The sequence below is a fragment of the Nonomuraea candida genome (assembly GCF_000725485.1).
Lineage (GTDB): Bacteria > Actinomycetota > Actinomycetes > Streptosporangiales > Streptosporangiaceae > Nonomuraea > Nonomuraea candida.
In genome coordinates this window covers 113,071-170,741 of sequence record NZ_JOAG01000007.1, presented here as the reverse complement: position 1 = coordinate 170,741, position 57,671 = coordinate 113,071, and the positions used below count along the sequence as shown (strand labels likewise).

Below are 57,671 nucleotides of genomic sequence, written 5' to 3'. Positions count from 1 at the left end.
CTGGCCGAGGTCGTCCGCCAGGCGGCGGCCCACCCCGACCGGCCGCTCGGCGACCTGGCGATCGCCCCCCTGCGCCCGCCCGCCGTGCGCGGCCTGCCCGGCGCGCCGGCCGGCGGCGGGGAGCCCCGCACGGAGGGGGAGCGGGTCCTGTGCCGGCTGTTCGCCGAGGTGCTCGGCGGCGGCGAGGTGGCCGCGCACGACGACTTCTTCCTGCTGGGCGGCCACTCGCTGCTCGCCGTGCGGCTGGCCGCGCGGATCAGGTCCGTCATGGGCGCGCAGGTGGCGCTCGGCGACGTCTTCGCCGCCCCGACCCCCGCCGGCCTGGCCGCCCGCCTCGGCACGGCCGCCACCTCCGCGCCGACGGCGGTGCGGCGGCGGCCGGCGCGGGTGCCGCTGTCGGCCGCGCAGCGGCGGTTGTGGTTCCTGGACCGGCTGGACGGCGCGTCGGCGGCCTACACGGTGCCGCTGGTCCTGCGCCTGCGCGAACCGCTGGACGTCGCGACGCTCCGCCGGGCCGTCGCCGACGTGATGGAGCGGCACGAGGCGCTGCGGACGGTGTTCGGGGAGGCGGACGGGGAGCCGTACCAGATCGTGCTGGACGAGGTGGAGCCGCCCGTCGAGGCCGGGCCCGCCGACCTGGAGCACCTCTTCGACCTGGCCGCCGAGCCGCCGCTGCGGGTGTGGCTGGACGGCGACCGGCTCACGCTGCTGCTGCACCACATCGCCTGCGACGAGTGGTCGCTGGAGCCGCTGCTGTCCGACCTGGCCACCGCCTACCGCTCCCGCGCGGCCGGGCAGCCGCCGGCCTGGCCGCCGCTCCCCGTCCAGTACGCCGACTACGCCCTGTGGCAGCGCGCCCTGCTGGACGAGGGGGCCGCGGCCCCGGACGGGCTCATGGGCCGGCAGCTCGCGTACTGGACCGAGCGGCTCGCGGGCCTGCCGGAACGGCTGGAACTGCCCGCCTGGGCCGGGGAGCAGGGCACGCACGCCGCCGCCCTGCCCGCCGGGCCGCTGCGCGAGCTGGCCCGGCGCGCCGGCGTGACGATGTTCATGGTGGCGCACGCGGCCGTGGCGGCACTGCTGACCCGGCTCGGCGCCGGCACCGACCTCCCCGTCGGCACGGCCGTCGCGGGCCGGCCCGACGACGCCCTGGCCGGCCTGGTCGGGTTCTTCGTCAACACCGTCGTCCTGCGGGTGGACACCGGCGGCGACCCCGCCTTCGCCGAGCTGCTGGAGCGGGTGCGCGCGGCCGACGTGGCCGCGTTCGACCACGCCGACGTGCCCTTCGACCAGGTGGTCGAGGCGGTCAACCCCGAACGCGGTGGCGGCAACCCCCTGTTCCAGGTGGCCGTCGCCTACCACCGGGCCGCCGGGCCGCTCCCCGAGGGGCGGTTCGACGCCGAGGAGGAGCCCGTCCCGGCCGGGCCGGCCAAGTTCGACCTGTCCGTCACCTTCACCGAGCGCGGCGACGAGCTGGAGCTGCTGGTCGAGCACCGTGGCGGCGCGGCCGGCCGGTTCGCCGGGCACCTGCTCCGGCTGCTGGACGCGGTCGCCTCCGACCCGGGCGGGCGGCTGAGCGAGCAGCCGGTCCTCGCGCCCGCCGAGCTGCGCACCATCCTCACCACGTGGAACGACACCGGCTCCGCCGCGCCGGGCCCGACCCTGCCCGAGCTGTTCCTGGCCCAGGCCAGGGCCACGCCGGACGCGGTGGCCGTGGTGTGCGAGGACGAGTCGCTGACCTACGCCGAGCTGGACGCGCGCACGGCGCGGCTGGCCGGGGCGCTCGTCGCGGCCGGGGCGGGCCCCGAGCGGATCGTGGCCGTCGCGCTGCCCCGGGACCTGCGGATGGTGGTCGGCGTGCTGGCGGTGGCCCGGGCCGGGGCCGCGTACCTGCCGATCGACCCCGCCCAGCCAGCCGAGCGGATCGCCGCGATGCTCGACGACGCCCGGCCCGCCCTGCTGCTGGCCACGCGGGAGACGGCCGGCCGCGTCCCCATGACGCCGCTGCTGATGGACGAGCTGCCCACGGAGGCCGGCCCGCCGGTGACGGGCGGGCGGCCGCTGCCCTGGCACCCGGTGTACGTGATCTACACCTCCGGCTCGACGGGCCGGCCCAAGGGCGTGGTGCTGGAGCACACGGGGGTGCGCGCGCTCGTGGACACCGCCGTGCGGCGCTTCGGCGTCGGCCCCGGCAGCAGGGTGCTGCAGTTCGCCTCGATCAGCTTCGACGTGGCGTTCTGGGAGCTGACCATGGCGTTGTGCACCGGCGCCACGCTCGTGGTCGTCCCCGCCGAGCGGCGGGTCGCGGGCCCCGAGCTGACCGAGTACGCCACCCGCCACGCCGTCACCCACCTGGCGCTGCCGCCCGCGCTGCTGTCGGCCCTGCCCGAGGACTGCACGCTGCCGGAGGGCTCCACGCTGCTGGTGGGCACCGAGACGGTGACGCCCGAGCTGGTCAGGCGCTGGGCCAAGCGCCACCGCGTCATCGACGCCTACGGCCCGACCGAGGCCATGGTCAACTCCACGCTCTGGACGGTCCACGGCGACCTGGACACCCTCACCACCGTCCCGATCGGCCATCCCGACGTGGGCAAGCGCGTCTACATCCTGGACCGGGCGCTGCGTCCCGTGCCGGCCGGGGTCATCGGCGAGCTGTACGTCGCGGGCGCCGGCCTGGCGCGCGGCTACCTCGACCGGCCCGCCCTGACCGGCGAGCGCTTCGTGCCCGACCCCTACGGCCCCCCGGGCGCCCGCATGTACCGCACCGGCGACCTGGCCCGGTGGCGCGACGACGGCGCGGTGGAGTTCGCGGGACGGGCGGACGGCCAGATCAAGATCCGGGGCTTCCGCATCGAGCCGGGCGAGGTGGAGTCGGTGCTGGCCGGCTGTCCCGGCGTGCGCGAGGTCGTCGTGGTCGCCCGGGAGGACCGGCCGGGGGACCGCCGCCTGGTGGCGTACGTGACCGGCGCGGAGACCGACCCGGCGACCCTGCGCGCGCACGTCGCGGCCCGGCTGCCCGACTACATGGTGCCCGCCGCGTTCGTCGCGCTCGACGCCATGCCGCTCATGGTCAACGGCAAGGTGGACAGGAAGGCCCTGCCCGCCCCCGGCGCGGCGACCGGTGCGGGGCGCGCGCCCCGCACGGCCGCCGAGCGGGCGCTGTGCGAGATCTTCGCCGAGGTGCTCGGCGTCGAGGCGGTGGGCGTGGACGACAACTTCTTCCACCTCGGCGGGCACTCGCTGCTGGCGGTCAAGGTGATGGCGCGCGTGCGGGGCAGGCTGGGCGCCGAGATGTCGCTGCGCACCCTGTTCGACGCGCCGACGGTCGCCGGCCTGGCCGGGGCGCTCGCCGCGGCCACGCCCGGGCCCGCCGCCTCCAGTGGTGCCGGGCGCGTTTCCGGTGCGGCGACCGGTGCGGCGACCGGGATGGTGCCGGTGGTCCGGCCGGCGCGGCTGCCGCTGTCGTCGGCGCAGCTCCGGCTCTGGTTCCTGCAGACGCTGGAAGGGCCGTCCGCCACCTACAACGTGCCCCTCGCCGTACGGCTGCCCGCGCCGGTGGACCCGGCCGTGCTCGCGGCGGCCCTGGGAGACGTCGTACGACGCCACGAGGTCCTGCGCACGGTCTACCGCGAGGCGGACGGCATCCCGTACCAGGTGGTGCTCGAACCGGCGGACCCCGTCGTCGAGGCCGGGCCGCCGGACCTCGGGCACGTCTTCGACCTGGCCGCCCGGCCGCCGCTGCGCGCCTGGCTGGACGGCGACCGGCTCACGCTGCTGCTGCACCACATCGCCTGCGACGAGTGGTCCGTGGGCCCGCTGCTCGCCGACCTGGCCGCCGCGCTGCGGGCACGGACCTCCGGCGGCGCGCCGGAGCGCCCGCCGCTGCCCGTGCAGGTGGCCGACCACGCCCTGTGGGAGCGCGAGCGGCTCGACGCCGTGCTGCCCGGTCAGCTGGCGTACTGGACGGCGGCGCTGGCCGGGCTTCCCGACCGGCTCGCGCTGCCCCCGTCGGGACCGGGCGGGGCGCTCGTCCGCCAGGTGCCCGGGGAGGTGCGCGACCGGCTGGCCGCGCTCGCCGCCCGTACGGGGACCAGCGTGTTCATGGTGCTGCACGCGGCCGTGGCGGCGCTGCTGACCCGGCTGGGCGCGGGCGAGGACATCGTGGTCGGCACCCCCGTCGCGGGGCGGGCCGACGACGCCCTCGCCGACCTGGTGGGGTTCTTCGTCAACACCGTCGTCCTGCGGGTCGGCACCGGCGGCGACCCCGCCTTCGCCGAGCTGCTGGAGCGGGTGCGCGCGGCGGACCTGGCCGCGTTCGAGCACGCGGACGCGCCGTTCGAGCGGGTGGTCGAGGCGGTCAACCCCGCCCGTGACGGCGACGAGAACCCCCTGTTCCAGGTCATGGTGGCCTACCAGCGCACCGGGCCCGCGCCCCTGGAGGCGCTGCCGGAGCCCGGCCCGCCCGCCCCGAAGTTCGACCTCGCCTTCGCCTTCACCGAACCGGGCCCCGAGCCCGGGAACCACGGTGGCGGGCTGGAGGTGGCCATCGAGCACCGGCTGGAGCGGGGTGCGGCGGAACGGCTCGCCGACGGCCTGCTGCGCGTGCTGGAGCAGGTCGCGGCGGCGCCCACGGTGCCGCTCGGCGAGCTCGACCTCCCCTGGGACGAGCCCGTCCCGCCCCCCACCGGACAGGGCGGGCACGACGGGCGGGCCCGGCGGGACCGGCGGCGCCGGCGGGACGTGGTGCGGCGGGAGCCCGAAGGGCCGGTCGAGACGCGGCTGCTGGCGATCTACGAGGAGGTGCTCGGGCAGAGCGGGGCAGGCGTCGGTGACGACTTCTTCCACCTCGGCGGGCACTCGCTGCTCGCCGTCCGCCTGATCAGCCGGATCAGGGCCGAGCTGGGCGTGACGGTCACGGTCAGGGACGTCTTCGACGCCCCCACCGTCGCCGAGCTCGCGCTCAGGCTCGCCCCGGACGCGACCGGCGGCCCCGCGTTGCGGCCCATGCCGCGCGGGGAGCGGGTGCCGCTGTCCTCCGCCCAGCGCCGGTTGTGGTTCCTGCACACGCTGGAGGGCCCCTCGGCGACGTACAACGTGCCCCTGGCCGTACGGCTGCGCGGGCCGCTGTCGGCCGGGGCGCTCCGGGAGGCCGTCGGGGACGTGGTGGCCAGGCACGAGGCGCTCAGGACGCTCATCGCCGAGGACGCGCGGGGGCCGTACCAGCGCGTCCTGGACCCTGAGGAGGCGCGCGCGATGCTCGCGTTCGAGACGGGCCCCGGCGACCCGGCACACCGGTTCCGGCTGGACGGCGAGCTGCCGATCCGCGTCTGGCTGCACTCCGGGCACCCCGCCGGCGCGGCGGGCGTGGAGGATCCCGGGGGCGCGGGAGCGGGGGCGGGCGAGCACGTGCTGCTGGTCCTGCTGCACCACATCGCCGGTGACGAGTGGTCCGTCGGCCCGCTGTGGGAGGACCTGGCCGCCGCCTACCGGGCACGGGCGGCGGGGCGGGCGCCGGAGTTCGCGCCGCTGCCCGTCCAGTACGCCGACTACGCCCTCTGGGAAGGGGAACGGCAGAGCCACGACCCGGAGCGGATCGCGTTCTGGCGGCGTGCCCTCGACGGGCTGCCCGCCCGCCCCCGGCTCCCGCACGACCTGCCCCGCCCGGCCGTGGCGACGGGCGCGGGGGACGTGGTGGAGTTCCGGCTCGCGCCGGGCACTCGGGAGGCGCTGGCCGGGCTCGCCGCCGAGCGCGGCGTGACGATGTTCATGGTGGTGCACGCGGCCGTGGCCGCGCTGCTGACCCGGCTGGGCGCGGGCGAGGACATCGTGGTCGGCACGCCCGTCGCGGGCCGGGACGACGACGCCCTGGCCGGCCTGGTCGGGTTCTTCGTCAACACCGTCGCCCTGCGGGTCGGCACCGGCGGCGACCCCGCCTTCGCCGAGCTGCTGGAGCGGGTGCGCGCGGCGGACCTGGCCGCGTTCGACCACGCCGACGTGCCGTTCGACCGGGTCGTCCAGGCCGTCGCGCCGGCCCGGTCGCCCGCCTGGCATCCGCTGTTCCAGGTGGCCGTCGCCTACCACCCGGCCGTGCCGCCGCCGGCCCCGCTGGGGGAGGCGGTCGCCGAGCTCGGGACGGTGGCGACGGACACCGCCAAGTTCGACCTGGCGGTGTCGGTGTCGGAGGAGGGCGAGGGGGCGGTCGAGTACCGTACCGACCTCTACACGCGGGAGACGGCGGAGCGCGTCGCCGGCGCCCTGGCCCGGCTGCTGGACACGGTGGCGCGCGACCCGGGCGCCAGGCTGAGCGCCCTGGCCGTCGAGCCGGTGCGGCCGCAGCCCGACGCCCCCGGCACGGCGGTGGACGGCGCCGCCCCGGGCACGGCGGTCGCCGCCGCCCGGGCGGACGAGGTCGGGCGGGTGGCCGCGTTGTTCGCCGACGTGCTGGGCGTGCCCGTGCCCGGCCCCGGGGAGAACTTCTTCGAGCTGGGCGGCCACTCCCTGCTGGCCGCGGCGCTGATGAACAGGGTCGCAGCCGAGCTCGGCGTCCGGCTGCCGGTCAGGACCCTGTTCGAGGCGCCCACGCCCGCCGCGCTGGCCGGCCGGGTGGTCGCGCCGCACCGCCCCGGGCACGCCCTCGACGTGCTGCTGCCCATCAGGACGGCCGGCGAGGGGCCGCCGCTGTTCTGCGTGCACCCGCTGTTCGGGCTCGCCTGGTGCTTCACCGGCCTGGCGGGGCTGCTGGACGTGCCCCTGTACGGCCTCCAGGCGCGCGGCCTGGCCCGGCCGGAGCCGCTGCCGCGCACCCTGGACGAGATGGCCGCCGACTATGTCGCCAAGGTGCGCGTGGTGTCGCCGGACGGGCCGTACCGGCTGCTCGGGTGGTCGTTCGGCGGGGTCGTCGCGCACGCCATGGCCGCCCGGCTGCGGCGGGAAGGGCAGCGCGTGGACCTGCTGGCCATGCTCGACTCCTACCCGCTGCTGCCCGGCGAGGAGCCCGAGACGGGGGACGACGAGCAGGACGCCCTGCGCTTCCTGCTCCGCCTGGCCGGGCAGGAGGCGCGGGGGCCGCTGGACCGCCGCCGCGTGGTGGCGCGCCTGCGGGCCGGGGGAGGCGCGCTGGCCGAGGTCGAGGAGGCGACGATCGCCGCGATGATCGACGCCGCCGTGAACGCCGAACGGCTCATCACCACCGACCGGCACCCGTACTTCGACGGGGACCTGCTGTTCTTCACCGCCACCGCGGACAAGGACGGCTCCGGCCTCGACCCCGGCCGCTGGCGGCCTCACGTCGGCGGGGCCATCGAGGAGCACACCATCGACTGCGAGCACTACCAGCTGGCCGATCCGGGGCCGCTCGCGCACGTCGCCCGCATACTGAAGGGAAAACTGCGATGACCAACCCGTTCGAGGACGCGGAGAGCGACTACCTCGTCGTGGTCAACGACGAGGCCCAGCACGCCCTGTGGCCCGCCTGGATCCCGCTGCCGGAGGGCTGGCGGGACGTGTACGGCCCCGCCGCCCGCGAGCTGTGCCTGCACTACGTCGAGACCCACTGGACCGACATGCGCCCGGCCGGCCTGGCCCGCGCCATGGACGGCACGACCGGCGCCTGACCGGTACTCGGCAAGCCGGAAGAAGCGAAAGCCGCCGTCGCCGCCGTACCGTCGTTCCAGACCGCCGCTCGGGAGGACGATGTGCGCACACAGGTGGAGAAACAGGTCACGGAGATCTGGCACACCGCGCTCGGCGGCGGCGGCGCGGCGGACGGCACGTTCGGCGAGCTCGGCGGCAAGGCGCTGGCGGCCGTGCGCATGGCGGCGGAGATCGAGCACCGCGTCGGCGTCGCGATCGAGCCGGTCGCGCTGCTGCGCGGCGCCACCCTGGACGCCCTGCTGGAGCAGGTCACGGCAGGGTAGCCCGCGCATGGTCAGACCATCGGCCCGTGCGGCGGGCCAGGCCAGGGGCACGGCAGTCCACCGGCGGTCAGGCCATCGGCCCGTGCGGCGGGCCAGGGGCACGGCAGCCCGCCGGCGGTCAGGCCATCGGCTCGGCCAGCGGGTCGCGGTACGGCAGGCGCGGGGCCGGCGCGGCGGCGGTGGCGACCGGTGGCCCCGCGCTCGCGGCGAGATGCTCGCGCAGCGACTCGCCCGCCTGATGCCCGACCTGGTCGAGCAGCTCGCGCACCCGCGAGCGCGCCATCGCCGCCGCGTCCTCGTCCACGACCTCGCACAGCATGAGCAGGGTCTGCGCCTCCAGCAGCGGGATGCGCATCTGGCGGAAGAGCGTGGCGGCCTTGTGCAGGCAGTCGGCGGCCTCGGACGCCTTGCCCGCCGCCACCCACAGCTCGCCGAGACCCGACAGGGCGTGCGCCTCGGCGAGCCGGTGCCGGGAACGCTTGGCCCGGGTGAGCGCGTCGCGCAGCAGCGGCTCGGCCTCCGCCAGCCTGCCCTGGCGCAGCCGGGCCACGCCGAAACCGTGCAGGGCGAACGCCTCGCCGATGGTGTCGCCGATCTCCTGCACGACCGCGAGCGACTCCTCGAACGTGCCCGCCGCGATGGCGACCTCGCGGGCCCGCAGGTGCACGTGGCCCATGCGGTGCAGCACCTGGGCGGTCACCCGGCGGTTGCCGCCGGACCTGCTGCGGACCAGCGCCTCGGTGAGCAGCATCTTGGCGCCGTCGATGTCGTCGCAGTCGACCCGGATCTGCGCGAGGTTGTGCAGCGTGTGCGCGGCGGCGATCTGGTCGCCGATGTCGGAGAAGATCTTCAACGCCTGTTCGAGGCGTTCCATCGCCCGGTCCATCTGGCCGTTCATGCGCTCCAGCACGGCGATGTCGCGGGTCGTCCTGGCCGTCTGGAGCTCGTCGCCGATCTCCCTGAACAGGGCGAGGGCGGACTCGAAGTCCCGGGCGGCGTCGTCGAAGCGCTGCTCGATCAGGGAGAGCGAGCCGCGCGCGTACAACATCTCGGCCTGGCCGCGCTTGTCCTCGCCCGCGCGCGCGGCCTCCAGGGCGATCTCGTGCGTCTCGCGCCAGTCGTCGAGGTAGACGCGCAGCTCGAAGAAGGCCTCGGCGTTCATCGCCAGCCGCCAGCACAGCTCCACGAACCCGGCCTGCGCCGCCTGCCTGATGCCGGCGAGCAGCACGTGACGCTCACGCTCGAACCAGGCGATGGGCTTGGCGACCAGCCGCTCGACCAGCTCGTCCGGCAGCGGCGAGTCGATCTCGGCCTGCGGGTTCGAGGCGGGCGACGGGCCGTACTCCTGGCGGCGGGCGGCCATGGTCAGGTGGAGCAGGGCGCGGAGCACGCGGGCCAGCGCGTCGGCGCGCATGGCGGGCGTCTCCTCGGCGGCCAGCCGCTCCCGGGCGTAGACGCGGATGAGGTCGTGGAAGCGGTACTGGACGCCGACGTGCCGGCCGGTGCCCAGGACCTCGATGAGCTGGGCGTCGGCCAGGTCGTCGAGGAGGTCCTGCACGTCGGCCAGCGGCTCGTCGAGCAGCGCGGCGCTGGTCCAGGCGGAGAAGATGTGCGCGTCGAGTATCGCCAGCCGCCGGAACAGCCGGCGGGCCGGCTCGCTGATGGCCTCGTACGTCAGCGAGAGGCTGGCCCTGATGCCCATTTCGCCGTGCATGAGCTCGTCCAGCCGGCGGGCCTCGTCCCTGAGCCGCTCCACGAGCTGCTCGACGCCCCAGTGCGGCCGGGCGACCATGCGCGCGCCGGCGATGCGCAGGGCGAGGGGGAGGTGCCCGCACAGCCCGGCGAGGGCGGCGGCGGCCTCGGGCTCGGCCTCCACCCGGTCGGCCCCGGCGATGCGCGACAGCAGGTCGATCGACTGGGCCGAGTCGAACAGGTCCAGGTTGACCTGGGTCGCGCCGGCCAGCCCGCCGAGCCTGCTGCGGCTGGTGACGATGACGGCGGAGTCGGGGTTGCCCGGCAGCAGCGGGATGACCTGGCTCTCCGAGGCCGCGTCGTCGAGCACGATGAGCATGCGGCGGTCGGCCAGGAGCATGCGGTACATCTCCGCCCGCTCCTCCAGCGTCTCCGGGAGGGCGGTGCCCGACACGCCCAGGGCCCGCAGGAAGCGTTCGAGCACCTGCATCGGGCTCACCGGGCGGGAGACGCCGCCGTGCATGTGGGCGAAGAGCTGGCCGTCGGGGAAGTGGGCGGCGACGCTGTGCGCGGCGTGGACGGCGACGGTGGTCTTGCCGATGCCGGCCCGGCCGGCGATGGCGACGATGGGGAGGGCGAAGCGGGCGGCGCCGTCGGCCGATTCGGTCAGCCGCTTCTTGATGGCGTCGATCTGGTCCTGGCGGCCGATGAAGTCGGCGATCCCGGCGGGCAGCATGCCGGGCACGGGGGTGTGGGTGAGCCGGTGGTCGAGGACGATCTGCGCGGGTGGCGGCGGGGGAGCGTCGAGGCTGTCGTCGGCCGTGAGGATGGCCGACTCCAGCTGTTGTAACTGCTCGTTGGGCTCGATCCCCAGCTCGTCGATCATCATGCGCCGCGCGTCGCGGTAGACCTGGAGCGACTCGGCCTGCCGGCCGGAGCGGTAGAGCGCGGTCATGAGCTGGGCGATGAACCGCTCGCGCAGCGGGTGCACGCTGACCAGGCCGGTCAGCTCGCCGACCAGCTCGTGGTGGCGGCCGAGCTCCAGCTCTAGCTGGATGCAGTCCTCGTTGGCGGTGATGCGCTGCTCGGTGAGCTGTCCGGCGATGGACTGCAGCAGCCTGCTCTCGATGCCGTCGAGCGCGGGGCCGCGCCACAGGCCGAGCGCCCGCCGGTAGTGCTGGATGGCGCCTTCGAGGTCGCGGGTGTCGCGGAGCTTGCGCGCCTTGGCGAGGAGGCTCTCGAAGACGCGGGCGTCGATCTTGTCGGGGTCGGCGCGGAGCGCGTAGCCCTGCGGTCTGGTCACGATCATGTTCGGGTCGCCGTGCGCCTCGAACAGCCGCCGCAGGCCGGAGATGCAGATCTGGACCTGGGCCCGCGAGGTGGCCGGAGGCTCGTCGCCGTAGATGGCCTCCATCAGGCGGGACAGCGCGACCGGACGGTCCGCGTTCAGGAGCAGGGTCGCCAGAGTGATTTGTTGCCTGGTGCCCCCGAGTTCGATGTTTTTTCCACTCCCGGTGACTTCGAGCGCCCCCAGTAGCCGAAACTCCACGCACATCTCCTTTGATGCCGCCAGCAATGGCGAACCTCATACCCCCTGGCTAATGAGGCGGGATGATATTAGGCAGACACCGTATTTGAGATTATGACCCCTAAGCGCCCGATGAGATGCTCCTATGATACAAGATCGGCATGCTTCATGACGAAGATCACCGTTGAGCAGTTCGACCGTTTTGGGGCTTAGACTACAGCGTTGGCCGATGTGAGGCCACTCTGAATTCTCTGTGCGGGTGATTCCGGACGGGTGTCCCCGTATGTGACCGGCAATAGGGCCCCCGTATTAACGCGGAACGGCCGGGACCTGAGGTCACCGGCCGTTCCGCTGGGGGTAACATCCCCTGTCAGAGGCTTATCAGCCCCAGGGCTCGGCGTTGGGGCGGATGCCCGGCGTGCCCCCCGGGCACGCGACGCCCCACGGCTCGGCGCACTCGCCCTTCGGGGGAGCGGCGATCGGGCACGGCGTGCCCCACGGCTCGGCGCAGTCGGCCCCCTGGGGCGCGGTGAGGGGGCACGGGGTGCCCCACGGCTCGGCGCAGGGGGCCGCCTGGAGGCCGGCGGTCACGGCAGAGGCGCTCACCGCCATCGCGGCGGGGCTGGAGATGACGAGAGTGCCTGCGGCCGCGGCCGCGACGAAGATCGACATACGGATCCTGCCCACACTCTTGGCGATGATCGAGCCCATGGTTGCCTCCGCGTGAATGGTTGCGGCGTCGTCTTAGCCGCTCGCCACAGACGCTCACACCGGCCGCCATCCACCCCATATCGGCGCGCTTCCGGCCCGCCATTCGAGCAGGTCAGCGGCCATTCCGGGATCGGGCCGCGCCGGGAATCAAGCACGCTGCGATAACCGGGACGGCCGATCACGGGCCGCCTCGATGGCGCGGCGATAGCGGGACGAAGGCGCGACGATAGCGGGCCGAAGGCGGGGCAATAGCCGGGCAGGACAGCCTTGACGGGAGCCCGGGTGGCGCGAGCACGCGGCGGGTCACTCGGGTGGCCAGCTTCACGGGTGAACAATCCCGAAACGGCGAGAGAATATTCGGACAGGTGGCGTGAGATGGGCATTGACGTGCAGGCGTTGGACAGCGTCTACGGCCGGCCGGCCGGCAGCGTGGACGTGCGTCTCGACCGCGCCGACAACGGTCAGTGGGTGATCGACCGCCAGGCGGTGACGGACCACGAGGGGCGCGTCAAGGAGTGGCGCGACCACAAACTGGACCGTGGCCTCTATCGCATCGTGTTCGGCAGCGACCGCTACTTCGTCGCCCTGGGGCTCAGCGCCGCCTATCCGGAGATCGTCGTCGTGTTCCGCATGACCGACGAGGCCTGCGTCTACCAAATTCAAGTGCTGCTCTCGCCACACTCTTATTCCGCCTATTTCGGCTCGTACAACTGAGCAGTGCTGCGCGAGCAGTGAGGGGTCCGCGATGAAGACGAATCGCTATGCCGCATTTCCCACGATCCCACTCGACGACCGTTCCTGGCCCGCCGCCACCCTCACCGCCGCGCCGCGCTGGCTGTCCACCGACCTGCGCGACGGCAACCAGGCGCTGGCCAGGCCCATGAGCCCGGAGCGCAAGCTCGCCCTGTTCGAGCTGCTGGTGAGCCTGGGGTACAAGGAGATCGAGGTCGGCTTCCCCTCCGCCAGCCAGGACGACTACGACTTCGTCCGCCTCCTCGTCGAGGAGGGGCGCATCCCCGCCGACGTGCGCATCACCGCCTTCGCGCCCGCGCGCGAGGAGCTGATCGAGCGCACCATGGAGAGCCTGCGCGGCGCCTCCTCGGCCACCTTCCACCTCTACAACGCCACCTCGCCGCTGGTGCGCCGGCTGGTCCTCGGGATGGACCGCGAGCAGTGCCGGGAGCTGGCCGTGCAGGGCACCCGGCTGGTCATGGCGTACGCGGACAAGCTCGTCCCCGACTGCGACCTCGCCTTCCAGTACTCCCCCGAGCACTTCAACGACACCGAGCTGGACTTCTCCCTGGAGGTCTGCGAGGCCGTCATGGACGTGTGGGAGCCGGGCCCCGACCGGCCGATCATCCTCAACTTCCCCACGACGGTCGAGCGCTCCATGCCCAACGTCTTCGCCGACCAGATCGAGTGGATGCACCGCAACCTGTCCCGGCGCGAGCACGTCTGCCTGTCGGTCCACCCGCACAACGACCGCGGCACCGGCGTCGCCTCGGCGGAGCTGGCGCTGCTGGCCGGGGCGCAGCGGGTCGAGGGCTGCCTGTTCGGCAACGGGGAGCGGGCCGGCAACGTGTGCCTGGTCACGCTCGGGATGAACCTCTTCACGCAGGGCATCGAGCCGGGCATCGACTTCTCCGACCTCGACCGCGTCCGCCGGATCGTGGAGAGCTGCACCGGCATGCCGGTGCCCGCGCGCCACCCGTACGGCGGCGACCTGGTCTACACGGCCTTCTCCGGCACCCACCAGGACGCGATCAAGAAGGGCGTCGACGCGATGGAGCGGGAGGCGGGGCGGACCGGGCTGCCGGCCTCGGAGCTGCCGTGGAGCATGCCCTACCTGCTCGTCGACCCCCGGGACGTGGGCCGCACCTACGAGGCGATCGTGCGCATCAACAGCCAGTCGGGCAAGGGCGGCCTGGCCTACGTGATGAGCGCCAGGCACGGGCTGACGCTGCCCCGGCCGCTGCAGATCGACTTCGCGCGGGTGGTGCAGGCGCTGGCCGACGCCGAGGGCGGCGAGATCGGGCCGGACCGCGTCAGGGAGGTCTTCGAGGCCACGTACGCCGTGGCGCAGGGGGCGCCGGCGGTGGAGAGCGCCACCGTCGAGCTGCACATCGACGGCCCCGCCTACGACGGGAGCCGCGCCTGGTCCGACACCCTGCGCACGCTCCGCTCGGTGCTGGCCGTCAGGGGGTTCGACGTGCGCGCCGTCCACCACGGGGGCGGCGCGGCTGGCGGCACGGGGGGCGGCACGGGGGGCGGCGCGGCGGGCGATCGCGAGGCGGTGGCCGTCTACGCCGAGTGCGCGATCGGCGACCGCACGGCCTGGGGGGCCGGGATCGCCGGCGACGTCGAGAGCGCCGCGCTGGCGGCCGTCGGCTCGGCCGTGCTCAGGGCCCGGCCGGCGCACACCGCGCCCCAGCCCCGCGTACGCCCGCAGGCCGACGCCGAGTGCCGCCGCCCGCGGCAGGCGGCCGCCCGCGTCAGGCATGTGATAGCCGGCCGATAAGAGGCCGATGGCCGTCCGGCATAACGTCCGAAGCAAGCACGGCAACTCGAGAGGAGACGGCCATGGAACTGATCGAGCGACAGGAGGAGCTGGCTGCTCTGGAGTCGCTGCTTGCCAAGGCGGTGCTGAGCCGAGGCAGGATCGCGCTGATCAGCGGGGCCGCCGCGACCGGCAAGAGCACGCTGCTGCGCACCGTGGCCGAGCAGGCGATCGAGCTGGGCGCCCTGGCGGTGTCCGCGGCCGCCTCGTTCATGGAGCGGGACCTGCCGCTGGGCGTGCTGCGCCAGCTCCTCCAGGACGCCCCCCTCGTGCCCGCCGAGCGGGAGCGGGCCATGGCGCTGCTGGAGGAGGGCACCCGGGCCGCGTCCCTGATCGGCGCCGACGCCGGCCGCCTCATCGACCCGCAGGTCGTCCACTCGCTCTGCACCGTCCTGCTCGACCTGTCCGAGCGGTGCCCGCTCGTGATCGTCGTCGACGACGTGCACCACGCCGACCGCGCCTCCCTGCTCTGCCTGGCCTACCTGGCCAGGCGGGCCAGGACCGCCAAGATCGTGGCCGTGTTCTCCCAGTCCGACCGCATGCGCTGCGCCGACACCTACTTCGAGACGGACCTGCTGCGCCAGCCCCACTGCCGCCGGCTGCGGCTCTCGCCGCTGTCGCGCAAGGGCGTCGAGGAGCTGATGGCCGAGCTGCTCGGCCCCGAGGCGGGCGGCCGCCACGCCAACGAGTGGTACGCCCTCAGCGGCGGCAACCCCCTGCTGGCCGGCGCCCTGGCCGAGGACTACGCCCAGGTCACCCGCATGGGCGGGGAGCCGCCCGCCGGGCCCGTCGCGGGCCACCAGTTCGCCCAGGCCGTGCTCGCGTGCCTGCAGCGCGGCCACCCCCAGACCATGCAGGTGGCCCGCGGGCTGGCGGTGCTCGGCGACAGCGAGGGGCTCGACCTGCTGCTCGGCCTGCCGGCCATCGACATCAACAGGGAGCTGCTCTCGCTCAGCGCGGCCGGGCTGGTCGCCGGGCGCACCTTCCGCCACGAGTCCGTCTGCCGCGCCGTCCTGGCGGGGACGGACCAGGAGGAGCGGATGGACCTGCACCGCCGGGCGGCCCTGGTCACCCACGACGCGGGCATGACGCCGTGCGTCGTCGCCGACCACCTCCTCCAGGCCGGCAAGGTCGAGGCCCCCTGGGTGCTGTCCACCCTGGAGGAGGCGGCCATGAACGCGCTGCGCGGCGGCCAGGTGGAGTCCGCGGTGGCCTACCTGCGGCTGGCCTGGCGCGAGTGCACCGACGAGAACCACCGCCTGAAGATCACAACGATGCTCGTCAGGGCCGAGTGGCGGATCAACCCCGCCGCCCCCACCGGGCACCTGGCCGAGCTGGCCGAGGCGGTCAACCGGGGCAGCCTGCGCGGCGGCGACGTCATCGTGCTGGCGCGCGCCCTGCTGTGGCACGGGCGCTTCGACGACGCCCGCGACGTCATGGAGCAGCTCCACGAGGAGGGCGAGGGCGTCGACCACGAGACGCTGGCCGAGATGGTGGTGGCCCAGCTCTGGCTGCGCGTCACGTACCCGCCGCTGCTGCCCGGCGCGCCGCGCCCGGCCACGCGGCGCGCGCTGGCCGGCATGGTGTCCGTGGCCGTCAACCGGCGGGTGGAGGCCACGCTCGCGCTGGCCGAGGTGCTCACGCGCGGCCCGCGCGAGGAGCACCTGAACGCCGTGGAGCGCATCCTGGAGGACGCCCACCTCGACGAGATGTCGATGGACACCGTGGAGAACGCGCTGCTCGCCCTGACCTACGCGGGCCGCTTCGACACCGCGCTCCCGGCGTGCGACGCCTTCAGCGCCGAGGCGATGTCCCGGCAGGCGCCCAGCAGGCAGGCCAGGCTCGCGGCGATCCGCGCCGAGATCGCGGTCCGGCAGGGCGACATGCCCGCCGCCGCGCACCACGCCCGCATCGCGCTCGACACCATCCCGATGAGCAGCTGGGGTGTCGCCATCGGCATGCCGCTGAGCAGCCTCATCATCGCGCTGACCGCGATGGGCAAGTACGACGCGGTGCGCGAACACCTCGACAGGCCCGTGCCCGAGACCATGTTCCAGACCCGCTACGGCCTGCACTACCTGTACGCCCGGGGCCGCTACAGCCTGGCCAACGAGTACTTCGCGCTGGCGCTGCGCGACTTCCAGCGCTGCGGCGAGCTGATGGTCACCTGGAACCTCGACACGCCGGGCCTGATCCCGTGGCGCGCCGACGCGGGCGAGGCGTGCCTGCGCATGGGGCACGTGGAGGAGGCCAAGGAGCTCATCGAGACCCAGCTCGGCATGTGCGGCGGCGACTCCCGCCGGGGCAAGGGCATCGCGCTGCGGCTGCAGGCAGCCGTCTCCGAGCCCGTGCGCCGCCCGGCGCTGCTGCGCCAGGCCACCGAGTACCTGCAGATGGCCGGCGACCGGTACGAGCTGGCCAGGGCGCTGTTCGACCTCGTCGAGGCCTACGACTCGCTGGGCGAGTTCCGCCGCGCCAGGACGATCGCGGGGCGCGCCCGCACGGCGGCCCGCGAGTGCCGGGCCGAGCCGATGCTCACCGCGCTGAGCAGGGCCGGCGACCCCAGCGTGGTGCCCACCCCGCTGCCGAGCGAGCTGATCGGCGCGCTGAGCGACGCCGAGCGGCGGGTGGCCGCCCTGGCGGCGGCGGGTTACGCCAACCGGGAGATCGCGGCCCGGCTCTACATCACGTTGAGCACGGTCGAGCAGCACCTGACGCGCACGTACCGCAAGCTCAACATCAGCCGGCGGGTGGACCTGCCCCTGGTCGTGGAGTTCGACGACCAGGTCGAGCACTGAGGCGCCCGCCGCCCGCCGCCGGTCCGCAGCCCGGCGCGCGGTAGGTCCTGCCCGGGCGGGCGTCCGCGGGACGGGCCCGCCCGGGCAGGGCATCCGCGGGTTCTCACCCGCGCCCGCCGCCGGTGGGCATGCACGGAGTTGCGCGTTCCCGCCGGCCGCCGCCACGGTCGAAGGCGGGAGGTGCGCCATGGACGTGACCGTGGTCCGGGGGAACGCGACCCCGGAAGAGCTGGAAGCCGTCGTACGGGCCCTGACCCGGCGGGCGAGGGCGCGCGGGGAGGAACCGCGGCCCTGGTCCGGCCCGGCCGGGCTGCTGCGCGGGCCGGATCGGGGCTGGTGGCCGCCCCGCCGCGAGTGGCGGCTCAGCGCCTGGACCGGCTGATCCGATGCCCGCGGGACCCGCTCCGACGGCGCCGCCGGACCCCCTCCCGAGGTCCGCCGGGCCCCCTTGCCACGCCCGCCCGCGACGCCCCGAAAGCGCCGCGGAACCCCCTCCCGAGCGCCGATTGCGCTCATCCGCAATTGTGCTATTCGCCGCCAATAGCGGCACCACCGCAATTTGCGAAAAACCCGCTCCCGGCACCGAACGCATCCTGGGGAGTACGCCCGGCACCGTCGGTTGGTGAGGAGAGGTCCCACGATGTCGACATTTCTCGGTTCGCTCCGCAGGCTCGCGCTCGCACCGTCGCTGACCGAGGTGACCTTCGCGGCACGCGGTTTCCCGGTCGTGCCGTCCCCGGAGACGGAGCTTTTGCAGGCCATTCCGCAGTCCGTCGTCTGCGGTTTCGAATGGGGCGTGGACGCGCGTGACCAGTGGGAGGTGGAGCGCCGGCTCGACCTGGTGCGCGAGGATCTGCGCGGCTTCGCGTACGAGGGCGTGACCATGGCCTTCACCGTGCTCGACGCCATGGGCGGGCGCGGCGGCCGCACGCGCGCGCTGCTGCTCGGCCCGGGGCAGCCGCACATCTTCCTGGCCTACATCGGCATCGGCTTCGCCATGGCCCGCCTGCCCCGGGTGTTGTGGAAGAAGGTGCTGCCCGACCTGGGCGGCTCGCCCTACCACCCGGTGATGAGCTGGCTGGCCATCGACGGGTACGGCTTCGACCTGGCCTACTTCCACACCCGCCGCTACGTGGACGAGCAGCGGGTGCCCGCGCCGTACGCCTGGCGCGGCCGGCCCGACTACTTCCCCCGTGCCGTGGACCAGGGCATCGGCCGCGCGCTGTGGTTCATCCACGGAGGCCGCGTGGCGGACGTGGCCGCCGCCGTGCGGTGCTTCGCCGGCCGCCGCCAGGCGGACCTGTGGAGCGGCGTCGGCCTGGCCGCCACGTTCGCGGGCGGCGGCGGGGCCGAGGCGCTGGCCGGGCTGCGCGAGGAGGCCGGGGAGCACCACGACGAGCTCGCGCAGGGCTCGGTCTTCGCGCTCAAGGCGCGCCACTACTCCGGGCACGTGCCCGCGCACACCGAGGCGGCCGTGGGCGCGCTCACCGGCCTGACGGTCGCCGGCGCGGTCGCCCTCGCCGACGACGGCGCGGTGGCGCCCGACGCCCCCGGCGACGTCCCGGACTACGAGCAGTGGCGCCGGCGGGTGCGCCGGCATTTCACCGCGGAAAAAGCGCTCCGCTGACCCGCCGGAATTTCCGGCATTTACTCCGGCAATTCTCGTCGGCCGCTCCGTCATGGCCGTGAACGGCCATTTCCGCTGAGCACGACCGGAGTTGTCCGGACAATAAACGTCATGTGTCAATGGGAACGTAATATCGGCTGATTGATCGGTGAAGGGTTGATATGGCCGGCATGCTGCGATCGCTGAGAAGGCGAATACTCACCCCGGACGTCGCGGAGACGAAACTCGCCGTCCGCGGTTTCCACGTGAAAGACGAGAACTCCCGGGAGTTGCTGGAGAAAATCGGGGAGGTCTTCCTCACCGGTTATGCCTACGCCGTGGAGTCCCGCACCGCCGCCGAGGCGGAGGAGCGGCTGGAGCGGATCCCCGAGCGGTTCCGCGGCTTCGCCTACGAAGGCGCCGGGATGGGCGCCGCCGTGCTGGACTGCGTCACCCCCGGCGGGCTGCGCAGGGTGCGGGACCTGCTGAACGGCCGCGGCAGCCGCCACAACTACATGATCTACATCGGGGTCGGCTGGGCCATGGCCCGGCTGCCGAAGTTCCTGTGGCCCAAGAGCACCGGGCTCGACCCGCTGCTGCTCTGGCTCGTGCACGACGGCTACGGCTTCCACCAGGCGTACTTCCACACCGAGCGGTACGTGCACCGGCAGGAGCGCGAGACCGGCTTCGGCTGGCCCGCCGGGCAGGAGGCGTACGCCCAGCGCGCCATCGACCAGGGCATCGGCCGCGCCCTGTGGTTCGTCGCCGGCACCGACGTCGAGCAGGTCGTCACGCTGATCGAGCGCTTCCCCGAGGACCGCCACGCCGACCTGTACGCGGGGGTCGGGCTGGCCTCCACGTACGCCAACGGCGCCACCGACGAGGAGCTGCTGGAGCTGCGCCACCGGGCCGGCCCCCACTTCCCCCGGCTCGCCCAGGGCAGCGCCTTCGCCGCCGAGGCCAGGATCAGGGCCGGGCTGCTCGTGCCGCACACCGGCCGGGCCACCCAGATCCTCTGCGGCACCACGGCGGAGCACGCCTCCGACGTCTGCCTCCAGACCATTCCCGGCTCATCGTCGCCGGGCGAGCTGCCCGCCTACGAGATCTGGCGGCAGCGCATAGCCGACGCATTCGTCTCCCTTGGAGGTGTTACCCCGTGACCACGGTAGCCACCTGGCTGCGCAGGCAACAGGCGGGAGTCGTCGCCCTCGTGGTGATGGCCGCCCTGTTCGTGATCGGCCGCCCGTCCTTCGCCTCGGACGAGGCCAGGGCCGAGCTGGCGAGCGCGTACGCGTTCGAGCCGCTGAGCATCGCCATGCCCGCCGGCTTCCCGCAGCAGACCATCCGCAAGGTGAACCAGCGCTATCAGCACATCGACGCCTGGATCTCCTCCGTCGGTGCCGGGATCGCGATGAACGACCTGGACATGGACGGGCTGTCGAACGACCTGTGCATCACCGACACCCGCATCGACCAGGTCGTGGTGACCCCGGCCCCGGGTGAGCGGGCCGGCAGGTACCAGCCGTTCGCGCTCACCCCGGGCTCCCTGCCGATGAACGACGCCATCGCCCCCATGGGCTGCGTCGCCGGCGACTTCAACGAGGACGGCCGCACCGACGTCCTGGTCTACTACTGGGGCCGCACCCCGATCGTGCACCTGGCCAGGCCGGGCGTGACGACGCTGGGGGCGGGGGCGTACACGCCCACGGAGCTGGTGCCGAACCAGGACTCCGGCACCTACACCGGGCCGCAGTGGAACACCAACACCGCCACCACCGCCGACTTCGACGGCGACGGCCACCTCGACATCTTCATCGGCAACTACTTCCCGCACGGCCCCGTGCTCGACGACAGGGTCAACGGTGGCGTCGAGATGAACGACTCGATGTCCCACGCGGTCAACGGCGGCGAGAACTACTTCTTCCGCTTCACCGGCGTCACCGCGGGAAGCCCGGCCACGCCCTCCTTCGACCGGCTCGACAAGGTCACCGCGACCAACGTCTCCAAGGGCTGGGAGCTCGGCGCCAGCACCGCCGACCTGGACGGCGACCTGCTGCCCGAGCTGTTCCTCAACAACGACTTCGGCCCCGACCGGCTGCTGCACAACACCTCCACCCCCGGGAAGATCTCCTTCCGCCTGGTGGACGGCGACGGCTCGCCGTGGGTGCCCAAGTCCAAGACGCTCGGCCACGACTCCTTCAAGGGCATGGGCTCCGACTTCGGCGACCTGGACGGCGACGGGCTCTACGACGCCTTCGTCAGCAACATCACCACCTCCTTCGGCATCCAGGAGAGCAACTTCGCCTTCTACAACACCGCCAAGGACAAGGCCGACGTGCGCGCCCAGCTCAAGGACGGCGTGGCGCCGTTCGAGGACCGCAGCGCGCAGGACCGCACCGCGTGGACCGGCTGGGGCTGGGACGTCAAGATCGACGACTTCGACAACAGCGGCGTGCCCGCCATCGTCCAGGCGACCGGGTTCGTCAAGGGCGAGGTGAACCGCTGGGCGCAGCTCCAGGAGCTGGCCACGGCCAACGACGGCGTGCTGCGCAACCCGCACTCCTGGCCGGCCGTCGGCCCCGACTCCGACATCGCCGGCAGCCAGACGCTCGCCTTCTTCGTCAAGGACCCCGACGGCGGCTACGCCAACGTGGCCGGCGAGCTCGGCCTGGCCATCCCCGTGCCGACCAGGGGCATCGCGACCGGTGACGCCGACGGCGACGGGCTGCTCGACCTCGCGGTGGCCCGGCAGTGGGACGCGCCGGTCTTCTACCACAACCGGAGCGGGTCGGCCGGATCCGCCATCACCCTCCAGCTCACCCACGAGACGGCCGGCGGCACGCCCGGCTCCCCGGCGGTCGGCGCCGAGGCTTCGGTGACCGTCGGCGGGCGCACCGTGATCGGTCGCGTGGACGGCGGCAGCGGCCACTCCGGCCGGCGCAGCCACGAGGTGCACCTCGGCCTCGGCAAGAACGTGACAGGGCCCGTGGCGGTCCGCCTGAGCTGGCGCGACCGCACCGGACAGGTGCGCGAGCAGGAACTTCAGCTCTCCCCGGGCAGGCACGCCATCCAGCTCGGCTCGCAAGCGAAGGAGAAGTGACGACATGGCCGATGAAAAGAGCGCACCGGCGAGCGAGCCGGCGAAGAAGGCAGGCGGCCCGCCGCGCCACGACCCGAAGGTCGTCACCGCGCTGCGCAGGTTCGCCCTCTCGATCACGATCTTCAACATCCTCGGCTACACCGTGCTGGGCTTCGAGCAGCCCTGGACGTGGCCGTTCATCGCCATCGCGACCGGCTACACCATCGAGATCGCCCTGGAATGGATCGGCGCGCGCGCCGAGGGCCGCCCGGCCCGCTTCCGCGGCAACGGCTTCCGGGGCCTGATGGAGTTCCTCTACCCCGCGCACATCTCCAGCGTCGCGATGAACATGCTCATCTACGTCAACGACCAGGTCCTGGTCATGATGTTCGGCGTCGCCGTCGCGGTCGGGGCCAAGTGGGTGCTGCGGGCCCCGGTGCGCGGGCGCCTGCGGCACTTCATGAACCCCTCCAACTTCGGCATCGCCGTGATCCTGCTGCTCATCCCCTGGGCCAGCATCGCGCCGCCGTACCACTTCACCGAGAACGTGACCAACCCGATCGACTGGATCGTCCCCGTCGTCATCATCGTCGCGGGCACCATGCTCAACGCCAAGCTGACCAACCGCATGTGGCTCATCGGGGCCTGGGTGAGCGTCTTCGCCCTCCAGGCGGTCGTGCGCGGGCTCATCCTCGACGACGTCTCGATCCTCGGCGGCCTGGCCATGATGACCGGCGTCGCGTTCGTGCTGTTCACCAACTACATGATCACCGACCCGGGCACCACCCCGTCCAAGCCGCTCTCGCAGGTCGCCTTCGGCGCCGGCGTGGCCGTGATGTACGGCCTGCTGACCGGCATGAACATCCCGTACGGGATCTTCTTCGCCACCGCCATCGTCTGCCTCGCCCGCGGCGGCTTCCTGTGGGCGCTGCGCATCGTCGAGATCGCCCGCGAGCGGGACGCGGCCCGCGTGACGGCCGCCGCCGCCGCGGCGGTCGCCGGGGCCGAGAAAGAGGTCGCGCGGGCATGAGCAGGATCGCGATCGTCGGCCTCGCCTGCCGGTACCCCGATGCCGACTCGCCCCGCACGTTGTGGGAGAACGCCATCGCCGGCCGCCGGGCCTTCCGACGGCTGCCCGATGAGCGCATGCGGCTCGACGACTACTGGGACCCGGACCCCGCCACGCCCGACCGTTTCTACGCCAGGACCGCGGCCGTCATCGAGGGCTACACCTTCGACCGCGTCGCGCACCGGATCGCCGGCAGCACCTACCGCTCGGCCGACCTGACGCACTGGCTCGCCCTCGACATGGCGGGCCGGGCGCTGGCCGACGCCGGCTTCCCCGGCGCCGAGGGGCTGCCGAGGGAGCGCACCGGCGTGGTCGTCGGCAACTCGCTCACCGGCGAGTTCAGCCGGGCCAACGCGCTGCGGCTGCGCTGGCCGTACGTGCGCCGCACGCTCGCGGCCGCGCTGCGGGAGCAGGGCTGGGACGACGCCAAGCTGGCCGGCTTCCTGTCCGGCTACGAGGCGGCGTTCAAGAGCCCGTTCCCGCCCGTGGACGAGGACACCCTGGCCGGCGCCCTGGCCAACACCATCGCCGGCCGCATCTGCAACCACTACGACCTCAACGGCGGCGGCTACACCGTCGACGGGGCCTGCTCGTCGTCACTGCTGTCGGTGGTGACGGCGAGCAGGTCGCTGGCCGACCGCGACATCGACGTCGCGATCGCCGGCGGCGTGGACCTGTCCATCGACCCGTTCGAGGTGATCGGGTTCGCCAAGACCGGCGCCCTGGCCAAGCACGACTTCCGCCTGTACGACCGGCACTCCAACGGCTTCTGGCCGGGCGAGGGGTGCGGCATGGTCGTGCTGATGCGCGAGGAGGACGCGCTGGCGGGCGGGCACCGCGTCTACGCCACCATCGCCGGCTGGGGCATCTCCTCCGACGGCCGGGGCAGCATGACCAGGCCGGAGGTCAGCGGCTACCAGCTCGCGGTGCGGCGGGCGTACGAGATGGCCGGGTTCGGCATCGAGACGGTCCCGCTGTTCGAGGGCCACGGCACCGGCACGGCGGTCGGCGACGCGACGGAGCTGACCGCGCTGTCGGAGGCCAGGGCGCAGGCGGACCCGCAGGCCGGGCCCGCCGCCATCGGCTCCATCAAGGGCATGATCGGCCACGCCAAGGCCGCGGCCGGCGTGGCCGGCCTGATCAAGGCCGTCATGGCGGTGCACGAGCAGGTGCTGCCGCCCACCCTCGGCTGCGTCGAGCCGCACGAGGTGCTGACCGGCGAGTCCGCGACGCTGCGGGCGCTGCGCGTGGCCGAGCCGTGGCCCGACGGCGCCCCGCTGCGGGCCGGCGTCAGCGCCATGGGCTTCGGCGGCATCAACTCGCACGTGGTCATCGAGAACACCGCGCCCCGGCGGCGGCTGGGCCGGCGCACCAAGCTGCTGGCCTCCTCGTTGCAGGACGCCGAGCTGCTGCTGTTCGACGCCGGCTCGCCCGAGCAGCTGCGCGAGAAGGTGGCGCGGCTGCACGACTACGTGCCCGTCGTGTCCTACGCCGAGCTGGCCGACCTGGCCGCCACGCTCCAGGGCGAGCTGCGCGGCCTGCCGTACCGGGCGGCCGTCGTCGCCTCCTCGCCCGAGGACGCCGAACGGCAGCTCGCGCGGCTGCTGGAGGCCATCGACGCGGGGGAGAGCCGGCTCCTGACCCCCGACGGCCGCGCCTTCTACGGCCACGCCGCCGGGCCCGCCAGGATCGGCTACCTCTTCCCCGGCCAGGGCTCGGGCCGCGGCACGAGCGGCGGCGCGCTGCGCCGGCGCTTCGCCGACGTGGACGACCTCTACGCCGACGCCGCGCTGCCCACCGGCGGCGACGTCGTGGCCACCGCCGTGGCGCAGCCCCGCATCGTGACCGGCTCGATGGCGGGCCTGCGGGCGCTGTCGCTGCTCGGCATCGAGGCGGACGTCGCGCTCGGCCACAGCCTGGGTGAGCTGTCGGCCCTGCACTGGGCCGGCGCGCTCGACGAGGACGCCCTGCTGCGGCTGGCCACCGGCCGCGGCCGGGCCATGACCGAGCACAGCGAGCCGGGCACCATGGCCGGGCTGCGCGCCGGCCCCGAGGCCGTGACCGAGCTGATCGGCGACCTGCCCGTGGTGATCGCCGGGTACAACGGCCCCGGCCAGACCGTCGTGGCCGGGCCCCTGGCGGCCATCGAGGAGGTCGGGCGGGCGGCCAAGGCGGCCGGCGTGAGCTGGACCAAGCTCAACGTCTCGCACGCCTTCCACTCGCCGCTGGTCGCCCCCGCGGCCGAGGCCCTGACCCCCTACCTGCGCCAGGAGAGCTTCGGCCGGCTCGGGCGGCGGGTCGTCTCCACCGTCACCGGCACCACGCTCGCGCCGGACGCCGACCTGCCCGCGCTGCTGCGCGAGCAGATCACCGCCCCCGTGCGGTTCACCCAGGCCGTCGAGGAGGCGGCCCGGGGCCTCGACCTGCTCATCGAGGTCGGTCCCGGCCGGGTGCTGAGCGGGCTGGCGGCCGGGGTGACCGACGTGCCGGCCATCGCGCTCGACACCGACGACGAGTCGCTGACCGGGCTGCTGCGCGTGGTCGCCGCCGCGTACGTCGCGGGCGCGCCCGTGGCGCACGAGGAGCTGTTCCACGGGCGGCTGACCCGGCCCATGGAGGTCGGCGCCGAGCTGTCGTTCTTCGCCAGCCCGACCGAGCAGGCCCCGCGCATCACGGTCGCCCAGTCGGCCGCGCCCGTCACGGACCCGGCCGACCGGCCGTCCGCCGGGCACGGGGACGAGCGGGCCGCACCCGCCGCCCCGGCGGGGGAGCCCGGCGAGTCCACCACGGACCTGCTGCGCCGCCTGGCCGCCGCCCGCGCGGAGCTGCCCGTGGAGCTGGTCGGCGAGGACAGCAAACCCCTCGACGAGCTGCACCTCAGCTCCGTCACCGTCATGCACATCATCGACCAGGCCACCCAGGAGCTCGGACTGCCCGCCGGGCAGGCGCCCACCAACCTCGCCACGGCCAGCCTGCGCGAGCTGGCCGAGGCGCTGGACCGGCTGGCCGCCGAACCCGGCAAGCAGACGGCCACCGGGGTGACGGGCGCGGCCCCGTGGGTCCGGCCGTTCGCCGTCGACCTCGACGAGCAGCCCCTGCCGTCCCGCAAGGGAGCCGAGGAGAACGGGTCGTGGCAGGTGTTCGCGGCGGCCGGCACGCCCCTGGCACGGCCGTTGCGCGAGGCGCTCGAACGGGGGAAGGTCGGATCCGGTGTGCTGGTGTGCCTACCTCCGCGATGCGGGCAGGACGACGTCGAGCAGGCTCTGCTCGGCGCCAAGGCCGCCCTGGCCGGCGGGCCGGGCACCCGGTTCGTCCTGGTCCAGCATGGACGGGGCGCGGCGGGCCTGGCCAAGACGCTCCACCTGGAGTCGGGAGTCCGCACTACCGTCGTGCACGTACCTGCGCCGGCGGAAACGACCGGCCTGACGCCCGCCGGCACGGCGGCCGGCTGGCCGACCGCCGACGACGTGGCGGGCCGGATCGTCGCGGAGGTCGCGGCGACCGACGACTTCACCGAGGTGCACCACGACGAGCAGGGCACGCGCCGGGTGCCCACCCTGCGCGCGCTGCCGGTCCGGCCCGAGCGCACCGAGCAGCCGCTCGGCCCCTCCGACGTCCTGCTGGTCACCGGCGGCGGCAAGGGCATCACGGCGGAGTGCGCGATGGCGGTGGCCGCCGACGGCGGCGCCGCGCTCGCCCTGCTCGGCCGCTCCGACCCGGCCGAGGACCAGGAGCTCGCCGGCAACCTGCGCCGCATGGCGGACGCCGGGCTGGCCGTGCACTACGCCAGGGCCGACGTCACCGACGCCGAGCAGGTGCGGCAGGCGGTCGCCGAGGCCGAGCGGGCGCTCGGTCCCGTGACGGCGGTGCTGCACGGCGCCGGCCGCAACGAGCCCGAGGGGCTGGCCACCCTGGAAATGGACGCCTTCCGCCGCACGTTCGCCCCCAAGGTCGAGGGGCTGCTCAACGTGCTCGACGCGGTGGACGGCGACCGGCTGCGCCTGCTCATCTCCTTCGGCAGCATCATCGGCCGGGCCGGCCTGCCGGGCGAGGCCCACTACTCCACCGCCAACGAGTGGCTGGCCGAGCTGACCCGCGAGGTGGGCGAGCGGCACCCCGGCTGCCGGGCCATCTGCATGGAGTGGTCCGTGTGGTCCGACGTCGGCATGGGCGAGCGCCTGTCCGTCGTCGAGCGGCTGGCCGGCCAGGGCGTCACGCCCATCCCCGCCGACCAGGGCGTGGCGCTCATGAGGCGGCTCGTCGCCGACCCCGGCGCACCCGGCGTCGTGGTCGTCAGCGGGCGCACCGGGAGCATCGGCACCGTCCGCCACGACCTGCCCGAGCTGCCCCTGCTGCGGTTCGTCGGCAAGCCGCTGGTGCGCTACCACGGCGTCGAGCTCGTCACCGAGGTCGAGCTGACCGACGGCACCGACCTCTACCTGGCCGACCACCTCCTCGACGGCAACCTGCTGTTCCCCGCCGTGTTCGGGATGGAGGCCATGGCCCAGGCCGCGCTGGCCACCACCGGGCGGCACACCACGCCGACCATCGAGCGGGCGGAGTTCCTGCGCCCGATCATCGTGCCGCCCGGCGGCAGCACCACGCTGCGCGTGGCCGCGACCGTCACCGAGGACGACGACACGCTCGCCGTCAGCATCCGCAGCGCCGACACCGGCTACGACGTGGACCACTTCAGGGCCGTGCTCCGCCTGACCGGCGACGCCGCCCCCGACGGGCCGCCCGAGCAGGCCGGCGACGACCTCGCCGCCGTCCCGCTGGACCCGCCGTCGGAGCTGTACGGCGACGTGCTCTTCCAGGGCAAGCGCTTCCAGCGGCTGGCCCGCTACCACCGGGCCGAGGCGCGCGACGTGGACGCCGACGTCTCGGTGCTGGACACCGGCGACTGGTTCGCCGCGTTCCTGCCGGGCGAGCTGCTCCTGGGCGACCCCGGCATGCGCGACGCCCTCATGCACGGCAACCAGGTCTGCGTCCCCGACGCCACCCTGCTGCCGACCGGCGTCGACCGGATCCACCCCGGCGGGCCCGCGCTCGCCGGTGAGGACCGGCTGCGCTACCAGGCGACCGAGCGCGCCAGGGACGGCGACACCTACGTCTACGACATCGCCGTGCGCCGGGCGGACGGGCAGGTCGTGGAGCGCTGGGAGGGCTTGCGGCTGCAGGCCGTGCGGAAGAAGGACGGCCGGGGGCCCTGGGTGGCGCCGCTGCTCGGCTCCTACCTGGAGCGGACCCTGGAGGATCTGGCCGGCGTCCGCGTCGCGGTCTGCGTCGAACCGGGGCCGCAGGGCGAGCAGGACCGCGAGACCCTGGTCGCCGCCCGCCTCACGGCCCGCACCCCGGCCGCCGTCCCGGAAGGCCCGGGCGGCCCGGGCGGCCCGGGCGGCGCGGGCGGGGCGGTCGCGACCGCGCACCTGGACGGACTGACCCTGGGCGTGGCCGGGCCGGGCGTCATCGGCTGCGCGCTCGGCACCGTCGGGGCGGCGCCGGAGCCGGCCCTGCCGGCGGGGCTCGCCGAGCGGGTCGCGGCGGAGACCGGGGAGCGCGCGGACACCGCCGCGGCCCGCGTCTCGGCCGCCGCGCGCTGCCTGCGGGAGGCCGGGCTCGGCGACGCCGGGCCGCTCACGGTCAACCCGGCCGAGCGTGACGCGTGGGTGGTCTTCGCCGCGGCGGGGCTGCGCGTCGCGACGCTCGTGACGACCGTGCGGGACGTCCCCGAGCCCGTCGTCGTCGCGGTACTCACCGAAGGACGGTAAGAGTCATGAGCAAGTACTGGGAGTACAACCACACGGTCTGCTTCGAGGAGACCAACCTCGTCGGCAACGTCTACTACGTCAACTACCTGCGCTGGCAGGGCCGGTGCAGGGAGATGTTCCTGAAGGAGCGGGCGCCCGACGTGCTCACCGACCTCCAGGACGACCTCAAGCTCTTCACGCTCAAGGTGGACTGCGAGTTCTTCGCCGAGATCACGGCCTTCGACGAGCTGTCCATCAGGATGCGGCTCACCGATCTGGCCCAGACGCAGGTCGAGTTCGGCTTCGACTACGTGAGGCTGAACCCCGACGGGAGCGAGACGCTCATCGCCCGCGGCAGGCAGCGGGTGGCCTGCATGCGCGGACCCAACACCAGGACGGCACCCGCCAGGGTCCCCGAGGCGCTGGTCAGGGCGCTCGAACCGTACGCGTCCTAGAACGGATCCAGGAGGTTTGCGTGCAACGCCACCCATCAACCACACCGCCCGAACCGTCGGAGCAGATCAAGGCGCTGCGGCGCGCGTTCGGGACCTTCGCCACAGGCGTCACCGTGGTGACGACCGGGGGAGACGTGCCGCACGCCATGACGGCCAACTCCTTCACCTCGGTGTCCCTCGACCCGCCGCTGCTCCTCGTCTGCATCGACAAGCGCGCCGTGATGCACCAGTGCCTCACCATGACGCGCAGCTTCGGCGTGTCGGTGCTGGCCTCGCACCAGGAGGGCGCGGCGCGGCACTTCTCCAACCGCTACCGGGCTCTCGGCGCGGCCCAGTTCGAGGACGTCGGCGTGATGCCGGGCATGGTCACCGGTGTGCCGCTCATCAAGGGCTCCATCGCCAATTTCGAGTGCGAGGTCTGGCGTTGCTACGACGGGGGCGACCACTCCATCTTCATCGGCAAGGTGGTCTCCCTCTGCCTGGACCCCGACGCCGAGGGGCTCCTGGTCTACAAGGGCAAGTTCCGGGAGATCGCCGCGGACCTGCGTGAGGTCCTGGCATGACCACCGTGCAGGCCCGCGTCCCGGCGCCGACGGTCCCGGCGGTGCCGCCGGGGCCGTCCCGCCTGGCCGCGCCGGCGCTGTTCCGGCAGCTGGTCGGCGACCGGCTCGGGCTGATGTCCGAGGCCGCGCGGCGGTACGGCGACGCCGTCAAGCTGACCATCGGCCCCAAGTCCATCTACCTGTTCAACCATCCCGACCACGCCAAGCACGTGCTGGCCGACAACAGCGGCAACTACCACAAGGGCATCGGACTGACCGAGGCCCGCCGCGTCATCGGCGACGGGCTGCTGACCAGCGAGGGCGAGCTGTGGAAGCGGCAGCGCCGCACGATCCAGCCGCTGTTCCAGAACAAGCGCATCGCCCAGCAGGACACGGTCATCGGCGAGGAGGCCGGGCGGCTGGTCGCCCGGCTGCGGGCGCACGTGGGCGGCGGCCCCGTGGACGTCGCCAGGGAGATGACCGGGCTCGCCCTCGGCGTGCTCGGCCGCACCCTGCTCGACGCCGACCTCGGCGCGCACGCCTCGCTCGGGCACTCCTTCGAGGGCGTGCAGGACCAGGCGATGTTCGAGATGGTGACGCTCGGGATGGTGCCGCTGTGGCTGCCGCTGCCGCTGCACCTGCGCTTCCGCCGCTCCCGCCGGGCGCTGCACCGCGCGGTGGACCTGCTGGTGGCCGAGCGGCTGCACCGGCCGACCGACGGCGGCGACCTGCTGTCCCGGCTGATCGCCTCCGCCCGGGAGGAGGGCGATCCGCGCGCCGCCCGCCGGCGGCTGCGGGCCGAGCTGGTCACCGTGCTGCTGGCCGGGCACGAGACCACCGCGAGCACGTTGTCGTGGGCGTTCCACCTGCTCGACCGGCATCCGCAGGTCTGGGAGCGGCTGCACGACGAGGCGGTGTCGGTGCTGGGCGACCGGCCTCCGGTGTACGGGGACCTGCAGCGGCTCACGTACACGACGATGATCCTGCACGAGGTGATGCGCCTGTACCCGCCGGTGTGGGCGCTGACCCGGGTCGCGCAGCGGGACGACGAGGTGGGCGGTTACCGGGTGCCGGCCGGGGCCGACGTGCTGATCAGCCCGTACACGCTGCATCGGCATCCGGGCTACTGGGGGGAGCCGGACCGGTTCGACCCCGACAGGTTCGACCCCCGGCTCCCGTCCGCGCGGCCCAGGTACGCCTACATCCCGTTCGGGGCCGGGCCCCGGTTCTGCGTCGGGAACCACCTGGGCATGATGGAGGCCACGTTCGTGCTCGCCATGGTGGCCCGGGAGCTGCGGCTGACCGGGCTGCCGGGGCACCGCGCGGTGCCGGAGGCGATGTTGTCGCTGCGGGTGCGCGGGGGCCTGCCGATGACGGTCGGCCTCGCGTGAGAGGGCGGGCGATCCGCGGGTTGACGACCTGCTCGCGGATCGCCGGGCCCCATGGACAGGGCGGACCTTCAGTACAGGCCGGACCCCTTGAACGTGAGCCGGGCCTTCAGTACAGGCCGGACCCTTGACGCGGGCCGGGCCTTCAGGACAGGCCGGACCCTGGAGACGGGCCGGACCGCTACGGCTGGTCGGGCCCCTGCGACAGGAGGTCGCGCAGGGCGAGCAGGATCGGCGGGTCGAGCGAGCTCATGGGCTTGAGCCGCAGGTCGGCGTGCTGACGCCCGCCGTCCGAGCCGATCACGATGGGCCCCGACCGCGCGATGCACAGCGCGTCGTCGCCGAGGGGCGGATGATGGATGGCGTCCTCACGGCCGGGCGCCACGGACTGCGCGATCAGGTGCCAGCGGCCCTCCGGCACGTTCTCCAGCACGTAGGGCCCGGGCCGGCTGATCACGGTGTAGCTGGCCGGCCGTCCCTCCAGGATCTGGTCGGGGAACAGGCCGGTGAAGACCGGCCGGTCCGCGTGCGGAGAGGTGACGGTGCCGGTCAGGGTCGTGGTGGAGGCGGGCGGCGGCTCGCGCCCGGCCGCCAGCGCCTGCGCGTTGACGCTCATGTGCTGGCGGTACTTGCTGGGCGGCAGGCCCACGCTGTGCGTGAAACGCGAGCTGAACGTGCCCACGCTGGAGTAGCCCACCTGATGGCTGATGTTCGTGATGCTCAGCGTGGTCGTCGCGAGCAGCCGCTTGGCCTCGCGTAACCGCACCGCCGACAGGAACCGGCCGGGCGACAGTCCCGTGACCCGCTGGAAGACGCGGGAGAAGTGGAACTTGCTGAACATCGCTGTGCGGGCCATGTCGTCGATCGTGAGCTGCTCGCCGAGGTTCTCCTGCATGCTCTCGATCACCCGCATGACCGCTCGCTCGATGACGTCGTCCATTTGTCCTCCCGGGTTTAGGAGGGGGTCGAGCAATCTCGGATGAAATCGCCCCCGACTGGCGGCCGAATTCTTCTCCTGGATTGCGGCGATTCCTCGGTCACCCTGGTTGGTGCGCATTCTCGGCATTCGAGATCGAAAGTAATTCGGCTGCCTATTGCTACACGCGGTGAACGTGGCGGAATGCTGCATAGGGCATCGACTCATTCGAAAGAAATTTTGGGTGACCGCAGGATTGCGCTGAGTGGCGACGGCTGCAGCTGTGCGGTCGGTGTACTGGCATTGAGCGAGCTTAAGCTCGGGGTGCAGGTCGAGCTGCAGGTAGACGACGGAAATAGGGGTTCCGGGGCGCGGAATAGGGGTGCCTCGGGCCGCCCCGTCGCCCCGGCCGTCCCGCCGCTCCCGCGCGCTTCCCGCCCCTCCGGAATTACTCAACTCCCGGCAATGGAAAAAAGGGGTCGCGACCCGGTCGTTAGGGGTGGGGTCCGAATAAGGGTGCGCCGGCGGCAGGTAGGGGTTGTGACGTGGGTAACCGGCGGTCAGTTTTGGGGAGGCTGGCAAACATTTGAATGCGACAACGCGGATCCGACCCGGCCGCCGGGCCGGCTCGGCGTCCTTTGGAGTGTGAACAATGGTTGAGGCGCGAGATGACGGGGATTTCGCGCGTTTCGTCGAGCGAACCAGACCGGCCCTGCGCCGCACCGCCTTCCAGCTGTCCCAGGACTGGTACGAGGCCGACGACCTGGTCCAGCGCACCCTGATCGCCCTCCACGGGCAGTGGGACGCCCTCGAAGGGCGCGACCGGATCGGGGCCTACGCGCGTCAGGTCATGCGGCGGCTGTTCATCAGCGACCGCAGGACGATGCGCTGGTCGCGCGAGGTGCTCAGCGGCGCGGTGCCGGAGCCGGCCGCCGTCACCGACCCCTCCTCCCTGGTGAGCGAGCGCCTGGCGCTCATCGACGCGCTCGCCGGGCTCGGCCCGCGCCAGCGGGCCACCCTCGTCCTGCGCTTCTGGGAGGACCGCAGCGTCGAGGACACCGCCCGGGTCATGGGAAACGAGTCATCCACCGTCCGCAGCCAGACCACCCGCGCGCTGAACGCCCTGCGCCGGGCGCTCGACGCCCCCGCAGACGGCACCGCAGGCGGCACCGCGGACGGCACCGCGGACGGCACCGCGGACGACGCCGCCGGCCCGGACGGCGCGGCGGCGGTCTCCGACCCCATCCGAACCGCATCTAGAACGAACCACATCTAGAACAGGGAACGCACATGGGCCCACAGACGCCAGACGACCACGAGCACAGGACCGCGACGCTGGAGGCGTTCGCCGACACCATCATCCCCGGGGAGAAGCGGTCCGCCGGCGACAGAGCCGTCGCCGGGGTCGGCCAGGGGGGCGGCGCCGTCCAGGCCGGCGCCATCGAGCTGCTGGAATGGGACGCCACCGGCCTCACCGGCGGGCTCGGCGACTTCGCCCGCGCCCTCGACGGCCACGCCACCGCGTACGCGGCCGAACACGGCATCGTGCTCGACGGCGACGTGCCGGCGTTCGTGTCGCTCTCCTACGACGACCGCGCCGCCCTCGTCAGATGGCTGACCGCGCCCGGCCACCCGGAGAAGGCGCTGTGGGTCAGCCTGGCCCTCTTCTGCAACATGGCCTACGACTCCGCCGCCCACATGAGCACCGCCGACGCCCTGGCCGCCGGCCACCCCGGGCTGACCGCGATGGGCCTGTCCCTGCCGGACGCCGACGGCCTGTGGAGGTTCCGCGCCTGGTCGTACGGCCGCCCGCTGGCCGACATCCACCCCGACACCCTGCCCAACGGGAGCCTGGCATGAACAGCGTCGAGCGCACCGACGTGCTCGTGATCGGCAGCGGCTTCGGCGGCGCGATCGCGGCCTACCACCTCGCGGCCGGCGGCGCCAAGGTCGTCGTCCTCGAACGCGGCCCGTGGCTGTCGAGCGGCGAGTACGAGCACGACTTCAAGCTCGGCTCGTCGTACACGAGGATCTTCGACTTCGTCGTCGGCGACGGGATGAGCGTGCTCGGCGGCAACTGCGTGGGCGGCGGCAGCGTCGTCTACTTCGCCGCGATGCCCCGCGCGCCGCGCTTCGTCTTCGAGCGGCGCGGCAGCATCGCCCGCCGCATGTGGCCGGCCGCCATCGACCGCGACACGCTCGACCCCTGGTACGACCGGGTGGAGGAGTCGATCCCGATCACCCGCCAGGGGTGGGACGACGTGTCGTACGCGGGCGGGCTGTGGGCCGCCGCCTGCCGCCACGCGGGCCGCACCGCCAACCCCGTGCCCGCCGCCGTGGACACGAGCACCTGCGTCAACTGCAACTGGATGATGGCCGGCTGCCGCTTCGACGCCAAGCAGTCCCTGCTGCTCAACTACCTGCCCGCCGCGCTCGCGCACGGCGCCCAGATCCGGCCGCTGCACGAGGTGCAGCGCATCTCCAAGACCGGCGACGGCGGCTACCGCGTCCACTACCTGCACGTCAACGACGAGGACTACCGCCTCACCGAGGGCAGCGGGACGATCGACGCCAAGGTGATCGTGATCGCCGCAGGCGCCGCCGCCACGCCCGTCATCCTGCAGCGCAGCGAGCCCGACCTGGGCCCGATGCCGTACGGCGTCGGCCGCTACTTCTCCGGCAACGGCGAACGGCTCAACACCGCCGTGCTCAACGAGGACAAGGTCCGCGACGTGCTCGGGCTCGACCGGGGCGACGGCCTCGCCTACGCCGCCAACCAGATCGGCAAGGGGCCCACGGTCGCCAACTGGGACCGGCTGGACGGGTCGCTGCCCGAGTACACCCGCTACTCGCTGGAACAGCTCTACTTCCCGCCCGGCCTGGGCACCATCCTGGCGCTCACGGACGGCCCCGACGCGTCGTGGTTCGGCCCGCGCAAGAAGGAGATGCTCAAGCGCTGGCAGTCCTGGCTGATCATCTTCCAGATGATCGAGGACGACAACGAGGGCGTCTTCGGCCCGCCGCCGGAGCGCGGCAACGCCGACCGGCTCTCCCAGCAGATGCTCGGCGTCGGCCGCCTCAGCTACAAGCCGACCGCCAACACGCAGGCCGCCTGGGCGATGGCCGACGCCGACTGCAAGGACATCCTCGAACGCGACGGGCTGGCCACCGTCACGCCGTGGACCAACGACCTCGTCGGGGCCTACACCGTGCACCCGCTGGCCTCCTGCCGCATCGGCGACGACCCGCACACCTCCGCGCTCGACGACCGGCACGAGGTGCGCGGCCACCCGGGGATCTTCGTCACCGACGGCTCCGCCGTGCCCGGCGCGCTCACGGTCAACCCCGCCATGACCATCTCGGCGCTGGCCGAGCGGGCCGTCCCCGGCATCGTCCGGGCCGCCCAGGAGCGCGGGGTCGAGGTCACGTACGGGGCGCCCGCGCCCGACGGCTCCACCAGCGGGCGGCGCGGCACCGCGCACCTGGTGCCGTCCCTGATGCGCAAGTAGACCCCGGTCCCTTCCCCGACGCGCGAGAGAGAGGAGCCGGCGATGGGCACGCTGCTCAGCCGGATGGCGGCGCCCCGCGCGCTGGCCCAGGTCCGCCACGTCACCCCCGTGCCGCCCGGCGCGGCGACCGGCCTGGTGTCCGAGGTGTACGCCCAGATGGAGCGGGACTTCGGCATGCCGGCCCCGCCCGTGGCGCTGCACTCGCCCGCGCCGGGGACGATGGCGGCCTGCTGGCTGCTCCTGCGCGAGTCGCTGCTCGCGTCGGGGACGGTCGGCAGGGTGCTCAAGGAGGCGGTGGCCACCGGGGTGTCGGCGGCGAACGCGTGCCCGTACTGCGTGGACGTGCACCGGGCCACCCTGCGCGGCCTCACCCGGCAGGTGGACCCCGGCCTGCGGCGGGTGGCGTCCTGGGCGCGGGCCTGCGGCGTCAGGGAGACGGCCACGCGGCACGAGCCGCCGCTGCTCACGGGGCACAGCAGGGAGCTGGTCGCGGTGGCGGTGACGTTCCACTACCTCAACCGCATGGTCCACGTGTTCCTCGGCGACTCGCCGCTGCCGCCCGAGGTGCCGGCGGGCGCGCGTGGCACCGCCCTGCGGCTGTTCGGCCTGGCCCTGCGCCCCGCCGCCCGCCGGTCCTGCCCCCGGGGCATCTCGCTCCCCCTCCTCCCCGCCGCCCCGCTCCCCGCCGACCTCTCCTGGACCCGCCACGTCCCGGGAAAGGGCGTCGCGCGGAGCGCGGGAACGGCCGCCGAGGGCGGTGACCCTCCCGTGGAGGCGGTCGCCGAGGGCGGTGACCCTCTCGTGGAGGCGGCCGCGGCGGACGGCGATCGTCCCGTGGCGGCGGTCGCGGCGGGAGGCGACCATCTCGTGGAGGCGTTCGCGCGTGCCGCCGGCGCGATCGGGGAGGGCGGCGCGCGGCGGCTGCCCGGACCCGTGCGGGAGCTGGTCACCGCCCGGGTGGCCGCCTGGGAGGGGGAGCCGCCCGGGCTCGGGCGGGGCTGGGCGGACGCGGCGGTGGCCGGCCTGCCCCCGGGGCAGCGGCCCGCCGCCCGCCTCGCCCTGCTCACCGCGCTGGCCTCCTACCAGGTGGACGACACGGTGGTGGCCGAGTTCCGGAACGCGGAGCCCGACCACGCGGCGCTGGTCGAGGTGACCTCCTGGGCCGCCCTGACCGCCGCCCGCCGCGTCGGCTCCTGGCAACCCCTCACCCAGCCCACCCGCACCTGACCGCCCGACGCTCGCGAAACCCGGGACACCGGCCCTGGACTCCCGGGAACGCCCGATCCCATCGCCCCGATCTCATCCCCTCCTGGCCCGCGAGCGGCCCGGGAGAACCGAACTGCCGAATGAGAGGACAGGCCCATGAACGAGCTCGAGGTCGTGCTCAACGACCTGACCGCGGACGGCGAGCAGCTGGACCGCCTGGTGTCCGGTCTCGACGCGGCCGACTGGAACCGGCCCACGCCCGCCCCCGGCTGGACGATCCACGACCAGATCGCCCACCTCACCTTCATCTTCCGGATCGCCACCGCCGCCGCGACCGACGCCAAGGCGTTCCAGGCCATGACCGCCGGCGCGCAGGAGAACTTCGACGGCGCGGTCAACGCCGCGCTGGCCGACTACCGCGACGACACCCCCGAGGTCCTGCTCGGCAAGTGGCGGGCCCAGCGGTCGGCCGTCGTCGAGGGGCTGGCCGCCGTCCCCGAGGGCGAGGTCGTCCCGTGGCTGGTCAACCCGCTGCCGCCGATCGTGCTGGCCTGCGCCGGGATCATGGAGCAGTTCGCGCACGGGCAGGACGTCGCCGACGCCCTCGGCGTCCGGCTGGAGCGCACCGACCGGCTTCGGCACCTGGTGGTGTTCGCGGTGCTCACCCAGGACTTCGGCTACCTGTCGCGCGGCCTGAACCCGCCGGGGGTGCCGTTCCGCTTCGAGATCTCCGGCCCGTCCGGGGAGTCGTGGGCGTACGGGCCCGAGGACGCCGACAACCGCATCTCCGGGCCGGCGGAGGACTTCTGCCTGCTGGTGACCAGGCGGCGGCACCGTGACGACGTGGCGGTCACCGCGGTCGGCGCGGAGGCGGACCGGTGGCTGGACATCGCCCAGGCCTACCGCGGCCCCGCCGGCGCCGGCCGTCGCCCCGGCCAGTTCGTCGCCGTCCCCCAGTAGACGGCGGCCGGCACGAGTCCCGCACGAGGCGGCGGCCGGCACGAGCCCACCGTCCCCGTCTCACCTTGGCCGGGAGGCCGTTCGTTCCCGTTCGCGGGGGCGCGGCCTTCCGGCCTCGAGCATGCCCGCGGCGGCGTGCTTCTTGGGGATTGCTGCATGGTGCCGCGGACGTTGACGCCCGCGGCGGCCCGCGACTGTACTGGTCATGAGCCGGCGTACGGAGGATCTCCCCGACGCCGGCCGGTGGGGAAGCTCGGCCCGCGGTCCGCCAACGCCGGACCCCCTCCGTATCCGCCGGAGCTGGACGGCCGCGGTGCCGGGACGCCCCACGCCGGGCCTGCCCGGTCGGGGACGAGCGCGGAGGAGACACGATGGCACCCACGCCCGCGGGCGCGCAGTCGGCGAAAGCGGTCCCCGGGGTGGTGGCGGAGCTGGCCGACTGCCTCGGGGGAACCGTGCACCTGGCGTACGCGCAGGCTTCCGGCCTGGACGTCGTCGTCGCCGGCTTCTCCCGCTACGAGGCGCAGACCAGGGCCAGGGCGATCGCCCGGGCCACCGCCCTCGACCGGCTGCACCGGCTGGCCGGCGACGCGCGCTCCCGTACCGGCGTGCCGCGCGGCAGGGAGCTGCGGCTGGCCGACTTCCTGACCGACCCGCCGGAGGCGGCGGGACCGCTGGTGCCCGGCACCGGCCTGGTGAGCGGCAACCGTTACCGGCTGCCGGCCGAGGTCGTGTGGCTGGGCGGGCGCGAGACGCTGGTGGAGCCGACCACGACCGGCGTCGTGGACGTCGGGATCGCCGAGAGCATCGCCGAGGTCATCGCCCATGACGTGGTCTCGCGCTGGTGGGCCGCCCCGTCCGGGCAGCCGCTGCTGCGGGTCTCGGCCCAGCTCGACCAGCTGCTCCCCGCAGGAGTGACGGCCGCGGCGGCCGGGCTGGGGCTGCGGCTGTCGGCGTTCGTGCTCTCCGTGCCCGACGTCAGGATCGGCCTGGTGACGGTCGGCGGGGAGGGGGCCACGCTGGGGGTCGCGGCCGGCCGTACGGTCAGGAGCGCGATCGGCGAGGCGTTCCTGCGCGCGATGGCGGCCAAGGCCCAGCCGTGGGCCACGCTGGCGCTGCCCGAGGCCCTGCGCCGCTTCGCGGTCTGGCACCGCGAGGGTGACTACGTCGCGCACCTGGAGCGCCGGGGCGTGGACGCCGAGCCGTGGCTCATCGGCGAGCCCGGCGACCTGCGGCCCGCGAGCTGGCAGGAGATCGCCGCCCGCCGTTTCGGACACGAGCCCGTGGCCGTCGAGTACGGCGGCGCGGGCCTCGTCGTCAAGGTCGTGTGCCCGGGAGCCTCGTGCTACCGCGCCGCCCCCTCCGGACTGCCGTGCCCCATCCCGTAACGCCCGCGCCCCACCCCACCGCCGTGGCCCCCCGCCTCGCCACCGCGGCGTCCTGCCGTGCAGAGGTCCGGGGTGGCAACCGCCTTCATGCTCTGTCGCGCCGGGCCGGCCGCTGCGCACGGCACAAGAGGCTTGACAATCGCCAACTACCCATAATTGACCTTATGCGGGATAAATGCGGACAAAGATCGCAGCGCCCGTGGACAACATCATGCCGACGGCCGGGAGGTGGGCCATGGACCTGACCGTCATCGGTATCACTCCCGAACTAGAGGAGATCTACCGCTACTTCCTCCGCCATCGGGGCGAGGGCATCGGCTCGCTGCCGGAGAGCCTGTCGATGGACCCCGACACCGTCGAGGCCGCCGTGGAGACGCTGGGCAAGCTGTCCATGCTCGATCTCACCGACCGGCACCGGGTCGTGGCCATCGAGCCGCGCATCGCCATCGAACGGCTGGTGGAGAAGCGCCTCGAAGAGCTCAACGCCGAGATCCGCCGGGTCTTCGGCGCCCGCGACGCCATCGCCGGCTTCCTGGAGGACATGCAGGAGGGCGAGCTCGCCGGCGCGGCGCTCGACATCGAGCGGGTGGAGAGCGGCGCGCGGGTCCGGCAGCGCCTGGACGACCTCGCCTTCTTCTCCTACAAGGAGACGCTCTGCCTGCACCCCGGCGGCCCGTTCACCAAGGTGATGATCGAGTCGGCGCTGCCGCTCGACACCCGCTCGCTGCGGAGAGGGCTGACGATCAAGGAGATCTTCCACCCCACCGCGCTGGAGGACCCGCACATGGTGTCGTACCTGCGCGAGCTGATCAGCCTGGGCGGCGAGGTGCGCATCACCGAGCAGCCGATGGACCGCATGCTGATGTACGACCGCAGCGTCGCCGTCGTGCCCATCGACCCCAAGCAGAACTCCAAGGGCGCCCTGCTCGTCCGGGAGCCCGGCCTGGTCTCGCAGTTGTTCATCTACTTCGAGGGCCTGTGGAACTCGGCCGTGGACCTGCGCACCTACATCGACCCGCCGGAGGACCAGCCGGTGCTGACGGACATGGAGCGCCGCGTCCTGGAGGTGATGGCCACGGCGGACAAGGACGAGATCGCCGCCCGCGAGCTCGACGTCTCCGTGCGCACCTACCGCCGTTACGTGGCCGACCTCATGGCCAGGCTCGGCGCCGTCAACCGTTTCCAGGCCGCGCTGCGCGCCAAGGAAGAGAACTGGATCTGACCGTTCGCCGCCGAACCCGCCAGGGCACGGCGCGAACTCCGCGCCCAACGGGGACGGCCTGAACCCCGCGCCTTCCGCGCACAGTCCGGACCCCCGCCCTTCCGGGGCACAGCCTGAGCCCCGCGCCCTTCCGGGCACAGCCTGAGCCCCGCCCCCTTCCGGGCACAGCGTGAACCCCGCGACCGGTGGTCGCGGGGTTCTTTTTCGTTTCCGGGTTCCTCGTCGGCGGTGCTCCTTTCGCCGGGAATTCTTTCCGGGCAATTCACGTCTCGTGGTTTATCGGCCCCCTTTCCGGTGCCCAAGTGCGGCGCAATTCCAGCAAGCCGGTCGGCGTCAGGCGCTCGGCCAGGTGTTGTCGGGGTCGTCGGCCGGCGGGGCGGGCCAGGTGTTCTCAGGGTCCTCCTCTGCGACGGGGGCGGGCCAGGTGTTGTCGGGGTCGTCCAGCGCGACCGGGGCGGGCCAGGTGTTGTCGGGGTCGTCGGCCGGCGGGGCCGGCCAGGTGTTGCGCGGGTCCTCCTCTGCGACGGGGGCGGGCCAGGTGTTCAGGGCGAGGGCCGAGTCGCCGGACAGGCCGAGGGCGGCGGCGCCGGCGGTCAGCATGGCAGCGGCGGCGAAAATCGCGACGGCCCACTTGGTCACGTTGCTGAAAATCTTCTGGATAATCGTCTCGTTCGCCATCACACTGCCTCTTTCTCAATCCGGTTCGTTCGGTGCTGCGTTTTCCTTCGCACTTACAACTTTGCGGTCCGGCAAGGGCGTGAACCAGGCTTTCGCCAGTCAGCAAGCTGCACGCGGGTTTCCGCTTCCTGCCACGCCCGCGCCGCCCCCATGCCGTCCCCGCACAGCAGGAGGTGACAGGAAACGGCCACTGACCATTGACTGGATGCACTGAACAGGGGATCCGAGGGAGGGAAGATCATGAGCATCTCGGAACTCGACATCGCCGGAATGCCGCCCGTGGAGGCCTTCGACGAGGCGGTTCAGTCGCCGCCCCCGTCCATGGAACGGTTGCGTGAGGAACACGCGCGCCTGCGCGAGCAGGCCATGACGGGCCGCGCGCAAGCGGTCGCCCGGCAGCGCTCGCTCGGCAAGCGCACCGCGCGCGAACGCCTGGAACTGCTGCTGGACGAGGGGTCCTTTCTTGAGCTCGACATGTTGCGCAGGCACCGGGCGCAGGGGCTCGGCATGGAGCGGCAGCGCCCGCACACGGACGGGGTGATCGCCGGCTCGGGCACGATCGACGGCCGCCGGGTCTTCGTCTACGCGCAGGACTTCACCGTCTTCGGCGGCTCGCTCGGCGAGGCCCACGCCTTGAAGATCCAGAAGGTGCAGGACCTGGCACTGTCCACCGGCTCCCCCTTCATCGGGCTGAACGACAGCGGCGGCGCCAGGATCCAGGAGGGGGTGATGTCGCTCCACGGCTACGGCGGCATCTTCCAGCGCAATGTGGCCGCGTCCGGGGTGATCCCGCAGATCAGCGTCGTGCTCGGGCCGTGCGCCGGGGGAGCGGCCTATTCGGCGGCCCTGGCCGACTTCACGTTCATGGTGCGCGACACCGCGCAGCTCTACCTGACGGGGCCCGACGTGGTGGAGGCGGTCACCGGCGAGCGGGTCACGCACGCCCAGCTCGGCGGCGCGCAGGTGCACGGCACCCGTTCGGGGGTGGCCGCGTTCGTGCACGACGACGAGGAGAGCTGCCTGGCCGACGTCCGCTACCTCGTCTCGATGCTGCCGAGCAACAACATGAGCCGCCCGCCGACCCTGCCCTCGCGCGGCGCGATCGACGACGTGCGGCCCCGGCTGGCCGAGATCGTCCCCGTCGAGCCGAACAAGCCCTACGACATGCGCCTGGTGCTGGCCGAGCTGGTGGACGACGGCGAGTACCTGGAGGTGCACAGCGGCTGGGCGCCCAACGTCATCTGCGCCTACGCCAGGATCGACGGCGAGGTGGTCGGCGTCGTCGGCAACCAGCCCATGGTGCTGGCCGGCGTGCTCGACGTGGCGGCCGCGCAGAAGGCCGCGCGCTTCGTGCGGATGTGCGATGCCTTCGACATCCCGCTGGTGACGCTCGTGGACGTGCCCGGCTTCCTGCCCGGCACGGAGCAGGAGCACGCCGGCGTCATCAGGCACGGGGCCAAGCTGCTGTACGCCTACTGCGAGGCGACGGTCCCACGCATCCAGGTCATCGTCAGGAAGGCGTACGGCGGGGCGTACATCGTGATGGACTCCCGCTCGATCGGCGCGGACCTGTCACTGGCCTGGCCCACCAACGAGATCGCCGTGATGGGCGCCGAGGGCGCGGTGAACATCATCCACCGCAAGGAGCTGGCCGCCGCGAGCGATCCCGACATGCTGCGCGCGGACCTGGTGGCCCGCTACACCAGCGAGCTGCTGCACCCGGCGTACGCGGCCGAGCGCGGGCTCGTGGACGACGTGATCGACCCCGTGGAGACGCGCTCGGCCGTCGCCCGCGGGCTGGCCATGCTCCGGGACAAGCGCAAGCACGCCGCCCCGCGCAAGCACGGCAACGTCCCCCTGTAGGGACCACCAGACCGCCCGCCCCGAAACGGCCACGAGACCCGCCAGACCCCGTAACGACACCCGTAACGACACTTGTAACGACCACGAGACCGCCCCGCCAAGGCGTGAGAGCGCCCCACGCAAGGGCAGGAGCCCGCCCCGTGAGGAGGCGTGGCAGACGCGCGGAAAGCCCCGCAGGCGCGACCACGACGCCCGCGGGGCTTTCGCATGCCCGGCCGCCTGTGACGCCGGCCCGGAGCCCGGTACGGGCGGGTCGCGGACCTGGTGCGGGCCGGTTGCGGGGCCGATCGTGGGCCGGTCGTGGGCCGGTCGCGGGCCGGTCGCGGAGGTCGCGTGAAAGGGCCGCGCCGGGGCGGCTCTCGCGCGGGCGTTGACAGCATGCGGCCCCCCACGTGCAGCTTCCTGCCTCGCCGAGCCCTGGCCCGCCCCTTGCCCAGGTCCCACAGTGGAAGTGTGACAACGAGGAACCATCGCCAGGAGGTCGAACACGAACCACGTGGCCGACTACGCGAAACCCCCGCTTCCCGGCCCGTACGCGAAGGGGATCGTGGGGCCGCACACGAGGACGGAGACCCCCCAGACATGCTGATCCAGCTGACGATGCGCAAGGTCGACGGCCTTCCCGTGCCCGGCTCGCCGGTGGACGGGATCCGCATCATGGCACTGCTGCCGAGCCGCTGGCACAAGGATCTCACCCAGGCCACCGGAGACATCGTCATCCGGGTACGGCCGGACCGGCCGACGACGAGCGCGCAGGTGCGCGACGTGGTCGCCGAGATCCTCACCAACCCCGAGGTCGACCGCTGGGAGCTGGTGCACTGCCGCACGCTGCTCACGAGGAACCACGAAGAGGACGCCACCGAAGGAGGACCCCAATGATCGCTTCCCTGCTGGCCCCCGGTGAATGCCGCGTCTGGTGGGCCACGCCCGGACACCGGACCGTGGAGACCCTGTCCGCCGTGCTCAGCGAGCGGGAGCTGGAGCGGGCCGCCAAGTTCCGGCGCGAGGCCGACCGCCGCCGCTTCCTCACGGGCGCGTGGCTGCTGCGCAGCGCCGCCGCCACCCAGCTCGGGGTGCGGCCGGAGGACGTGGTGGTCGACCGGAGCTGCACGGACTGCACCCGCTACCACGGCAAGCCGTACATCAGGGCGTCGGGCCGCCGGCTGCACGTCTCGGTCTCCCACTCGGGGGACCGGGTCGCGGTCGCCATGACGGGCGTGGGCGCGCTGGGCGTGGACGTCGAGGCGGTGCCGCAGACGCCCGTGGACGACCTGGCCAGGTGCGCCCTGACGCCGGATGAGTTGCGCGCGATGGAAGCGTTGCCGCCCCTGGAGAGGTATGAGGCGTTCACCAGGGTTTGGACGCGCAAGGAGGCGGCGCTCAAGGCGACCGGGCACGGCCTGCGCATCTCGCCGGACAAGCTGGAGGTCAGCGGCCCGGAGGAGGCGCCCAGGCTGCTGAGCTGGCCGCTGGAGATCCCGCCCGGCGACATCCGCTTCGCCGATCTCGACCCCGGCGACGGGTACGTGGCCGTGGTGGCGCTGATCTCCGGCGCCCAGCCGGTCCACGTCGTGGAGTGCCGCGTGCCGGGTCACCGGCCCGTCGCCGCCGGCCTCGTGCCGCAGGCGGCCTGAACCTGTGGACACCGCGCAAGAGCCTCGATCAGATGAGAAGGAAGGGAGGTGACCGGCGGTGAAGAGAGGGCTCGTCCTGCTCCCGGGCCCCTGGATGGGGGCCTGGGCCTGGGAACCGGTGGCCCGGCGGCTGCGTGCGCGCGGGCACGCGGCCCACGCGGTCACCCTGCGCGGCCTGGCCGGGGAGGGTGACGTGTCGGACGTCGGGCTGGAGACCCACGTGAACGACGTCCTGACGCTGCTGGACGAGCACGACCTGCGTGAGGTCGTGCTCGTCGGGCACAGCTACTCCGGCCTGGTGGCCGGGCAGGTGGCGGACCGGGCGCGCGACCGGGTCGCGCACACCGTGTTCGTCGAGGGGTTCCTGCCGCATCACGGCAGATCGATGCTGCACGCCTTCCCCGAGCGCCAGCAGGTCCAGGAGTTGCGGCTCATCGCCGACAACGAGGGGCGCTGGCCGGCTCCCGACGCGTCGGTCGTGGGCGACGGGCAGGGGCTGACCCGCGCGCAGGCGCGGTGGCTGGCCCGCCGCCTGGTGGGGCACCCCGGCCGCACCATCGCCGAGCCGGCCGTGCTGACCCGGCCGCTGGAGCGGCAGCGGGCCAGCTACGTCGTCTGCTCCCTGGAGCACTTCGCCGGCCGGCTGGCGGAGGACGTGTCGGCCATGCGGGCCGTGCCGACCTGGGACTTCCACACCCTGGAGACCGGCCACTGGCCGATGGTCTCCGCCCCGGGCCCGCTCGCCTCGCTGCTGGCCCGCATCGCCGCCGACGACGACTCCTGACGCCCCACGGCCGATCACGACCGGCGCCTCAGAGCCGACCGGAAGACCGGCGCCTCAAGGCCGATCACGCGACCGGCCGATCGGCGCCGATCGGGTGGCCGGGGCGTCAGGGGCGCTCGGCCGGCACCGGGTGGTTCCGCCCGGCGCGGAGGCGGCGCAGCGGGGCGCCGTACAGCCAGAGCAGGATGCCCAGCCCGGAGGCGGCCAGCAGCGCCGTGAGCACCCACTCGTTCGACCCGCCGGGTCCGTAGACCCGGCCGGCCAGCCCGATGTCCACCGCGCGGGTGGACTCGCCGGCCCGGTTGGTGTACCGGTCGCTGCCGTACAGCTCGACGCCCGACCTGTCGATCGAGCCGTCGTCGGCCCGGAACCGGCCGGTCCAGACGCACGACTCGTGCCCGGGATGCTGCACGCACGTCAGCTCCCGCGCGGTGAACACGCCGGGCGCGCCGTCGGCCCGCGCCGCCCGGACGGCCGTGCCGACGTTCGGCACGGCCAGGTAGAGGATGAACACCGCCACGACGGTCATCGCGACGGTGAACGCGGGAGAGCGGGTACGCCTCGCGCCCGCCATCGTCAGGCGGTGGCCGCGGCGCAGGAGCACCTCATGGCGGAGCGCTCCTCGGGCCTGGGACGGCGGTGCAGGACCATCGCGACCACCATGGGCGCGAAGACGAGCGCGTTGTAGAACAGGTGCAGCTCCACCCGCGGCACCAGCAACTGGATGAGGCTGGTCGGCACCGGGCGGCCGAGCAGGTTGTTCCCGGTCAGCGCCTGGAGGAGCAGCAGCAGGTGCTCCAGGTGGTGCCAGACCTGGATCCCGAGGGAGATGTTCCACCACACCCGCGACCGGCCCGTGAAGCCCTGCCGCAACATGATCAAACCGACCAGCATGAGCAACGCGTAGCCGTAGTGCATCCACTCGGAGGTGACCAGCCAGGGGAAGGGCACGCCGAGCACGCCGCGCGCCTCCGGCAGCGGCCAGCCGAGCACGTAGATCTGGATGGCCTGGACGACGTGCTCCGCCCAGTGGGCCAGCACGATGACGAGATAGACGGCCAGCGCCGCCTGGTGATGGCGGGTGTTCAGCGTCGACAACCGGCCTGACCGGTCGGCGGATACGGCTTCCGTGACCATGAGCGGGACCTCGTTTCTCGCAGTTCGTCGAAGTGACTTCGTGTCTTGCCGCGGTTCCGAGCTTCGATCGACGGTCGGGCGCGATGCACCTCCCGACATGCGGAGTTTGTCGCGATCATGCCTTGAGAGCAATACAGGAGATGCGCGGGGCCGCCGGACGTGGTGACGATGAGGCCGTACAGAGCACGCTGACCGCTGGTCGCGGGGGCCCTTTCGCTGCGGGAGGCGGGGGGCTCCAGTCAAGGACCGGGTCCGCCGGCGACGACGGCGGTGGGCCCGGTCCTCGCATGCCGTCTCCCGTGAGCCGAAAGGAAAGCGCATACATGACGCCAGCAGGAACGTGGAGCAGGAGGCTGGCGCGCGTCGCCGCGTCCGCCGCCCTGGTCGTGGGCATGTTCGCCACGACAGCCGCCGCGTCGTCGGGTGACGGCACGCAGGTCGATGGCCTGACGGGCTTCACCCAGGGCAACGTCGCCGTCGACGGCGGCACCGTCCACTACGTCAAGGGCGGCTCCGGGCCGGCCCTGCTGCTGTTGCACGGATGGCCGCAGACCTGGGAGATGTGGCGCGACGTCATGCCCGAGCTGGCGCGCAAGCACACCGTCATCGCCCTGGACCTGCCCGGCCTCGGCACCTCGTCCATCCCGTCCGCCGGCTACGACAAGGTCACCACGGCGCAGCGCGTCCGCCAGGCCGTGCGCGCGCTGGGCCACACCAAGGTCGGCATCATCGGCCACGACCTGGGCGTCCTGGTGGCGTACCCGTGGGCGCGGGACTACCCCGGCGAGGTGAGCAGGCTCGCGGTGATCGAGAGCCCGCTGTCCGGCTTCGGCCTGGAGGACCTGTACGGAGTGAGCTTCCACTTCAGGTTCAACTCCTCGCCCGCCCCCATCCCCGAGCGCATCATGGACACCGAGGACGTGCCCACGTACCTCGGCATGATCTTCGACTTCAGCTACCGGAAGGACGCCATCGACCGGCCCACCTTCTACGCCGCCTACGCCAGCCCCGCCAGGCGCACGGCCGGCTACGAGTACTACCGGGCGATGGCCGGGGACGCCGCGAACAACCAGGCCAACGCCTCCAAGCGGCTCACCATCCCGGTGGCGGCCATCGGCGGCCAGCACTCCTTCGGCCCCGGCGTCGCCGCCTCCTTCAGCCAGGTGGCCGACGACGTGCGCACCGTGGTCGCGCCCGACGCCGGGCACTTCGTCCCCGAGGAGAACCCCGCGTTCCTGACCGGTTGCGCGCTGCTCTTCTTCGGCCCCTCGGGCGCCACCCCCGGCCCCGGCCTCGGCGACTGTGCTCCCTAGCACCCGCCGTATCACGTGACGACCCCGTCCCCGGGCCTCCGGGGGCGGGGCCGTTGCGCTACGTACCCCAGACAGGAGGGAAGGTTGGCATGAGCCAGCAGTACGTGCATCAGCACACGTCCCCGCCCGGCGGCGGACCGGACGGCGAGCAGGCGGCCGTGCGGCGTCTGCGGCAGGAGGTGGACGGCGCCGTCCACGTCCCGTTGGAGGCCGCCTACGACACCGAGCGGCAGGCGCCCTACGCCGCCGACCTCGACCCCAGGCCCGTCGCGGTGGTGATGGCCGCGGGCACCGCCGACCTGGTGTCGGCCCTGGCGGTCGCGCGCGAGCACGACCTGCCCTTCGCCGTCCAGAGCAGCGGGCACGGCACCAAGGCCGACTCCACCGGCGGCATCCTGGTCAAGACCGGGCACCTGTCCGGCGTCCTGGTGGACCCCGAACGCCGGCTGGCCCGCGCCGGCGCGGGCGCCGTGTGGGGGCAGGTGATCGCCGCCGCGGACCCGCTCGGCCTGGCGCCGCTGGCCGGCACCCACGGGACGGTCGGCGTGGCCGGCTACACCTTGGGCGGCGGCATCAGCTGGTTGTCGCGCCCCCACGGCTTCGCCGCCGACAGCCTGGTGCGGGCCGAGGTGATCACGGCCGACGGCCGGGTGCTCACCGCGAGCGCCGACAGCCACCCCGACCTGTTCTGGGCGCTGCGCGGCGGCGGCGGCAACTTCGGCGTGGTCACCTCGCTGGAGTTCCGGCTCCACCCGGTGGCGGAGCTCTTCGCGGGGGCCGTGTTCTTCCCCGCCGAGCGCGCCGCCGACCTGCTCGCCCGCTACCGCGACTGGGTCGGCTCGGCGCCCGACGCGCTGAGCACCGCGCTGCTGCTGACCCGGCTGCCGGAGGACGGCCAGACGCCCGCCGCGCTGGTCGGCACCCGGGTGGCCGGGGTCCAGGTCATGCACGACGGCCCGGCCGAGGAGGCCCGGCGGCTGCTCGCGCCGCTGCTCCGGGCGGGGGGCCGGCCGGTGCTCGACACCCTGCGGACGGGCACGTTCGGCGGGATAGAGATGGGCGGCATCGGCCCGGCGCACGTGAACCTGCTCGACACGCTGCCCGACCCCGTGATCGACATCCTGGTGGAGACGGCCGCCCGGCCCGACTCACCGGTCTCCAGCGTGCAGATCCGCCACTGGGGCGGCGCGATGAGCCGGCCCGGGCCCGACGCCGGCCCCGTGGGGCACCGCACGGCCCGTTTCAGCGCCATCCTCGACGCCAGGCTGCCGGAGGTGGAGGAGGTCATGCGCGAGCACACGGCGGGACGGGCGTTCCTCAACTTCCTGGCCGACCCGGGCAACGCCGTGGCCGCCTACACCCCGGACGACTACCGGAAGCTGCGCGAGGTGAAGCGGGCCTACGACCCGGACAACGTCTTCCGGGTGAACTACAACATCCCTCCGGCCTGACCGCGCCGCGCGTGCGCTGCCCGGGGCCGCGACCGGCCCGGGCGGCGCGCGGCGGCCGGCGGCCGATCGTGCCCGGGCGAGAAGTCCTCCATGGCATTCGCCTTTCTCCGCGTGTGCTGAAAATGTTTCGCCGGCCGCGCGGAATGCCGATTCACGCGCGTTTTCCCGGCACCTTGGGAATGGATCGCCGGGCTGCCCTGGAAAAAGCGCGGAAAATGCCGTTCACCGCCTATCGGTGGCAACGCAGCACGTCAAGAGATGCCAGGTGCGGCGGCCCGAGCTGACGATGTGTCAGTGAGGAAGTCCGGTGTCAAGAGAGCGGCGACCTCGTGGCTGCAGGACCAGGCATGGTTTCTGCAGAAACTGGTCCCGGATTCACCCGCGTACACGATGTTCCGCGCCTACCGAACGACCGGCGAACTCGACGTGGCCGCACTGCGGGCCGCGTGGCAGGGCGTGGTGCTCCGCCACGAGATCCTGCGGACCACGCTCGTGGAGAGCGACGGCCTCCCCGTGCAGGAGATCGCGGCCGGCTGCCACCCGCACGCCTTCACCGAGATCGACGCCACCGGCCGGTCGGCCGAGGACCTCTGCGCCGACCTCGCGCGCACCCCGCTCGACCTGGAGGAGGGGCCGCTCGCCCGGCTCACCGTGGCGCGGCTGGGCCCCGGCGACCACCTCCTCGTGCTGCGGCTGCACGAGGCCGTCGCGGACGAGTACTCCATCCCGACGGTGCTGGACGAGCTCTCCGACCGCTACGCGGCCCAGGAGACGCCCCCGCCCGCCGGCATCCAGTACGCCGACTACGCCCGCTGGCAGCGCGACCACGCGCACACCCCCGAGCTGCACCGCCTGCTCGACTGGTGGACCAAGACGCTGACCCCGCCGCCCCCGTCGTCCGCGCCGCCCGCCGACCGGCCCCGCCCCGCCGGGCCGTCGTACCACGGCCGGGCCGTGCCGTTCGACTGGCCGCAGGCGCTGGGGCGCGCGCTGGCCGAGCTGGCGCGCGAGGAGGGGATCACCCGCGCCACGGTGCTGCTGGCCGGGTTCCTGTGCCTGCTGCGCAGGCACACCGGCGAGGACCGGGTGGCGGTCGGCGCGGCCGTGAACGTGCGCCCCGGCGTCCGGATCGGCGCCCTCGTCGGCCCCTATCGCAACCACCTGGTGCTCAGCACCGACCTCTCGGGCAAGATCACCTTCCGGCAGGCCGTGCGCCGGGTCGCGCGCACCCTGAAGGAGGCCTACCAGCACCGCGGCCTGCCCTTCGACCGGCTGGTGCAGGCGCTGCGGCTGGAGCGCGACCCGCGCAGGGTGCCGCTGTGCGACGTGATGTTCGACTACCACGACGAGACCGAGCCCGTGCCCCTGCTGGGCGAGGCCGAGGTCCGCCCCGTGCGGCCGCGCGCCTGCGCGGCCAGGACCGACCTCGTCCTCGCCGTCGAGCAGGCGGGCGGCGCCCTGGCCGGCTCGCTGACCTACCGCGAGGGCCTGTACGACGAGCACAGCGCCGAGCTCCTGCTCGACCAGCTCCACACGTTCCTGGCCATCGCCCTGCACGCGCCCGACCTGCCCGCCGACCAGATCCCCCTGGAGGACTACTCGCGTACCCGCGCCAGGGTGCGCGAGGCCGACCAGACGGGGCTGCTGGACCCGCTCCTGCCCTCGGCGCCGGAGCTCGTCCACGCCTGGGCCGGGCGGACGCCGGACGCGCTCGCGCTCGACGAGCAGGGCGGCGACCGCCTGACCTACCGCGAGCTGAACGGCCGCACCGCCGCCGTCACCGCCGCGCTGCGGGCGCTCGGCCCGGTCGAGGGCGCCTCCGTGGTGGTCCGGATGGCGCCGGGCGCGGCCCAGGTCGTCGCCGCGATCGGCGTGCTCGGCTCGGGCGCGCAGCTGACCTGCCTCGGCAGCGGCGACGTGGGGGAGCGGGGCAAGGTCGTGCTGGCCGAGCTGCGGCCCGCCGCCCTGCTGGTGCACGGCCCCGGTGACGAGCTGAGCCGCTGGTACGAGGAGGAGCTGGGCGGCACGGTCATCGACGTCGCCGCCCTGGACGCTCCCTTCCCCCCGGCCGCCGCCTCCGCCGACCCGGCCTCCGCCGACCCGGCCTCCGCCGACCCGGCCTCCGCCGACCCGGCCTCCGGTCCGGGCGTCGCGGCACCCGTCAGCCCGACCACCACCGCGCCCGCGTACATCGCCTACACCTCGGGCTCCACCGGCAAGCCGAAGGGCATCGTGCAGTCGCACGGCAGCCTGGCGCAGTTCGCCACCTGGATGTCCGGCGAGTTCCGGATGCGGCCGGGCGCCAGAGTCGCCCAGTGGGCCGCGCCCGGCTACGACGCCGCGCTGTGCGAGACGTTTGCCGCGCTGGTCGGCGGCGCGACGTTGTGCCCGGTGCCCGAACGGATCAGGGCCAACCCGGACAAGCTGCTGCGCTGGCTCGAGGACGAGCGGATCACCGTGCTGCAGACCGTGCCGAGCTTCGCGGCCAAGCTGCTCGACGTGATCAAGAGCGAGGACGCCGCCCGGCGGCTCGCGCTCACCTGCCTGCTGCTGGCGGGGGAGCCGCTGCCCGGGGAGCTGGCCAACGACCTGCGGGCGACCCTGCCGGCCGTCCGGCTGGCCAACCTGTACGGCGCCACCGAGACGATCCTGGCCACCTGGCACGACGTCACCGCCCCCGTGCACGGCATGACCCCGATCGGCGCCGCCATCCCCGGCAGGCAGGTCGTCGTGCTGGACGACTGGGACCGGCCCTGCCCGCCGGGCGTCACCGGCCACATCGTGGTCAGGAGCCCGTACGTGGCGCTGGGCTACACCGGCGGCGAGGACACGCGGGTCTTCGAGCCCGTCTACCACCTCCAGGCGTGCGGCTCCGGCTACGGCCGCTTCTACCGCACCGGCGACCTCGGCCGGCTGCGCTGGGACGGCCTGCTGGAGTTCCGCGGCCGCGGCGACGCCCAGATCAAGTTCCACGGCACCCGCGTCGAGCTGGCCGAGGTCGAGGCCGCGCTGAGCCGCCACGAGTCCGTGGCCGAGTGCGCGCTCGTCCCCGTGAGCGGCCCGGACGGCTGGGTCACCCGGCTGGTGGCCTACGTCGTGCCCAGGCGCACGCCCGCCGGCGAGGCGGAGGTGCGGGCCGCGGACCTGCGCGCCACCGTGCGCGCCAGGTTCGGCAAGAGCACGCTGCCGCTGTCGGTCCGTACGGTCGGCGAGCTGCCGCGCAACGTCGGCGGCAAGATCGACAGGCGCGCGCTGTCGGCGCTGGCGAGCGAGGGGCCGCGGGCGGCCCCGCGCACCCCGGTGGAGGCGGAGGTCGCCGCCATCTGGGCCGAGATCCTGGGCGCCGAGCCGGACGGCGACGGCGACCCCTTCTTCGCAGCCGGCGGGCACTCGCTGATGGTGCCTCGTCTGCTCGACCGCGTACGCGAGCGGTTCGGCGTCGAGGTGCCGCTCTGGGAGTTCTTCGCCAATCCCACCCTGGGCGGCCTGGCCGCGCAGGTGCGCGCGCACGCGCTTTCCACCGATGCAGTCAACCAATCTATGGCGGGTGAGTGATGTGACACTGGTTGAGACCTCAACGTCAGTCGACTTCGATGGGGAGAGCCTGGATGTCCCGACAGTACGGCTGATCGCCGAGAACGAGGTCACCTGTGGCGTCGCTCCCGCGGCCCTGGCCAAGGTGGCGGCGAACAGGCGGTTGTTCGAGGACATCATCGCGAGCGGCGTCCCCGTCTACGGCGTGACCACCGGTTACGGCGAGATGATCTACATGCTCGTCGACACCTCCAACGAGGTGCAGCTGCAGACCAACCTGGTGCGCAGCCACAGCGCGGGGGTCGGCCCGATCTTCGCCGAGGACGAGGCCAGGGCCGTGCTCGCGGCCCGGCTCAACGCCCTGTCCAAGGGCTACTCGGCGGTCCGGCCCGAGCTGCTCGAACGCATCGCGCTCTACCTCAACCTGGGCATCACGCCCGCCATCCCCGAGATCGGGTCGCTGGGCGCCAGCGGCGACCTGGCCCCGCTGGCCCACGTCGCCTCGACGCTCATCGGCGAGGGGTACGTGCTGCGCGACGGCCGGCGCGTCGAGACCGGGCGCGTGCTGCGCGAGTTCGGCATCGAGCCGCTGCAACTGCGGTTCAAGGAGGGCCTGGCCCTGATCAACGGCACCTCGGCGATGACCGGGCTCGGCTGCCTGCTCGTCACCCGGGCCCTCGACCAGGTCCGGCAGGCCGAGATCGTGACCGCCCTCATCTGCGAGGTCCTCCAGGGCTCCACCAGCCCGTTCGTGGCCGACGGGCACGACATCGCCCGCCCGCACCAGGGGCAGATCGACGTCGCCGCCAACATGCGGGCCCTGCTCAACGGCAGCGGCCTGGCCGTGGAGCACAGCGAGCTGCGCCAGGCGCTCAGCGTCGACCCGCTGCGCCTGTCGGTGCTGCGCGACCGGGAGCCCCAGCGGCCCCGCCGCAAGGACGGCTCGGAGGAGGCGGCGGAGCACGGCGTCCACCGGACCGAGGTCTACCTGCAGAAGGCGTACACGCTGCGGGCCATCCCGCAGGTCGTCGGCGCCGTCAGGGACACCGTCTACCACGCGGCGAACACCCTGCACATCGAGCTCAACTCCTCCAACGACAACCCCCTCGTCTTCGAGGGCAAGGAGGTCTTCCACGGGGCGAACTTCCACGGCCAGCCGGTCGCGTTCGTCATGGACTACCTCACCATCGCGCTCACCCAGCTCGGCGTCTTCTCCGAGCGGCGCACCAACCGGCTGCTGAACCGGCACCTCAGCAACGGCCTGCCCGAGTTCCTCGTCGCCGGCGACCCCGGCCTGAACAGCGGCTTCGCCGGCGCCCAGTACCCCGCCACCGCGCTGGTCGCCGAGAACAGGACGATCGGCCCCGCCAGCACGCAGAGCGTGCCGTCCAACGGCGACAACCAGGACGTCGTCAGCATGGGGCTGATCGCCGCCCGCAACGCCCGCAGGGTGCTGCAGAACAACAGCCGCATCCTCGCCGTCGAGTTCCTCTCCGCCGCCCAGGCCGTGGACCTGTCGGGGCGGCAGAGCCGGCTCAGCCCGGCGGGGCTGGCCACGTACGAGCGGGTCCGCTCGCTCGTGCCGACCCTGGACAAGGACCGCTTCATGTCGGACGACATCGAGCTGGTGGCCGCCGCGATCTCCCGCGGTGAGTTCCTGGCCGCCGTCGAGCAGGCCGACGTCGCGCTCCGCTGACCCACCGCACAGGCGCCCCCGGGGTCCGTCCCCGGGGGCGCCCGCATGTGCGCCGGGACCTCCGGTACGGGGCCGGGGCCCGGAGCGGCCCCCGCACACGGCGAAGGGCGCCGGGAGAGGGGTCTCCCGGCGCCCTTTTCGTGGTGGACCAGGTCAGAAGTCGCGCAGCGCGCCGGTCTGGCGCAGCTCCTCGAACGACGACAGGTCCGGCACCGTCCAGCCGTCCAGGTCGTACTCGCCCAGGCACTGCTCGACGAACGCCTTGTACCCGTCGAGCTGCCCGTTGGCCGTCTGCGCGGCCAGCAGCTCCACCCGGGTGTTCTCGTGGTTGCCGGCGTAGTTGCGCTCGTACAGCTCGTGCCGGCCGCCGAACTCGGTGCCCACCGCGTCCCAGAGCAGCTTCATCACCTTGATGCGCTCGACCGACTCGATCCCGCCCGAGCCGCGCAGGTACTTGTCCAGGTACGGCCGGATCTCCGGGTTCTTGAAGTCGTCGGCGCTGGAGTTGATGTAGATGAGCCCGCTGGCGATGTCCTGCTCGATGATCTCCTTGACCCTGGGGTAGCCGATCTGCATGAACCAGCGGTAGGCCAGGCCGTACTGCGGGTTGGGCAGGACGGCGCCGCTGGTCCACTCGATCGGGTTGCGCGCGGCCGCGTCCGACAGGCCCCAGAACAGGTTGCGCCAGGCGAGCACCTCGCCGATGCGGCTCTGCACGCCCCGGAAGTCCTTGGTGCCGGTGATCTCCACCGCCTTGGCCAGCAGGCCCGCGATGAACTCCAGCTTGACGGCCAGGCGGGTGCAGCCGTGGAAGGTGAAGCGCTCGGGGAAGCCGGAGCGGCCGGTGAAGAGCTGCACCTTGCCCAGGTGGCCGTAGATGAAGACGTTCTCCCAGGGGATGAGCACCTTGTCCAGGACGAGGATGGTGTCGTTCTCGTCCAGCCGGGAGGAGAGCGGGTAGTCGAACGGGCTGCCCATGACGGTCGCCGCGGCGGTGTAGGACGGGCGGCAGATCAGCTTCAGCCCGGGGGCGTGCATCGGCACGGTCGCCACGAGGGCGAACTTCCTGTCCTTGATCGGCAGGCCGTAGTGGGCGATGAAGTTGTAGTGGGTCAGCGCCGAGCCGGTCGCGACCACCTTGGCCCCGCTCACCACCAGGCCGGCGTCCGTCTCCTTCTCCACGTGCACGAAGACGTCGGCGACCTCGTCCGGCGGCCGGTTGCGGTCCACCGGCGGGTGCACGATCGCGTGGTTCCAGAACAGGACCTTCTCCTGCGACTCCTTGTACCAGCGCCGCGCGTTGTCGGAGAACGGCTCGTAGAACTCGGCGTTGGCGCCCAGCGTGCCGAGGAAGGCGGCCTTGTAGTCGGGGCTGCGGCCCATCCAGCCGTAGCTCATCCGCGCCCACGCGGCGATGGCCCGCTGGTTGGCGACCAGGTCCTCGGCGCTGCGCGGCGTGGTGAAGAAGCTGTGCGTGAAGCCGCCGCTGCCGGTGTCCGTGGGCGCCACCAGCGCGTCGCGCCGCTCGGGGTCGTGCAGCGCGTCGTAGAGCCGGGCGGTCATCCTGATCGGGTTGTGGAAGGCCGGGTGCGCGGTCACGTCCTTGACCCGGTCGCCGTAGAGGTAGATGGCCCGGTCGTCGCGCAGGCTCTCGACGTACTCGGCGCCGGTCATCGGCCGGGTGGCCGGACGGAGGTCCTCGACGGGTGGTGCGTCATGAAGGTCTGTCATTGCGCTACTTCGCTTCCTTCCTCCGCTCGGGCCGCTACCCGAGCCCGAACCGGGCCTTGGCCAAGTCGCGCTTGGCGATGGTGGCGAGGAACGTCGAGATGCCCGCGTGGGTGACGAGCATCGACATGTCGCGCCAGACGCGTTCGATGCGCTCGCCACTGCGGACGGCGCTCGATCCCGCCGTGGGGAACAGGTAGGACTCGACCGCGCGCCAGCTCAGCTCGACGGCCTCGCTGCAGATCCCGGCCAGCGCCAGCTCGCTCTCGCGGGTGACGGCGGCCGCGCCGGCGGCGGTGATCTCGTGCCACTGCCGGGCCACGCCCAGGGTGGCGGCCTCCGCGGTGGCGATCAGGCCGGCCGCCTTGCCGTACCTGAGCTGGAAGTCCGGGTCCTCGAAGCGCGGCACGATGGGCGGGAACGGCGTCGTCCGCGTCCGCATGAGCTCCTCGTACGCGTCCAGCGCCCCCCTGGCCATGCCGACCGCGAGCAGCGCGTCCTCCAGCACCATGAACGTGAGCTGCCCGCCGCCGTACTGCGGCCCGTGCAGCTCGCGCCCCGGGGTGCCCCCGGTGACGTCGATCTGGCTCATGTGCTGCTTGAGCGTGTAGCGGTCGGGGACGCGGCCGTTGACGATCCGGATGCTGTGCGACCCGCTGCCCTTCAGCCCCAGCGCCCGCCCCCAGTCGTCCAGGCGGGTCCACTCGCTGCGCGGGGCGATGAACATCATGGGCTCGGGCGGGCCGCCGCCGTCGGGGGTGACCATCGCGTGCCCGATGAAGTGCGAGGCGTACGGCGAGCCCGAGCAGTAGCCCCAGGTGCCGTTGATCAGCCAGTCGCCGCTGGACGTGCGCTCGGCCGTGCCGCCGGGCATCACGGTCGCCGGGCAGATGAACTCGCCGGTGGCGAAGATCTCCGCCTGGGTGGCCTCGTCGAAGATCGTGGCCGCCGCCAGCGCGTGCGCCGCGCCCAGGCAGTACATCCAGCCCGTCGAGGGGCAGCCTCGGGTGAGGTTGATCGCCACCCGGACGAACGTGTCGATCCCGAACTCGTAGCCGCCGTACCGGCGGGGCACCAGGATCCGGTAGAAGCCGGCCTCGGAGAAGCGTTCGTGGACGTCCTCGCCGTAGTACGTGCGCTGCTCGGTCTCGCCCTGGCGCTCGACCAGTTCGGGGATCATCGCCTCGGCCCTGGCGACCACGTCCTCGGGGGTGAGGCCAGGCTCCGGCGGATCGGCGAGACGGTGCTCGAAAATAGTGGTGTCGACACCCATCGCTATGCGAGTCCTCACGGTTTCGTGGACCAATGGGGCATGTGGTCAGCGTCACATCCGCGAATTTCCGGCGCATCTTCCGGCGTGCGGTTCTCGCGGTTCTTCGGGCGTGCGCCTCTCGCGCGCGGAATCGCTTTCTTGAAATGGCGCGACGATTCCGGCCGGGCGGCCTGGCCACGAAACTCGCGGAGCGCGCGGGAATTACCAGCCGGATTTGATGGTGTCCGCGATGTGCGCGCGCTCGGCCTCGGAAAGCCACCAGCCGACCGGGATGTGGACCAGCCGGTC

At 73.3% G+C, this 57,671-nt stretch carries 39 protein-coding genes (2 of these 39 only partly in view); 30 read left to right on the top strand and 9 right to left on the bottom strand.

Going from position 1 to position 57,671, the window contains the following annotated elements:
• From IO39_RS50365 to IO39_RS07130, 3 genes are all read left to right on the top strand, one after another.
• Window positions 1-7,395 carry the 3' portion of a non-ribosomal peptide synthetase gene (locus IO39_RS50365; RefSeq protein WP_052422547.1) on the top strand. Its footprint begins 4,260 nt before the window's first position, so only the last 7,395 of its 11,655 coding nucleotides appear in the window; its start codon lies off the left edge, out of view; its stop codon occupies window positions 7,393-7,395.
• Window positions 7,392-7,613, top strand: coding sequence for an MbtH family protein (locus tag IO39_RS07135; RefSeq protein ID WP_043617899.1), 222 nt, complete (start codon window positions 7,392-7,394; stop codon window positions 7,611-7,613). The genes IO39_RS50365 and IO39_RS07135 overlap by 4 nt, the downstream gene beginning before the upstream one ends.
• A gap of 81 nt (window positions 7,614-7,694) precedes the next feature.
• Entirely contained in the window at window positions 7,695-7,916 is a 222-nt protein-coding gene (locus IO39_RS07130) for an acyl carrier protein (RefSeq protein ID WP_084772420.1), read from the top strand.
• 118 nt (window positions 7,917-8,034) lie between these two features.
• Here IO39_RS07130 and IO39_RS07125 read toward each other — a convergent pair whose 3' ends face one another.
• Window positions 8,035-11,157, bottom strand: coding sequence for an AfsR/SARP family transcriptional regulator (locus tag IO39_RS07125; RefSeq protein ID WP_084772442.1), 3,123 nt, complete (start codon window positions 11,155-11,157; stop codon window positions 8,035-8,037).
• Window positions 11,158-11,517: 360 nt separating this feature from the next.
• Complete coding sequence (locus IO39_RS54155) at window positions 11,518-11,847, bottom strand: hypothetical protein (protein WP_157547983.1); 330 nt, start codon at window positions 11,845-11,847, stop codon at window positions 11,518-11,520.
• Window positions 11,848-12,222: 375 nt separating this feature from the next.
• Between IO39_RS54155 and IO39_RS07115 the strand changes: the two genes are divergently transcribed.
• The 12 genes from IO39_RS07115 (at window position 12,223) to IO39_RS07060 (ending at window position 31,094) form a co-directional block, all read left to right on the top strand.
• Window positions 12,223-12,561, top strand: a complete 339-nt coding sequence (locus IO39_RS07115) for a hydroxyisourate hydrolase (RefSeq protein ID WP_043617893.1) — start codon at window positions 12,223-12,225, stop codon at window positions 12,559-12,561.
• A 31-nt stretch (window positions 12,562-12,592) separates the two neighbouring features.
• Window positions 12,593-14,365 carry a 2-isopropylmalate synthase gene (locus IO39_RS07110; RefSeq protein WP_043617890.1) on the top strand — a complete coding sequence of 591 codons (1,773 nt, stop codon included), beginning with the start codon at window positions 12,593-12,595 and terminating at the stop codon, window positions 14,363-14,365.
• Between the two features lie 62 nt (window positions 14,366-14,427).
• Window positions 14,428-17,202: a helix-turn-helix transcriptional regulator gene (locus IO39_RS07105; RefSeq protein ID WP_043617886.1), complete on the top strand. Its 2,775-nt coding sequence runs from the start codon at window positions 14,428-14,430 to the stop codon at window positions 17,200-17,202.
• 187 nt (window positions 17,203-17,389) lie between these two features.
• The gene (locus tag IO39_RS07100) at window positions 17,390-17,584 is read left to right on the top strand and encodes a hypothetical protein (RefSeq protein WP_043617882.1); all 195 of its coding nucleotides are present in this window, start codon (window positions 17,390-17,392) and stop codon (window positions 17,582-17,584) included.
• 258 nt (window positions 17,585-17,842) lie between these two features.
• Entirely contained in the window at window positions 17,843-18,829 is a 987-nt protein-coding gene (locus IO39_RS07095) for a DUF1702 family protein (protein ID WP_043617879.1), read from the top strand.
• Window positions 18,830-18,999: 170 nt separating this feature from the next.
• A complete protein-coding gene (locus tag IO39_RS07090; RefSeq protein ID WP_157547981.1) occupies window positions 19,000-19,968 on the top strand; it encodes a DUF1702 family protein in 969 nt (322 codons plus the stop codon).
• Window positions 19,965-21,908 carry a CRTAC1 family protein gene (locus IO39_RS07085; RefSeq protein WP_043617877.1) on the top strand — a complete coding sequence of 648 codons (1,944 nt, stop codon included), beginning with the start codon at window positions 19,965-19,967 and terminating at the stop codon, window positions 21,906-21,908. Before IO39_RS07090 ends, IO39_RS07085 begins: the two co-directional genes overlap by 4 nt.
• 4 nt (window positions 21,909-21,912) lie before the next feature.
• Complete coding sequence (locus IO39_RS07080; RefSeq protein WP_052422546.1) at window positions 21,913-22,917, top strand: hypothetical protein; 1,005 nt, start codon at window positions 21,913-21,915, stop codon at window positions 22,915-22,917.
• Complete coding sequence (locus IO39_RS07075; protein WP_043617874.1) at window positions 22,914-28,727, top strand: type I polyketide synthase; 5,814 nt, start codon at window positions 22,914-22,916, stop codon at window positions 28,725-28,727. Before IO39_RS07080 ends, IO39_RS07075 begins: the two co-directional genes overlap by 4 nt.
• Window positions 28,728-28,732: 5 nt before the next feature.
• Complete coding sequence (locus IO39_RS07070; RefSeq protein ID WP_043617863.1) at window positions 28,733-29,161, top strand: acyl-CoA thioesterase; 429 nt, start codon at window positions 28,733-28,735, stop codon at window positions 29,159-29,161.
• Between the two features lie 20 nt (window positions 29,162-29,181).
• Entirely contained in the window at window positions 29,182-29,724 is a 543-nt protein-coding gene (locus IO39_RS07065; protein WP_052422545.1) for a flavin reductase family protein, read from the top strand.
• Window positions 29,721-31,094 (top strand): cytochrome P450, encoded by a 1,374-nt coding sequence (locus tag IO39_RS07060; protein ID WP_043617861.1) that lies wholly within the window; start codon window positions 29,721-29,723, stop codon window positions 31,092-31,094. Before IO39_RS07065 ends, IO39_RS07060 begins: the two co-directional genes overlap by 4 nt.
• A gap of 178 nt (window positions 31,095-31,272) precedes the next feature.
• On the opposite strand, the gene IO39_RS07055 is transcribed toward IO39_RS07060, so the two are convergent.
• On the bottom strand, window positions 31,273-32,031 hold the full coding sequence (locus IO39_RS07055; protein ID WP_043617858.1) for a helix-turn-helix domain-containing protein: 759 nt from the start codon (window positions 32,029-32,031) through the stop codon (window positions 31,273-31,275).
• Window positions 32,032-32,659: 628 nt separating this feature from the next.
• Here IO39_RS07055 and IO39_RS07050 point away from each other — a divergent pair.
• From IO39_RS07050 to IO39_RS57495, 7 genes are all read left to right on the top strand, one after another.
• Window positions 32,660-33,283 carry a SigE family RNA polymerase sigma factor gene (locus IO39_RS07050; protein WP_052422544.1) on the top strand — a complete coding sequence of 208 codons (624 nt, stop codon included), beginning with the start codon at window positions 32,660-32,662 and terminating at the stop codon, window positions 33,281-33,283.
• Window positions 33,284-33,297: 14 nt separating this feature from the next.
• Window positions 33,298-33,867 carry a DUF5987 family protein gene (locus IO39_RS07045; protein WP_043617854.1) on the top strand — a complete coding sequence of 190 codons (570 nt, stop codon included), beginning with the start codon at window positions 33,298-33,300 and terminating at the stop codon, window positions 33,865-33,867.
• Window positions 33,864-35,516, top strand: a complete 1,653-nt coding sequence (locus tag IO39_RS07040) for an FAD-dependent oxidoreductase (RefSeq protein WP_043617851.1) — start codon at window positions 33,864-33,866, stop codon at window positions 35,514-35,516. The genes IO39_RS07045 and IO39_RS07040 overlap by 4 nt, the downstream gene beginning before the upstream one ends.
• A gap of 42 nt (window positions 35,517-35,558) precedes the next feature.
• Window positions 35,559-36,743, top strand: coding sequence for a carboxymuconolactone decarboxylase family protein (locus IO39_RS57500; RefSeq protein ID WP_043617848.1), 1,185 nt, complete (start codon window positions 35,559-35,561; stop codon window positions 36,741-36,743).
• Window positions 36,744-36,878: 135 nt separating this feature from the next.
• The gene (locus IO39_RS07030; RefSeq protein WP_043617845.1) at window positions 36,879-37,682 is read left to right on the top strand and encodes a TIGR03084 family metal-binding protein; all 804 of its coding nucleotides are present in this window, start codon (window positions 36,879-36,881) and stop codon (window positions 37,680-37,682) included.
• 371 nt (window positions 37,683-38,053) lie between these two features.
• Window positions 38,054-39,070 (top strand): YcaO-like family protein, encoded by a 1,017-nt coding sequence (locus tag IO39_RS07025; protein WP_043617839.1) that lies wholly within the window; start codon window positions 38,054-38,056, stop codon window positions 39,068-39,070.
• A 175-nt stretch (window positions 39,071-39,245) separates the two neighbouring features.
• Complete coding sequence (locus tag IO39_RS57495; RefSeq protein ID WP_157547979.1) at window positions 39,246-40,292, top strand: helix-turn-helix transcriptional regulator; 1,047 nt, start codon at window positions 39,246-39,248, stop codon at window positions 40,290-40,292.
• Between the two features lie 333 nt (window positions 40,293-40,625).
• Here the strand turns inward: IO39_RS57495 and IO39_RS07015 are convergent, their stop codons facing one another.
• Window positions 40,626-40,970, bottom strand: coding sequence for a hypothetical protein (locus IO39_RS07015; RefSeq protein ID WP_043617837.1), 345 nt, complete (start codon window positions 40,968-40,970; stop codon window positions 40,626-40,628).
• Window positions 40,971-41,291: 321 nt separating this feature from the next.
• On the opposite strand from IO39_RS07015, the gene IO39_RS07010 reads away from it, so the two are divergent.
• The 4 genes from IO39_RS07010 to IO39_RS06995 all read left to right on the top strand — a co-directional run bounded on the left by IO39_RS07010 (window position 41,292) and on the right by IO39_RS06995 (window position 45,251).
• On the top strand, window positions 41,292-42,833 hold the full coding sequence (locus tag IO39_RS07010) for an acyl-CoA carboxylase subunit beta (protein ID WP_043618069.1): 1,542 nt from the start codon (window positions 41,292-41,294) through the stop codon (window positions 42,831-42,833).
• A gap of 582 nt (window positions 42,834-43,415) precedes the next feature.
• Window positions 43,416-43,712 carry a hypothetical protein gene (locus IO39_RS07005; RefSeq protein WP_043617834.1) on the top strand — a complete coding sequence of 99 codons (297 nt, stop codon included), beginning with the start codon at window positions 43,416-43,418 and terminating at the stop codon, window positions 43,710-43,712.
• The gene (locus tag IO39_RS07000) at window positions 43,709-44,467 is read left to right on the top strand and encodes a 4'-phosphopantetheinyl transferase family protein (RefSeq protein WP_052422542.1); all 759 of its coding nucleotides are present in this window, start codon (window positions 43,709-43,711) and stop codon (window positions 44,465-44,467) included. The genes IO39_RS07005 and IO39_RS07000 overlap by 4 nt, the downstream gene beginning before the upstream one ends.
• Before the next feature lie 58 nt (window positions 44,468-44,525).
• Window positions 44,526-45,251, top strand: coding sequence for an alpha/beta fold hydrolase (locus IO39_RS06995; RefSeq protein ID WP_084772415.1), 726 nt, complete (start codon window positions 44,526-44,528; stop codon window positions 45,249-45,251).
• Between the two features lie 106 nt (window positions 45,252-45,357).
• On the opposite strand, the gene IO39_RS06990 is transcribed toward IO39_RS06995, so the two are convergent.
• The gene (locus tag IO39_RS06990; RefSeq protein ID WP_052422541.1) at window positions 45,358-45,855 is read right to left on the bottom strand and encodes a hypothetical protein; all 498 of its coding nucleotides are present in this window, start codon (window positions 45,853-45,855) and stop codon (window positions 45,358-45,360) included.
• A complete protein-coding gene (locus IO39_RS56645) occupies window positions 45,828-46,388 on the bottom strand; it encodes a hypothetical protein (RefSeq protein ID WP_043617832.1) in 561 nt (186 codons plus the stop codon). Before IO39_RS56645 ends, IO39_RS06990 begins: the two co-directional genes overlap by 28 nt.
• 323 nt (window positions 46,389-46,711) lie before the next feature.
• Between IO39_RS56645 and IO39_RS06980 the strand changes: the two genes are divergently transcribed.
• From IO39_RS06980 to cmdF, 4 genes are all read left to right on the top strand, one after another.
• Complete coding sequence (locus IO39_RS06980; protein WP_211266920.1) at window positions 46,712-47,701, top strand: alpha/beta fold hydrolase; 990 nt, start codon at window positions 46,712-46,714, stop codon at window positions 47,699-47,701.
• A gap of 89 nt (window positions 47,702-47,790) precedes the next feature.
• Window positions 47,791-49,152, top strand: coding sequence for an FAD-binding oxidoreductase (locus tag IO39_RS06975; RefSeq protein ID WP_084772413.1), 1,362 nt, complete (start codon window positions 47,791-47,793; stop codon window positions 49,150-49,152).
• A gap of 294 nt (window positions 49,153-49,446) precedes the next feature.
• Window positions 49,447-52,707 carry a non-ribosomal peptide synthetase gene (locus IO39_RS06970; RefSeq protein WP_211266919.1) on the top strand — a complete coding sequence of 1,087 codons (3,261 nt, stop codon included), beginning with the start codon at window positions 49,447-49,449 and terminating at the stop codon, window positions 52,705-52,707.
• Window position 52,708: 1 nt separating this feature from the next.
• Complete coding sequence (gene cmdF / locus IO39_RS06965; RefSeq protein ID WP_043617829.1) at window positions 52,709-54,382, top strand: tyrosine 2,3-aminomutase; 1,674 nt, start codon at window positions 52,709-52,711, stop codon at window positions 54,380-54,382.
• Window positions 54,383-54,535: 153 nt separating this feature from the next.
• Here cmdF and IO39_RS06960 read toward each other — a convergent pair whose 3' ends face one another.
• The 3 genes from IO39_RS06960 to IO39_RS06950 all read right to left on the bottom strand — a co-directional run.
• Window positions 54,536-56,113: a 4-hydroxyphenylacetate 3-hydroxylase N-terminal domain-containing protein gene (locus IO39_RS06960; protein WP_043617826.1), complete on the bottom strand. Its 1,578-nt coding sequence runs from the start codon at window positions 56,111-56,113 to the stop codon at window positions 54,536-54,538.
• Between the two features lie 34 nt (window positions 56,114-56,147).
• A complete protein-coding gene (locus IO39_RS06955; RefSeq protein WP_043617815.1) occupies window positions 56,148-57,383 on the bottom strand; it encodes an acyl-CoA dehydrogenase family protein in 1,236 nt (411 codons plus the stop codon).
• Between the two features lie 201 nt (window positions 57,384-57,584).
• Window positions 57,585-57,671 carry the final stretch of a DegT/DnrJ/EryC1/StrS family aminotransferase gene (locus tag IO39_RS06950; RefSeq protein WP_043617813.1) on the bottom strand. Its footprint extends 1,062 nt past the window's final position, so the window shows 87 of its 1,149 coding nt (coding positions 1,063-1,149); its start codon lies beyond the right edge, outside the window; its stop codon occupies window positions 57,585-57,587.

Coding starts and splice junctions, on each gene's coding strand:
- IO39_RS06980 (WP_211266920.1), top strand. CDS start 46,712: ATGACGCCAGCAGGAACGTGGAGCAGGAGGCTGGCGCGCGTCGCCGCG.
- IO39_RS06975 (WP_084772413.1), top strand. CDS start 47,791: ATGAGCCAGCAGTACGTGCATCAGCACACGTCCCCGCCCGGCGGCGGA.
- IO39_RS07090 (WP_157547981.1), top strand. CDS start 19,000: ATGCTGCGATCGCTGAGAAGGCGAATACTCACCCCGGACGTCGCGGAG.
- IO39_RS06955 (WP_043617815.1), bottom strand. CDS start 57,383: ATGGGTGTCGACACCACTATTTTCGAGCACCGTCTCGCCGATCCGCCG.
- IO39_RS07070 (WP_043617863.1), top strand. CDS start 28,733: ATGAGCAAGTACTGGGAGTACAACCACACGGTCTGCTTCGAGGAGACC.
- IO39_RS07050 (WP_052422544.1), top strand. CDS start 32,660: ATGGTTGAGGCGCGAGATGACGGGGATTTCGCGCGTTTCGTCGAGCGA.
- IO39_RS07055 (WP_043617858.1), bottom strand. CDS start 32,031: ATGGACGACGTCATCGAGCGAGCGGTCATGCGGGTGATCGAGAGCATG.
- IO39_RS07045 (WP_043617854.1), top strand. CDS start 33,298: ATGGGCCCACAGACGCCAGACGACCACGAGCACAGGACCGCGACGCTG.
- IO39_RS07000 (WP_052422542.1), top strand. CDS start 43,709: ATGATCGCTTCCCTGCTGGCCCCCGGTGAATGCCGCGTCTGGTGGGCC.
- IO39_RS07105 (WP_043617886.1), top strand. CDS start 14,428: ATGGAACTGATCGAGCGACAGGAGGAGCTGGCTGCTCTGGAGTCGCTG.
- IO39_RS57500 (WP_043617848.1), top strand. CDS start 35,559: ATGGGCACGCTGCTCAGCCGGATGGCGGCGCCCCGCGCGCTGGCCCAG.
- IO39_RS07115 (WP_043617893.1), top strand. CDS start 12,223: ATGGGCATTGACGTGCAGGCGTTGGACAGCGTCTACGGCCGGCCGGCC.
- IO39_RS07015 (WP_043617837.1), bottom strand. CDS start 40,970: ATGGCGAACGAGACGATTATCCAGAAGATTTTCAGCAACGTGACCAAG.
- IO39_RS57495 (WP_157547979.1), top strand. CDS start 39,246: ATGCGGACAAAGATCGCAGCGCCCGTGGACAACATCATGCCGACGGCC.
- IO39_RS07080 (WP_052422546.1), top strand. CDS start 21,913: ATGGCCGATGAAAAGAGCGCACCGGCGAGCGAGCCGGCGAAGAAGGCA.
- IO39_RS07095 (WP_043617879.1), top strand. CDS start 17,843: ATGTCGACATTTCTCGGTTCGCTCCGCAGGCTCGCGCTCGCACCGTCG.
- IO39_RS07100 (WP_043617882.1), top strand. CDS start 17,390: ATGGACGTGACCGTGGTCCGGGGGAACGCGACCCCGGAAGAGCTGGAA.
- IO39_RS07060 (WP_043617861.1), top strand. CDS start 29,721: ATGACCACCGTGCAGGCCCGCGTCCCGGCGCCGACGGTCCCGGCGGTG.
- IO39_RS07040 (WP_043617851.1), top strand. CDS start 33,864: ATGAACAGCGTCGAGCGCACCGACGTGCTCGTGATCGGCAGCGGCTTC.
- IO39_RS07135 (WP_043617899.1), top strand. CDS start 7,392: ATGACCAACCCGTTCGAGGACGCGGAGAGCGACTACCTCGTCGTGGTC.
- IO39_RS07030 (WP_043617845.1), top strand. CDS start 36,879: ATGAACGAGCTCGAGGTCGTGCTCAACGACCTGACCGCGGACGGCGAG.
- IO39_RS54155 (WP_157547983.1), bottom strand. CDS start 11,847: ATGGGCTCGATCATCGCCAAGAGTGTGGGCAGGATCCGTATGTCGATC.
- IO39_RS56645 (WP_043617832.1), bottom strand. CDS start 46,388: ATGGTCACGGAAGCCGTATCCGCCGACCGGTCAGGCCGGTTGTCGACG.
- IO39_RS07005 (WP_043617834.1), top strand. CDS start 43,416: ATGCTGATCCAGCTGACGATGCGCAAGGTCGACGGCCTTCCCGTGCCC.
- IO39_RS07075 (WP_043617874.1), top strand. CDS start 22,914: ATGAGCAGGATCGCGATCGTCGGCCTCGCCTGCCGGTACCCCGATGCC.
- IO39_RS06960 (WP_043617826.1), bottom strand. CDS start 56,113: ATGACAGACCTTCATGACGCACCACCCGTCGAGGACCTCCGTCCGGCC.
- IO39_RS07010 (WP_043618069.1), top strand. CDS start 41,292: ATGGAACGGTTGCGTGAGGAACACGCGCGCCTGCGCGAGCAGGCCATG.
- IO39_RS07110 (WP_043617890.1), top strand. CDS start 12,593: ATGAAGACGAATCGCTATGCCGCATTTCCCACGATCCCACTCGACGAC.
- IO39_RS07025 (WP_043617839.1), top strand. CDS start 38,054: ATGGCACCCACGCCCGCGGGCGCGCAGTCGGCGAAAGCGGTCCCCGGG.